This window comes from Duganella sp. OV510 (assembly GCF_900100205.1).
Classification (GTDB): domain Bacteria; phylum Pseudomonadota; class Gammaproteobacteria; order Burkholderiales; family Burkholderiaceae_D; genus Rugamonas.
Genome location: NZ_FNEQ01000009.1, coordinates 1 through 55,483 on the forward strand (window position 1 = coordinate 1; position 55,483 = coordinate 55,483).

Below are 55,483 nucleotides of genomic sequence, written 5' to 3' on the forward strand. Positions count from 1 at the left end.
TCAAGGTAATGAAACGGATGGCCTATGGCTACCGCGACTCCGACTTCTTTTTCCTGAAGATCAAAGCCGCGTTTCCCGGTAATCCGTGAAGAGCCTTTTTTTTACCTCATGGCCTCCGACAGCGTATTCAGAAGCTGTCCTTTACCGTCCGCGCTCAGCTCCCAGAACATCGCGCCGCGCAATCCCTGCTGCTTGATATACGCAGCCTTCTCCTTCAGCGATACCGGATCTTCATACGAAATCCACACCTGCTCCGCCGCGCTGTACATATACGGCACGCGCGCCGACGCATTGCGGTAACGCTGGTAGCTGTCACCACGTTGCAGCAGCATGCCGTAGCCATAGGAATTGCCGCCGTTGACGCCATCCGTCACGCCGCCCTGGCAAGCCTGATACTGGCCATCGCCATCCGGCCCCGCTGCGCAGCCCTTCCAGCCGTAACCGTAGAACGGCACGCCCAGCACCAGCTTGTCCTTCGCCACGCCAGCTTCCAGGTAGCGCTGCACCGAGCGCGCCGCATGGCCGCCACCCGCCGAGATCGGGTCCTTCGGATCGGCAAACAGCGGCGCATGATGGGCGGTGTTCTTGCCGGCCCACGGCGAGTGATAGTCATACGCCATGATATTGATCCAGTCCAGGTGCATGGCCAGCTGCTTCAGCCACACGCCATCGCCAACGTAATTGCCATTGGCGCCGGCGGCGATGGTGATGCGGTAATGCTTGCCATCCTGCTTGCCCGCCGCATCATAGGCCGCGCGCAGTTCGCGCGCCCAGGTGATGAAGTTCTGCCGGTCCTCCGGCCGCGCACATACCTCGCCTTTCACGCAAGGCACACCGGCTTCACCCGGATATTCCCAGTCCAGGTCCACGCCATCCAGTCCATGCCGGCGCATCACCGCCAGCGACGACGCGATGAAGTTGGCGCGCGCCTCCGGCGATGCCGCCACATTCGAGAAGCGGTTGGACCAGTCCCACCCGCCCACCGACAGCACCACCTTGAATTGCGGGTTGTGCTGCTTCAGCGCCACCAGCGCGCGCAGGTTGGCGCTGTCTTCCGCCTCATTGCGCCACGCCAGCGCGCCGTTGCGCGCGTCCTGGCATGGCGCCACATCGTTGACCGACGGATCGGCGTTGCCATGCCTGCCGTCCCAGCACAGGTCCGCAAACGCATACAGCGCCATGGTCAGCTTGCTGGCGTCGACCTGCGACACCGGATAGGACTGGTGCTTCCAGCCAGGATAGTAGCCGATCACTTCAGCCGCCATCGCCGGCGCCATCGTGCTTGCCATGGCCACGGCCACGGCCAGGGAAATTAATTTAGTTCGCATTGAGCTCCGCCACAAAGTCATACATATCGCCACGGAAGTACGAGCGGCAAAACTCCACCGCGCGCCCGTCGCGCAAAAAACCAAGACGCTCCACAGCCAGGCCGGCATCGCCTTCCTTCGCCTGCAACAGCGTCGCCTGTTCCGCATTCAGCAACAGCGCCGACAGGCGCTGCAAGGCGCGCACCGGGCGGTTGCCGGTTTTTTCCAGCGCGTCGTACATCGACACATCCACCGCTTCCAGCGACGGCAGGCAGGAGGCGACGATGGTCGCGTACTCCAGGCACATCGGCACATCGTCGGCGTAACGCATGCGGTTGAAGCGGTACACTTTGGAGCCAGGACTGAGCCGCAGGCGCATCGCCTCGTCCGGCGTCACCGTGCCCTCCGAGCGCTTCAGCCAAACGCTGCGCGGCGTGCGGCCGCGCGCCCGCATGTCTTCGGAAAACGAGGTCAGCTTGGCGAAGTTCTTTTCGATGCGGGTGTTGATGAAATTGCCGGAGCCGGGACGGCGCACCAGCACGCCCTCGCTGACCAGGCCATCGATCGCCTTGCGCACCGTGATGCGCGACATCTCCAGGTCGGCCGCCAGCTGGCGCTCGGCCGGCAAGGCATCCTCCGGCTTCAGCAAATGCTGTTCGATCGCCAAGCGCAAGGCGCGCTGCAGGCGCTGGTAGAGCGGCAGGTTACTGGTCTCATTGAGGTGCTGTCGGATGTGTACCAGTAAGCTCATCGGTTCGCTCCACGGTGACATTGTTCGACGATAATACCAACAAAATACCAGCGCTCCACCATCTTCCCCGCCGCGCATCCAAATAAATTCCTTTCATCGAAAGAAACCCTTATAGCCAAAGGCTTTCTTTCTGTTGCAAACGCGCACAGCGATTTTCCATACCACTGACGATCCGGTATTAGGACGTTGTCAGAACCTCACTTTGTATGCTGCATACAACATAACAAAAAAGAATTTTAAAGTGGTAGTGATCTGGTATTAAAACGCGAGTATATTGGCGTTGGATTGGTTTTGAACGTGATTTAAAAAAGAAAGACGATACATCAACAATCGGTGGGCTCGGCGGAGCCTTCAACAACGGGAGGGAATATGCAGCACAATTCAAATAAGATCACCATGTCCAAACTAACGCCTATCGCCACTGCGGCAGCCATCCTGACGCTGAGCGTCGCGATGACCGCGCAGGCGCAGCAGGTGGCGGCGGAGCCGGACACCGTGATCGTCAGCGGCATCCGTGGCTCGCTGCAGCAATCGCTGTCGGTGAAGCGCAATGCGTCGAGCAACGTCGACGTGATCACGGCCGAAGACGTCGGCAAGATGCCGGACAAAAACGTGGCCGACTCGCTGCAACGCGTGCCGGGCGTGAACATCTCCACCTCCGGCGCCGGTTCCGGCGGCTTCGATGAGAACGACCGCGTGTCGATGCGCGGCACCGCGCCATCGCTGACCCAGACCCTGATCAACGGCCACGCCGTATCGACCGGCGACTGGTTCGTGCTGGACCAGGTGGGCGGTGCCGTCGGCCGTTCCGCCTCGTATTCGCTGCTGCCGTCGGAGATCGTCGGCCAGGTGGTGGTCTACAAGGCCCCGACCGCAGACCAGGTAGAAGGCGGTTCGAGCGGCTCGATCGACATCCGCACCCGTCACCCGCTGGACTTCAAGAACGCGATTTCGATGGAAGCCACCGTACAGGGTGTGTATTCCACGCTGGCGGAAAAAACCGATCCGCAATTCAGCGGCCTGTTCAACTGGAAGAACGAAGCCGGCACGCTGGGCCTGATGGTGCAAGGCTTCTCGGAAAAACGCTCGCTGCGCCGCGATGGCCAGGAGCTGCTGCAATGGACCCAGGTGGCACCGACCAACGCCGCCGTCAAGACCAACCCGGACCTGGCCAACGTCTGGTTCCCGCGCCTGATCGGTTCCTCGCTGTTCCAGCAGGAGCGCAAGCGCAAAGGCGGCTTGATCGACCTGCAATTCAAGCCTAGCCGCGACTTCTCGCTGGAAGCAACCTACTTCCGTTCGAAGATGGACGCGTCGAACTACAACACCAACTACATGACCGACATGAATGGTTCGGGCATGCTGGGTTCCGGTGTCGCGCCTGATCCGGGCTATGTGATCCGCAACGGCACGCTGGTGTCGGCCGCCTTCACCAACAAGGGCACCACCGCCGCGCCACTGCGCTACGGCATCGTCGACAACATCGTGCGCGAAGGCGCTTACGCGCAGACCGAGTTCTTCGACATCGATGGCAAATGGCGCGCCACCGACCGCCTGGTGTTCACCGCCAAAGCCGGCTCCACCAAGGGCAAGGGCGTGACCCCGAGCCAGGGCGTGTTTGAAGGTGACGTCAACAACTCCGGCGCCAGCTACCAGCTGAACGGCCTGGGTTCGCCGGCCACCGTCAAGTTCCCGAACATTAATACCGCCGTCTTCACCGGCACGCCGCTGGACTGGATCTTCGGCGTCTCGCCGGCCACCACCGACGACAAGGAGACCTACGGCCAGATCGACGCTGCCTTCCAGCTGGATGCCGGCCCGCTGCGCGAGATCAAGTTCGGCGTGCGTGGCACCCACCACACCCGCTCCAACTTCGAAGTGGCGCAAGGTCCCAACTGGTCCAACACCGACGTTGGCGGCACCAGCACCAACCCGGCATGGAACGGCACCACCTACCCTGGCAACTTCGGCAGCGACCTGGGTGGCGACTTCCCTAAAAATGTCTGGATGCTGGACCCGTCCATCCTCAACGCCTGGGGCGACCTGCACTCCAACCGTGACGTCAGCCGCACCTACTACCAGGACATGTTCAACCTGAAGGAAAACACCAAGGCGATCTACGTCCAGGGTGAACTGGAAGGCGACGGCTGGAGCGGCAATGTCGGTCTGCGCCTGGTGCGCACCGAAGGGACCTCGAACGGCTACCAGATCCTGCCTAACCAGCCAGCGGGCCAGAACCTGCCATCGTATCCATGGGGCGGTTTCGTCCAGCAAACGGCGATCGACAACAACACCACCATCCCGCTGCCTAGCCTGAACCTGAAGTTCGACCTGCGTCCCGACCTGGTCGGCCGCCTGGGCATCTCGCGCACCATGACCCGTCCTGACTACGGCGCACTGGGCGGCGCGGTGCTGCTGACCGATGAAACCCATACTGGCAACGGCGGCAACGCGCACCTGAAGCCAGTCAAGTCGACCAATCTGGACGCCTCGCTGCAATGGTACTTCGCACCGCGTGCCCTCCTGTCGGCCGGCGTGTTCTACATGGACCTGAAAGACTATGTGGGCTACGGCACCAGCACCGGTTCCTTCCTCGACACCCGTGCTTCGCAAGAGCAGAACAAGGCGGTGTTCGCCACCTACACCATCACCTCGCCGATCAACGTCGGCGCCAAGGTGAAGGGCCTGGAACTGGCAGCGCAAATACCGGTGGGCATGGGCTTCGGCATCGACGGCAACGTCACGCTGACCGATTCGCACCTGGACTTCGGCGCCTGCCCTGCCATGCAGACCGCCACCTCGGGCGATCCGTGCGACATGCTGGGCGCCTCGAAGACCACCGCCAACGGCGGCGTCTACTTCGAGAACGACAAGTTCAATGCACGCGTGAGCTACGCATGGCGCTCGTCGTTCCTGGCGGCGCAGGACCGCGGCACGCCGCTGTATCAGGATTCCACCGGCACACTGTCGGCATCGTTCAACTACAACATCAACAAGAACATCACGTTGACGATCAGTGGCCAGAACCTGAACAACCCGATCCTGAAGAACTACATCTACAACAAGGATCAACCGGCGCGCTTCTACGCCAACGGCGCGCAGTACTACGCCGGCCTGCACGTGAAATACTAATCGGCTTCATTGTGTAGTCTGTGCCCGCCACGGCTCTCCCGGCCCTGGCGGGCTTTTTTATGCCATCATACGCCGCATGCATACGCCCATCGAATACCGCGACCTCGACCCGCAGCGCTTCTTTAGCGAGGTGGCGGGCAGCTACCGCCCGGCCATCCTGCGCGGTTTCGTGCGCCATTGGCCGGCGGTGCAGGCCGCGCTGCGCTCGCCGGAAGCACTGTGCCAGTATGTGCTGGGTCTGGCCAGCAATGCGGAAGTGGACGCGGTGATGACGCCGCCCGCCGAGCGTGGCCGTCTGTTCTACTCACCGGACATGAAGGGCTTCAACTTCGTCCGCAACAAGGTGACGCTGGCGCGCGTGATAGAACAACTGGCGCGCTACTCGCAGTTTGACGCGCCGCCCTCGGTGGCAATACAAAGCGCCTTGATCGACGACTGCATGCCACGCTTCAGCGACGCAAACGTGGCGCCGGCGCTGCCGCCGTCGGTGCGCCCACGCCTGTGGCTGGGGAACACCATCACCACACCTGCGCATTTCGACCAGTCCTGCAACCTGGCCTGCGTCGTCAGCGGCCAGCGGCGCTTCACGCTGTTCCCGCCCGAGCAGGTGGCCAATCTGTATATCGGCCCGGTGGATTTTGCACCAACGCCAACGCCCATCAGCATGGTGCATTTCAGCGCGCCGGATGACGCCCTGCACCCGCTGTTCCGCGAGGCGCTGCCACATGCGCAAGTGGCCGACCTTCTGCCCGGCGACGCGCTCTACCTGCCAACGCTGTGGTGGCACCATGTGCAATCCACCGGACCGCTGAACATGATGGTCAACTACTGGTGGAAAGGCGAGCAGACACCCGAGGTGGAAGCTGGCCGCGCAGCCATTTTCAGACATCTGAAAATCCTGCCCAAAGACTTTTAAGCCGTACTGCCCCACACTCCCGCTTTGTTCAAGCTGGAGAAGTAGTTGAATCACTCACAATCCATGGCGGGCATGCGGCCCATGCCCGCATCAATCAGCTTCGGCATGACGCTGGTGATGGCGATGGCCTGCGGCGTCGCTGTCGCCAACATCTACTACAACCAGCCCTTGCTGGTGATTATGCAAGCGGCCTTTCCTGGCCAGGAATCCATCATCGGCTTCGTGCCGACCGTGACCCAGCTCGGCTACGCGCTGGGCCTGCTGTTTCTTGTGCCGCTCGGCGATCGCATTGAGCGCCGGCGTCTCATTCTTTCGCAGTACAGCGCATTGACCGTGGCACTGGCCGGCGTGGCGCTGGCGCCGAATGCATGGTCGGTGGTTGCTGCCTCAATTGTGCTGGGCGTGGTCACCAGTGTGACGCAACAGATCCTGCCCTTCGCCGCCGAGCTGTCAGCGCCCGAGCGCCGTGGCGCCACCATCGGCACCGTGATGAGCGGCCTGTTGTGCGGCATCCTGCTGGGCCGTGTACTGGCCGGTGCGATTGGCGAACGCTATGGCTGGCGCGCCATGTTCTGGCTCGGCATCGGCATGGCCGTGGTGATGACCGCCATCCTGGCGCAGATCCTGCCGCGCAACCAGCCGAAGACGCGGGACAGCTATGCGTCGTTGATCAAGTCCCTGTTCAGCATCTGGCGCGAAGAACCGGCGCTGCGCCGCGCAACCATCGTGCAGGCATGCGTGTTCGGCTCCTTCAGCGCGCTGTGGACCACGCTGACGCTGCACCTCGACACGCAATATCACCTGAGCGCACAGACGGCCGGCCTGTTCGGCCTTGTCGGCGCCGCCGGTGTACTGTTTGCACCGATCGCCGGCAAGGTGTCGGACCGCCGTGGCCCGCATGTGGTGATCGGCTTCGCCTGCTTTGTGATGGTGATCTCGTGGCTGCTGCTGGGGATGTGGGGCATGGTGGCCGGCCTGGTGGTCGGCATCCTGATACTGGACTTCGGCGCGCAAAGCGCACAGGTATCGAATCAGCACATCATCCAGGCGCTGCGTCCTGACATGCGCAGCCGCCTGAATGCGATCCTGATGGGTGGCATGTTCATCGGCGGCGCCGCCGGTTCCGGCTGCGCCATGCTGGCGTGGAAAGCCTTCGGCTGGACCTGCGTGTCCGCACTGGGCATCACGCTGGCGCTGATCGCGCTAGCTGTTCAATCCCGGCGGCGCACCTGAGTGGATCAGGCGCTGAAGGATAGCGGCAGCGCCTTTGTGGTCGCCGCTGCGGCGCGCTTCCACCCAGCGTTCAAACGTATCGCCGTAGCTTTCCCATAGTCCCAGGCCATGCTTGGCTGCCGTGCGCACCAGCGTGGCGGCAGCCTGCTCCACCGCCTCTTCGTCGCCGTTCAAGGCATGCACCAGGCACCAGCCTTCCGCCAGCGCGCAGCATAGCGAGCATGCATGATCGATGGCGCGCGCCCGCTCCGCTGCTGCTGCGGCGGCATCCAGCGCTTCCGCCTCGCGTCCCTGGAACCACAGTACGCGGGCGAAATACGTTAGCGCTGCCGCATACTGGTCCATGCCGAAGCGCGACACCTGCGTCGACCGTCCTTGTTCATACCAGCGCAAGGACGCTTCAATCTGCCGCAGCGACTCATCCTGCTGCCCCATAAACAGTTGCGATACGCCTGCAAGGCGCTGGCCGACAACGAATGCCTCCTGGTCGGCAGCCCCCGCCGCCAGGTCGGCCAGCTGGTTCGCGTGCGCCAGCGATTCGGCGTAGCGCTCGCAGCGCAGCTTGTACAGCCACAGGCCATAATGCGCCTGCAACTGCGTTTCCAGGTCGGACAGCTGATGGGCGAGATCCAGCGCACGCGTCCAGGCCTTGACTGTCTCATCGACCGGGCCGCGCGCCCAGGCCAGCGAAGTGCCATACGAGGCTTGCAGCGCCATCTCCTGGCCTGGCGCGATGGCCGGGCCTTCGCCGTTCAGCACCAGCGTCAGCCAGCGCTGGCACTCGCCGTGCAGCGACAACTGGTTCCAGAACGGCGCGGAGTGGGTCAGAATGTCGATGCCGGTCTGCTCGTCGCCATCACTGGAAAACGCCCAGTCCAGCGCGGCGCGGATATCATCGATATCGGCCTGGTAGCTGAGGCGCCAGTCGTCGGAAGCCTGGCGCGCCAGCTGCGCGAAGAACGCGGCGTGACGCTGTGCCGTCGCCTCTACTTCACCGCTGTCGGCCAGCTTTTCCAGCGCGTAGACGCGGATCGTCTCAAGGAAGCGGTAACGCGGCACCGGGCCGCCCAGTTCCGGTTGCAGCAGCGATTTGGCGGCCAGGCTGCTCAGCACATCAATGGTGTCCCAGGCTTCCGCATGTTCAGGCGCGCCGACGTGGCGCGCGGCATCGGCGGTGAAGCCGCTGGCGAAGACCGACAGGCTGCGGAACAGGCGGCGCTCCTCGTCATCGAGCAGGTTATGGCTCCAGTCGACGGTCGCGCGCAGCGTGCGCTGGCGCGGCAAGGCGGTACGGCGGCCGGCGGTCAGCAGCTTGAACCTGTCGTTCAGGCCCGCCAGTACGCCGGCGATGCCCAGCACCGGCACGCGCGCGGCAGCCAGTTCCAGCGCCAGCGGCATGCCGTCAAGCTGGCGGCAGATCGCACTGACGTCGCGCGCCAATGCATCATCCAGCACGAATTGATGGATGCTGGCCGACACGCGCTCGACGAACAGTCGCACCGCCGCATGTACCAGCGCCGCTTCCGCAGACTGCGTATCGGCCGGCGGCACCGACAGCGGCGCCAGACGGTAGACATGTTCTCCCGCCGCATCCAGCGGTTCCTGCGCTGTCACCAGAATATGCATGGCCGGCGCGTTGTTGAGCAGCGCCTCCACCTGCCCGGCGATCGGCCCGGCGAGATGCTCGCAATTATCGATGATCAGCAGCAGCCGCTTGTTGCGCAACTGAGCGCGCGACAGCTGCATGCAGTTCTCGATGGCGGCCGGCACCAGGTCGCTCTCGGCGATCTTCGCCATTTCCGCCATGTAGACGCCGTCCGCAAACCTGCCGCGCAGTTGATGGCCGGCTTCGATGGCCAGGCGCGTCTTGCCGATGCCGCCGGGGCCTGTCAGCGTCACGAAACGGCGTTCGGTGACCAGGCGCTGGATCTCATCAAGCTCGCCGGCGCGGCCGACCAGCGACGTCACGGGATGCGGGAAATCAGGCGGCGCCACGGCATGCTCCTGCCGCACCAGCGACAAGGCATAGCCTTTGCCGAATTCCGTCGAAATCATGTCGCGGTCCGTGCCCAGCGCCTTGCGGATGGCCGACATCTGCGCCTGCAAATTGTTTTCTTCGACGATGGCGCCACCCCACACCGTCGCCATCAGCGCATCCTTGCTGACCACCGCGCCGTTGGCTTCGACCAGCATCCACAGCACATCAAACGCACGCTGGCCAAGGTCGACCTTCTCGCCATCCCGCAGCAGCACGCGCAGCTCCGGAAATATCTGATAGCGGCCGAACGAGGCGCTGCGGTCGTCGCGCTGGCTCATGCAGGCAGTCCAAACACCAACGATTGATGGGATGCCGCACCCGCCATGGCGCCATCCGCCACTGCAAACGCCACGCTGCCTGCCATGCGCGCGGCGTCGCCAGCCGCATAGACGCCGGGAACGCTGGTGGCCTTCATCATGTCCGTGCGCACGTAGCGGCCCATTGGCCCCTCCTCCATTTCACAGCCCAGCGCTTCGGCCAGCGGGCTGGCGCTGTGCAGGCGGCTCAGTACAAACAGGCCGTCCAGTGTCAGCGCGCGTCCGTCCTGCAATTCCACCGTCGCCGCTCCGCTGACCGCACGCACGCCCGTGCGCTCGATGGCGACGCCGCGCGCTTCCAGCTTGGCCAGTTGTTCCGCATCGGGCTCGAACACGCCGTTGAGGAAGAACGTCACCGTGCCCCAATCCGGCAGCATCATCGCGTGATGGAAGGAATGTGCGCTGGTCGCCAGCACGCCGATGCGGCCCTGATCCAGTTCGTAGCCGTGGCAGTACGGGCAATGAAACACATTGCTGCCCCAGCGCTCCGCGAGACCGGGAATCGGCGGCAATTCATCGGCCATGCCGGTTGCCAGCACCAGGCGCTGCGCCTGATGCGCACTGCCATCGGCCAGCGTGACGCGGAAGCCACCATCGTGCGGAATAGCCTGTGTTGCCGCCCCCTCCTGCCACTGCACCGTTGGATACTTCATCAACTGCGCGCGCCCTTCGGCGGCAATCGCCGCACCTTCGCGGCCATCCTGCCCAAGGAAACCATGCGAATGCTGGGCGTAGCGGTTGCGGCGCTGGCCGGCGTCGATCACCAGCACGCGCCGGCGGGCACGCGCCAATTGCGTCGCGGCCGACAAGCCGGCATAACTGCCGCCGACAATAATCACGTCAAATTCAGCGGTGCTCATGGTGGACTCCCTTGTGATGTGCATTGAAGCTGGCCGACAGTTCCGCCAGTGTCACGTGTTTAAAACGGGAGATCAGCAAAGCTTCGGCCTCATCGAAGGCGCTGCCCAGCGCCTCGTTGACGGCGCGCTCCACCAGGCATTGCGGCTGCTCGACCCGGTTCCCCATCGCGAACACGGTAGGCGAGCCGACCGCCTCGTAGATGTCATGCAGCGTCACCTTGCGCAGGTCGCAGGTGATGCTCCAGCCGCCACCGTGGCCCTTGTCGGAGCCGACATAGCCACGCTCGCGCAGGCCAGCCAGCACGCGCCGCACCAATACCGGATTGGTATCGAGGAAGCCGGCCAGCTCGTCGGAAGTGAACGGCCTGTCGCCGTGCGCCATATGCAGCAGCACGTGCAGGATGGAAGAAAGTTTGCTGTCTCGTCTCATGTAACTAATGATAGTACATAATCACAAAACGTGCACGCAACACGCTAAACTGCGGTCCGGCCATTGATCGCCACGCTGCGCGGCGGTACATTGCAGCCATGAGATACCTCGCCCTGCTCCTCGCATTCGCCTTCAGCTGCGCCCACGCCGCGCCCCGCAACGCCAGCACCCAGGCGGTGTACGACTACCTGCTCGGCATCTGGGGCAAGAACATCATCGCCGGCCAGGCCGACCTGACCTGGCGCGACAGCACCGACATGGCCGCACGCGTACACGCCGACACCGGCAAATATCCGGCGCTGATGGGCTACGACTTCATGAACTACTATGACGCCAGCGAAGCCGACGGCCGCCAGCAAACCGAAGAAGCCATCGCATGGTCGCGCAAGGGAGGACTGGTGAGTTTTCACTGGCACTGGCGGATGCAGAACGGAGCGTTCTACAGCAAGAAGACGCCCTTCAAACTGCCGGTGAACGACTACCGCGACATCGATCCCGCGATCGACCGCATCGCGCTGGAACTCAAGCGCCTGCAGGATGCCAACGTACCGGTACTCTGGCGCCCGCTGCACGAGGCGGCCGGCGGCTGGTTCTGGTGGGGCACCTCGCGCGAAGGCTACATCGCGCTATGGCGGCATATGCACGAGCGCCTGACGCAGCAGCACGGCCTGCGCAATCTGATCTGGGTATGGAATGGACAGGATCCGAGCTGGTATCCAGGCGATGATGTGGTGGACATCACCGGCTACGACGTCTATGAAAACAACTACAGCGAGGCCTATCGCAAAACGCGGCAGCACGGCAAGCCTGTCGCACTGACCGAAACCAGCCACATCCCCGATCCCGGACAAAGCGCTGCCAATGGCGAATGGTGGCTATGGTTCCTGGTCTGGAACGACGGCGCCGGCCCCGCCGGCGTCACGAGCCCGGACAACTTCTGGACCGGCGAATACCACAACACCAACGCCCACAAGCGCAAGGTCTACAACGATTCGCGCGTGATCACGCTGGATCGGCTGCCGAAGTTTTAAACAGCATCGGCACAATGACCGGCCATCGCTGGCCGGTCATGCTGTGACATCAAGGCTTGGCCGCAGGGGCCGGGGCGTTGGCTTTGGCCTGGTCGCCAGCGACGGCGATCGACAGTTTGCCTGGGTCGATCGCCTTGCGGAAGGCGGCGTTGACCTGGGCCAGCGTCGCGGCTTTCAGCTTGGTCTCGTAGTCCTTGCTCCAGGCGTAGGTGCGGTTGTTGTACAGGTTGCGCGTCCAGCCCGAGGCGACCACGTTATCCTTGGAGCGGTTCTGCACACGCTGTTGCAGCAGGCCGGACTTGGCGCCGTCCAGCTCCGCTTGCGTGAAGCCGTCTTTCAGCGCGCGCTCCAGTTCTTCGCGGATCGCCGCCTCCAGCTTCTTCAGGTTCTGCGGCGCGGCGATGGCGCTCATGCCGAACTGCCCCGCGCGATCCTGCTCGCCGGCGTGGATGCCGCTGCCGCCGCCATAGGACAGGCCGTCCTTCTGGCGGATGCGGTCCATCATGCGCGACTTCATCGCGCCGCCGCCGAACATGTAGTTGGCCAGGTCCAGCAGCGGATAATCCGGATCGTTTTCGTTCAGATCCAGGTTCATGCGCGCCATGTAGAAGCCGTTTTCCTTGTCCGGCGCATTCAACACCACGTTCAGCGGCTGCTTGTCCTCATTGGTATTGAGGATGCGCGCATACGAGACCTTGCTGCTCCAGCCGCTGAAGCTTTCATCGATGGTCTTGCTGATCGCCGCCTTGTCAAAATCGCCGACGACGGAAAGCTCGCCGTGATTGGCGCCGTAGAATTCGCGGTGATAAGCAACCACGTCTTCCAGCTTCAGCGCCTTGACTTCAGCCAGGCGCTCTTCGGTGCTCAGCGCGTTGCGCACGTCGCCTTTTGGATAGTGGTTGAAGTGCTGCTCCATCGCCTCATTCGCCAGCACCTGCGGTTCGCTGCGCGAATATTCGAGGCCGACGATCCATTGCTGGCGCAGCTGCTCAAACTCGGCCTGCGGGAAGGTCGCGTCCTTCAGCACATGCGCCACCAGCCGCAGCGCCGCGTCCAGATTCGGACCGGTGGTGTCGAACTGATACGGGCTGCCGCTGATCTTCAGCTTGGAGAAAGCATCGGCCAATTGCTCGCGCGTGTACTTGCTGGTGCCGCGCGTCAGCATCTCGTTGGCGAAGGCCGACACCACCGATTTGTTCAGCAGGTTTTTCTCGTCGCCCCAGTGCAGCGACAGATTGACCGACACCGCCTCGCCACGATTCTTCTTCGGCAGCAGCGCCACTTTCAGACCACCGATGGTTTTGATGTCGGTGCGGGCGTTGATGTTGTCCTGGCTCGGATCGAACACCTCCGAAGTCAGCACGCTATCCTTGCCCTTGAAGTCCTTCATCACCTCGGCCACGCCTGGCGCGGCGGGAATCTCGGCGCGCTGCGGGTTATCCTCGGGGATGAATTCACCCACCACGCGGTTGTCGCGCTTCAGGTAGCGCGCGGCCGCATCGGCCACTTGCTTCGAAGTGATTTCAGGCAGCTGGTCGCGGCCCTTGAATAGCAGGCGCCAGTCGCCCAGCGAGATCTCTTCCGACAGCGCCACGCCCACCTGCTGCGGATCGTTGAGCGACTTCTCGATGCTGTTGGCGAAGTTGCGGCGCGTGCGTTCCATCTCTTCTTCGGTCGGCGGCGTCTTGGCGAAGCTTTCCACCGCTTCGGTCAGCGCCACACGTACCGGCTCCAGCGGCTGGCCCGCCTTGACCACCGCGCCGATGATCTGCAAGCCCGGCGCATAACCGGTCATGCCGAAGCTGAACACCTGCGCCGCCTTGCCGCTTTCCACCAGTTGCTTGTGCAGGCGGCCGGTCGGCTCGTCGCCGAGGATCTGCGACATGAAGCTCAGCGCATCGCTGTCCGCTTGCAGCGCACCTGGAATCTTGTAGCCCAGTGCGACGATCTGCACATCGCCCTTGCGCCGCACGGTGAAGCTGCGCTCGCCATCCTGGGTCGGCTCGACCGTCCAAAATGGCGGCAAGGCGCGCTTCGGCTTTGGAATCACACCGAAGGACTTGGTGATCCACGACAGCGTTTGCGCCGGATCGAACTTACCGGCCACCAGCAGCACCGCGTTGTCCGGCTGGTAGTAGGTCTTGTAGAAGGCCTGCAGGTTGTCGATCTTGACGTTCTCGATGTCGCTGCGGTTGCCGATGGTCGAGCGGCCGTAGGAATGCCAGTCGTAGGCCACGCTCTGCATGCGCTTCAGCAGCACGCCAAACGGGCTGTTCTCGCCGCTCTCGTACTCGTTGCGCACCACGGTCATTTCCGAATCCAGGTCCTTGCGCGAGATGAAGGACCTGGTCATGCGGTCCGCCTCCATATCCAGCGCCCACTTCAGGTTGTCCGGGCTGGCCTGGAACACTTCGTAGTAGTTGGTGCGGTCGTTGGAGGTGGTGCCGTTGAAATCCATGCCACGGTTGGAGAATTCCTGTGGAATGCTCTTGTTCTTCGGCGAGCCCTTGAACATCAGGTGTTCCAGCAAGTGGGCCATGCCCGTCTCACCATAGTTCTCGTGGCGCGAGCCGACCAGGTAGGTGACGTTGACGGTGACAGTCGGCTTGGAGGCGTCCGGGAACAGCAGCACTTTCAGGCCGTTCGGCAGGCGGTATTCGGTGATGCCCTCAACCGACGGTCCCTTGACCACGCCGGCCGGCAGTGCTGCGGTGGCAGCGGCGGCCCAGGCAGAGCCAGTGGCGACAAAGGACAGGCCACACAGCATCAGGCTGGCGGCAGCGACGTTTTTCAGGCGGCTGTGGTTCATGGTCTCTCGTATCAAAAGATGGAACGCACAGCATACGCCCCCTGCGCCGCAGTGGGTAGAGACTTAAGTAAAAATTAATTCTTTTCGGGAACCAGGCAGGCGTCAACCACTTGCAGATCGTTGTCCTTGGCGAAGGACAGCACGAAGTGATACGCCATCGGCTCCAGCGCGCGCAGCTTGCCGTTGACCACCACCGACTTGACGCCATTCACCACGGTCGGCGTCACATACGGCGAGAACTGCAGGTGCGAGTCACGGCCGCGCCCCGCGCCCTCCGGCTTGAAGCAGGCCATCACGCCGCACAGGCGCTCAGCCCAGTCGCTGGGACGGAACTGCCTGCCATTGCTGGTTTGGCCAAGGATGAAGAACGAATCTTGCTGTTCTGCCGGTTTTTGAACGGACATAGGCGCGGCTGCTTCTGCGTTGGTACTTGTTGGTAACAAGAGTGCGTGGAGGATAGGATCTTACGTATTATATCTTATAGAAGACTTGAATAAGTAAGCCATTGATCTGTAATGCATTTTCCCTACCAATTCCCACTTTGGTGCAGAAAAGTCCATATCCTGCACCAGAGCAATACCGCTATTGTACTCTTTAAGGCGATGCGCCGAGCCACCATGCGCTTGAGATCAGCAACAACAACAGCATCCACAACAACAGTGCGCGCCACACCAGGCCGACGGTGCTTTGCAGCGCGCGGATATTCGGTTCCTCGCCCGGCATGACGTCGTCTTCCAGTTCGATATCGACCGTGTTGGCGTCCACCACCTGCGCCTTGACGGCGGTTTCCGCCGGCGAGCCGAGGCGCACGCCCATGGCGCCGCCGCCGGCCGACAGGATGATGCCGAGCGCCTCGTTGGTCCAGCGGTGAGCGAAGTTGCGCCAGGCGTAGATAGCGTCCTCGAAGTTGCCGACCACGGCAAACGCCACAGCGGTCAGGCGCACCGGTATCCAGTCGATCCAGTAGAAGGCGCGCCCGGCGAACTGGCCGAACGGCTCGTTGCGCATGTGCTCGGGTTCGGTCCAGGCGCGCGCCAGGTATTCGGACACCCGGTACATCACCGCGCCGGCCGGGCCGAGCGGCATCAGGAACCAGAAAAACACGCCGAACACATTGCGGTGGGTGGTGATCAGCGACTTCTCGACCGCGATGCGGGTGACTTCCGAGACATCCATGCCCACCGTGTCGAGCTTGGTCCACTCGGCCAGCAGCGCGCGCGCGCCGGTTTCGTCGCCGGCGTTCAAGGCCAGCTGAATCGAGGTGAAGTAGTGACTGTAGTGGCGGAAACCCAGCGTCAGGTAGATGATCAGCACGTTCCAGGCGAAGGCCGCCAGCGTCCAGTTGTAATACTTGAGCAACCAGTAGATCAGGCCGGTCGGGACCACCAGGATGGCCATCATCAGGAACCAGCCGAGACGGCCGTGGGTCGAATGGCCGGCGTTAAACCAGGTCTCCATACGCAATGCCAGGCTCTTGATCTCGGCATAAATCAGATTGTCTGCGCGCAGCGGTTTCATCTGCTCGATCAGCAGCGCGCACAAGATGGAAAGAAATGTCATTAAACGTCCTTTGCGTAGGCATAGCCTTAATGCCCGATACGATAGCCTAGTTCTTAGTCTGCACGCAAGAAATGGAACAGATTGCGCAGCATGCCGGCGGTGGCGCCCCAGATGTAATAACCTTCATACGGCATCGCATAAAAGCTGCGGCGGCTGCCCGCCAGGTCCACCGACAGGCGCTGGTGGTGCATGCCATCCATCAGGAAAGCCAGCGGCACCTCGAATATGGCAGCCACCTCGGATGGATCGGCGGTCACCGCAAACGGCGGCTGCACCAGCCCCACCACCGGCGTCACGCAATAACCGGTGCCGGTCAGGTAGTGCGGCAAAGTACCGATGATTTCCACATGGTGCCGGTCGAGGCCGATCTCTTCCTCGGATTCGCGCAGCGCGGTGTCGATCGCGTCTTTATCGTAGGATTCGGCGCGGCCGCCGGGAAAGCTGATCTGGCCCGGATGGTCGGTCAGGTCGGCGGTGCGCTGGGTCAGCAAAATGGTCAGGCCGTGCGCGCGCTGCACCAGCGGGATCAATACCGAGGCCGGCGTCGGCGCACGGTCTTCGCGGCCGGGCAAGGCGCGCTCGCTGCCTTCCGGCGTCCACACGGGCGGGGTGGCGAAGCGGCTGCGCAGCCACGCGGGCGCCAGGCGCTCCGGCGCCACGGCGGCTTCACCGGCAATCGCTTCTATCGGCAGTTGCTGAGGATCGAAAGATGGCTGGGCCATGCGCTACTCCTTGATAAACAAAAGGGCGCCAGTGGCGCCCTTTGCAGGCGCCTGCGGGGCGCCCTCTCCAAACACAACCGTAATTAAACGGCTGCTTTCGCCGCTGGGCGACGGTTTGGCAGTTTTTCCTTGATACGTGCCGATTTACCGGAACGATCACGCAGGTAGTACAGCTTGGCGCGACGTACGTCACCACGGCGTTTCACTTCGATCGAAGCGATCAGTGGCGAGTACAGCTGGAAGGTACGCTCAACGCCTTCGCCGGACGAGATCTTGCGAACGATGAAGTTCGAGTTCAGGCCACGGTTGCGACGGGAGATAACAACGCCTTCGTAAGCCTGGGCGCGCTTGCGGGTGCCTTCGACTACGTTCACGTTGACTACCACGGTATCGCCAGGTGCAAAATCAGGAATGTTTTTGCCCAGGCGAGCGATTTCTTCTTGCTCGAGTTGTTGAATCACGTTCATTTTGAGACTCCATAAACCATCTTGCTGGCGCGCTATGAGTAAAACTCGATGCCCAGTAGAGGATGGGGTTATAACAGACAGGCCTAAAGGCCCGCCAAAAATCGCTCATCGTGCTTGGTGAGCAGTCCTGCCTCACGCGCCTTGATAAGCAAATCCGGTCGCTTGCGCGCGGTCGCCTCCAGCATGCGCTGGCGACGCCATTTTTCGATCTCGGCGTGGTTGCCGCCCATTAAAACCGGCGGCACGCCCACACCTTCATACGTTTCCGGCCGCGTGTAGTGCGGCGAATCCAGCAAGCCGTTGAAGAAGCTGTCTTCAATCGCCGAGGCATCGGTGTTCAGCACGCCGGGAATCAGGCGGATCACCGCATCCATCAAGGCCATGGCCGGCAGCTCGCCGCCGGACAGCACGAAATCGCCAAGGCTGATTTCCTCATCGACCATGCGGTCGAGCAAGCGCTGGTCCACTGCTTCGTAGCGGCCGCACAGGATCACCACACCGGGTTCCTGCTTCAGCTGCATCACGCGCTCATGCGTCAACTGCTTGCCCTGGGGCGACATGAACAGCACACGGGGCGTTGGCAGACCGGCATCGGCCTGGCGTTGCTTGGCGGCGTTGAGCGTCGCTTCCAAAGGCTTGGCCAGCATCACCATGCCGGGGCCGCCGCCATACGGGCGGTCATCCACGGTGCGGTGATTATCGGTGGTGAAATCACGCGGATTCCACAGCGACAGGCCACATTTATTCTGTTCAAACGCGCGCCGGGTGACACCCGACTGCGTAATCGCGGCAAACATTTCAGGGAACAGGGTTACGACATCAAATTGCATGGCGAACCGCCCTCAATGTTGCACTTAGTAATCAAGGCCCCAGTCGACGATGATCTTGCCTGCTTGCTTGTCCACCTTGTTGATGAACGCGTCCACAAACGGGATCAGGCGCTCTTGCGCCTCAACTTCGCCGGGTGTGATGCGCAAGATCGACTGCGGACCGTTGCTCATCATGTCAGACACCTTACCCAGGTGCTCACCTTGCAGATTCTCTACTTCCAGACCGATCAGATCAGTCCAGTAAAACTCATCGTCGGACAAGACCGGGAAGTGGCTTTGCGGAATGAAGACTGCGGCGCCTTTCAGCGACTCAGCAACGTTCCGGTCAGTCACACCCACCAAACGCGCTACGACATCGCCGCCATGCAGTTTGACCTGCTGGACGTCCACATCGTGCAACGCTGGCTTCTCCAACCACCAGGTTTTGACCTTCAGGAGTGCATCCGCATCTTCCGAGAAAGGACGTATCCTCACCCAGCCAGCAACGCCGTAGGCACCGAAGACAAAGCCTACCTGTGCCAGATCGTCGGGGACTTTCACCCCGGATGCATGCTTATCGGTCAAACCGGTAACCAGACTTGCTTAGGCTGCTTTTTTGTTTTGAGCAACCAGGCGAGCAACGGTAGGCGACAGTTGTGCGCCAACAGCTTGCCAGTGAGCCAGACGGTCTTCGGTGATGCGCAGAGCAACTTCCTGGCCCGAAGCCATTGGGTTGTAGAAACCAATGCGCTCGATGAAACGGCCATCGCGACGATTGCGCGAATCAGTTGCAACGATGTTGAAGAAAGGGCGCTTCTTGGCACCACCACGAGCTAAACGAATAACGACCATAATATTTCCAAAAAATTTGTGCTAGGACGGAAAAAGCCGCAAATTATAGCGCGCTTTGCCACGGAGCAGCAAGCGTTAATGAAATAATTGGGCATGTTGGGGTAATCAAAGATTATCCCTTGTTCCGGCGTCCGGGGCAATAGCCTTGCCCGCAAAAAAGGCGTGCCGGGGGCGGTATTATGCCTGATACTGCGGGTTTACCGGCTAATTCGTGAGCAACCATGACTGTTTTGCACTCAACGCGTCACAAAAACAAGACAATCGCCGCCCTGCTGGCCTTTCTTTTAGGCGGGCTGGGCATGCAAAGGCTGTACCTGCGCGGCTGGCGCGATCCGTGGCTGTGGCTGCATTTATCCAGCCTGCCGGCCGCGTGGCTGGTGGCGCAGCTGGCGCCGCAGGCCGATGGTTTCTACAAGCTGCTGCCAGTGACGCTGTCCGGCCTGGCCGGCATGCTGCAAGCGCTGATCCTCGGCTTGACGCCGGATGACAAATGGGACGCACGCTACAACGCCGCCAGCGCGCGGCAATCGGACACCCGCTGGCCGGTGGCCGTGGTGCTGGTCGCCAGCATGATGGTCGGCGCCGGCGGACTGATCGCCACCATCTCGCGCCTGTTTGACTTGCTGTACACTGGTGGCGCCTATGGTTAAACAAGGAGAACAAGCATGAGCAACCGTTCCATCCTGGCCGCACTGATGCTGGCCGCCCTCGCCGCTTCCGCGCAGGCGCAAACACCCAAGGAACACTACAACGCCGAGACCAAGCGTCTCGCCACCCGCTACGCCGAAGACAAGAAACTGTGCGGCGACGAAAGCGATTCCGGCCGCCGCATGCAATGCATGCGCGACGCCAAGTCCGAGTACGACAAATCCCTGGCCTACGCCAAGGCGCAGCTAAACACCAGCACCGCCAAGCCCGGCGCCTGCAAGGACTGCGGCAAGGTGACTTCCGTGGTGGCTGGTGAAAAAGCCGGCGAAGGCGGCGCTGTTGGCCTGATCGCCGGCGGTGTCGCTGGCGCCCTGCTCGGCAACCAGGTCGGCAGCGGCCACGGCCGCCAGCTGGCGACAGTCGCCGGCGCCGCCGGTGGCGCCTATGCCGGCAAGAAGATCGAAGAAAAAGCCAAGTCCACCAAGCAGTGGACCGTGCACGTGCAATACGACGACGGCCGCAAGGCCAGCTTCAACTTCGATCACGATCCACAGATGATGAGCGGCGACCGTGTGCAGCACAGCAACGGCACCATCGTCCGGCGATAAGGCATTGATGACCACCTTCCCTACCGAATGGCAGCCACTGGTCGACCAGGCGGCCAGCACGCTGCGCGCGCTGGCGCTGGATGAAACCGCCAAGGAAAAATTCTGCAACGACCCGCTGCTGCGGCCGTACATGCACAAAGTCTCGCAGCGCTATGTGGCCGGACAGACGGTCGATGAAGCACTGGCGCGGGTGGAACAGATCATCGCGCGCGGCCACGCCGCGTCGGCCGAATACATGGGCGAAAGCGTGCGTGACGAAGCGTTTGCGATGGCCGAGACGGAAGTCTTCATGCAACTGGTGCGCGGCATCGGCGCGCGCAACCTGAACTGCTCGATTTCGTTCGACCTGTCGCATATCGGCTCGCTGGTGGATGGCGAACTTGGCTACCGCAATGCCCGCCGCATCGCGCTGGCTGCGGCTGAAATCAACCGCGAAGTAATGATCTCGATGGAAGGCATCGAGCGTGCCGACGACATCTACGCCATCTACACCCGGCTGCATCAGGAAGATGAACTGCGCAACGTCGGCATCACCGTGCCGGCCAAGCGTCTGCGCACCGCGCAGGACCTGCCGGCGCTGATGAAGCTGCCGGGCCGCATCCGCCTGGTCAAAGGCGCGTTCCTGGAACCAGAAGGCGTCGCCTACAGCCGCAACAGCGCAGAGCTGGCCGCAGCCTACCGCCGCTACGCGCAAGAGCTGCTGCTAAGCGGACACAAGTGCTCGATCGCCACGCACGACCGCGCCATCCAGGCCGACCTCAGCGCGCTGATTGTGCAAGAACGCATCGACCCGCGCTGGTTTGAATTCGAATCACTGATCGGCCTTGGCGCCGAGCAGATCGACGGCCTGCAGGCGCGCGGCTTCCCGACGCGCGAGTATGCGGTGTTCGGCCAGGAGCATTTTCTCTACGTGCTGAACCGCATCGCCGAAGAACCGGTACGGGTGTACCAGGCGATTATTGATGTGATGGCTTAGCGTAGCCGGTGGCGATGGCATGCGCCCAGTCGGGCCGGCCATTGCGGGCGGCCAGCGCTGCCATCGGCTGCCAGTCGTAAGGCACGGCAATCAGCGCGGCGCCCCACCCTGCGGCGTGATGCTCGACGATGGCGTAGCGCGCATCCGGCGAGCCATTCTGCATGACATGATAGTGCAAATGATCGTCATCATAAGCCTGCAAGCCGACGCTGCCGGGATTGACGATCAGGCAGCCGGATGACGACCGCACAGCACGCTGCACATGGCTGTGACCGCACGCAATCAGCGCCGCCTCCGCACCGGCCAGGCGCGCATCGATTTCCGGCAGCGAGGCCATCCGCGCCCCGCCCGGCTCGACAGTTTCCAGAAAATACTCATGATCGCTGCGCGGCGTGCCGTGGCACAGCAGCACCTGCGGATTGAGCCACTGCTGCGGCTGCAAGCTCGCCAGCCAGGCCAGCTCAGCATCGCCCAACTGCGCATGCGCAAACACATCCGACGCCGTGCGCTGATGCGGATGCAGAATCTGCCGCTCATGATTGCCGGCCAACTGCACCCAATCCTGCAGCGCCATCAAAAAGCGCGCAGTCTCCAGCGGCAACAGCGGCCCGGACAAGCTATCCCCCAGATTGACGACGACATCGACGCCACGCCGGGCAATATCCGCCACCACGGCCTCCAAGGCCGGCAAGTTACCGTGAATATCAGAAACAAGAGCAATGCGCATAAACAACTCCGGGGTCAGTTCTGCCAATCGTACACGAGCTCATGTACGTTTGGCAGAACTGACCCCGGATTTGGTTTAGAACTGCTCGATGTCGAGGGCGAGGACGCCGGCGCTGCCTTCGGTGATCGAGGTGCGGATGCCGGATGCTTGCGACAGGATGTGCTCGGCAAAGAAGCGGGCGGTGGCGATCTTGGCTTTGTAGAAGCTGGCGTCGCCGTCGCCGGCAGTCAGTTTCTGCTGCGAGATCACGGCGGCGCGTGCCATCTGCCAGCCGCCCAGCACGATGCCGGCCAGCTTCAGGTACGGTACGCTGCCGGCAAATACACCTTTGATGTCGGTCTTGAGATTGCTGACGACGTAGTCCACCACCGCCTCCAGCTCGCCCGCCCCCTGCGCCAGCTGCTTGCGGATGGCGGCGAAGTCGGCACCGTCCAGCTTGGCCAGCTCGGCTTCAGTGGCGCGCACCTGGGCGATCAGCTCTTTGGCGATCTTGCCGCCGTCGCGCACGGTTTTGCGGCCGATCAGGTCGTTCGCCTGGATCGCGGTCGTGCCTTCGTAGATGGTCAGGATCTTGGCGTCGCGGTAATGCTGCGCAGCGCCGGTTTCTTCGATGAAGCCCATGCCGCCGTGGATCTGTACGCCATCACGCGCGACGTCCTGCGACAGTTCGGTCGACCAGCCTTTGATGATCGGCACCAGGTATTCGTACACCGCCTGGTTGTGCGCGCGCTCGTCGGCGTCGGCACTGTGGTGCGCCTTGTCGTACAGCGAGGCGCCAACGTAGGCCAGCGCGCGTGCGGCTTCGGTCTGTGAGCGCATATTCATCAGCAAACGGCGCACGTCCGGGTGGTGGATGATGGCGACGCCGGCCGGCGAGCCGTTCAGGTCGCGCGATTGCACACGCTCCTTGGCGTAGGCCAGCGCGTGCTGGTAGGCGTGCTCGGACAGGCCGATGCCTTGCAGGCCAACGCCAAAGCGCGCCGCGTTCATCATGATGAACATGTATTCGAGGCCGCGATTCTCTTCGCCGACCAGTGTGCCGATGGCGCCGCCGTTGTCGCCGAATTGCAGCACGGCGGTCGGGCTGGCCTTGATGCCCAGCTTGTGCTCGATCGACACGCAGTGCGCGTCATTGCGCGCACCCAGCGTGCCGTCGGCATTGACCAGGAATTTCGGCACGATGAACAGCGAGATGCCCTTCACGCCCGCTGGCGCATCCGGCGTGCGCGCCAGCACCAGGTGGACGATGTTGTCGGTCATGTCGTGATCGCCATACGTGATGAAGATCTTGGTGCCGAAGATTTTGTAGGTGCCGTCGCCCTGCGGCTCGGCGCGGGTGCGCACGGCGGCCAGGTCGGAGCCGGCTTGCGGCTCGGTCAGGTTCATGGTGCCGGTCCATTTTCCGGTCACCAGGTTTTCCAGATAGGTGGCTTTCAGTTCGTCGCCGCCGGCGGTCAGCAGCGCTTCGATGGCGCCGTCGGACAGCAGCGGGCACAGGGCGAACGAGATATTCGCGCCGTGCAGCATTTCCACGCAAGGCGTGCCGACCAGTTTTGGCAAGCCCTGGCCGCCGAACGCGGTCGGGTGCTGCAGGCCTTGCCAGCCGGCGTCGGCGAACTGCTTGAAGGCTTCCTTGAAGCCTTTCGATGTGATGACGCCGTCCTTGGTCCAGTAGCTCGGCTCCTTGTCGGCCGCATGGTTCAGCGGGGCGATTTCAGCGGCGACGAATTTCGCGCTCTCTTCCAGCACCGCTTCGGCGGTTTCCGGGGTCGCGTCTTCGCAGCCAGGCAGTTCGCTGACTGCTTGCAGGTTGGCCAGTTCGTTCATCACGAACAGCATGTCTTTGATTGGTGGTTGGTATGCCATCTCGTCTCTCCAAGAAAAAGGCCACGGCAATCCGGCGTCCGGATCAGCGTGGCCTCAGATTTGCTTTACGCGTTTTAGCCCAGTTCAGCTACCAGTTGTGGCACGACTTCAAACAGGTCGCCGACGATGCCGTAGTCGGCAACCGAGAAGATCGGTGCTTCCGGATCTTTGTTGATGGCGACGATGGTCTTCGAGTCTTTCATGCCGGCCAGGTGCTGGATCGCGCCCGAGATGCCAACCGCGATGTACAGGTTAGGCGCAACGATCTTGCCGGTCTGGCCAACCTGCCAGTCGTTCGGCACGAAGCCGGCGTCGACTGCGGCGCGCGATGCGCCCATGGCGGCGTTCAGCTTGTCGGCCAGCGGTTCCAGAATCTTGAACGCTTCGCCCGAACCCATGCCACGGCCACCCGAGACGATGATCTTGGCGGCGGTCAGTTCCGGACGGTCCGACTTGGCCACTTCACGGCCGACGAACGACGATTTGCCCGAGTCGGCCACGGCTGCCACGGTTTCCACCGCAGCCGAACCGCCGGTGGCGGCAGCGGCGTCGAAGCCGGTGGCGCGCACGGTGATGACTTTGACCTTGTCGCTCGACTGCACGGTGGCAATCGCGTTACCGGCGTAGATAGGACGCTCGAAGGTGTCCGGCGCATCGACTTTGGTGATTTCCGAAATCTGCGCAACGTCCAGCTTGGCAGCCACGCGCGGCAGGATGTTCTTGCCGTAGGCGGTGGCTGGCGCCAGGATGTGGCTGTACGACGCGGCGATGGCCAGCGCTTGCTCGGCCACGTTCTCGGCCAGGCCGTCGGCGAAGTAGGCAGCGTCGGCGTGGATGACTTTCGATACGCCGGCAACAGCGGCAGCGGCAGCGGCAGCGGCGCCGGCGTTGGAACCAGCGACCAGCACGTGCACATCACCGCCGGCTTGCGCCGCTGCGGTCACGGTGTGCAGGGTGCTTGCCTTCAGGCTGGCGTTGTCGTGTTCTGCGATAACTAATGCGACCATGTTGGATTTCCTTTAGATGACTTTAGCTTCGGTGCGCAGCTTGGCGACCAGGGTGGCGGCGTCCGGTACGATGATGCCGGCCGAGCGTTTCGCTGGCTCGGCGACCTTCAGCGTTTTCAGGCGTGGGGTCACGTCGACGCCCAGGTCTTCCGGCTTGGTCACATCCAGCGTTTTCTTCTTCGCTTTCATGATGTTCGGCAGCGTCACATAGCGTGGCTCGTTCAGGCGCAGGTCGGTGGTGACGATGGCTGGCAGCGTCAGCGACAGGGTTTCCAGGCCGCCGTCGACTTCACGGGTGACGGTGACTTTGCCGTCTTCCAGCGTGACTTTCGAGGCGAAGGTGGCTTGCGGCCAGCCCAGCAGCGCAGCCAGCATCTGGCCGGTCTGGTTGGAATCGTCGTCGATCGCCTGCTTGCCCAGGATGATCAGTTGCGGCTGCTCTTTGTCGGCGATGGCCTTCAGCAGCTTGGCGACTGCCAGCGGCTCCAGCTCAACGGCGGTTTCCACCAGGATGCCACGGTCGGCGCCGATTGCCATCGCGGTGCGCAGGGTTTCCTGGCACTGGGTCACGCCAGCGGAGATGGCGACCACTTCGGTGACTTTGCCAGCTTCTTTCAGACGGGTGGCTTCTTCCACCGCGATCTCGTCGAATGGGTTCATCGACATTTTGACGTTGGCGATATCGACGCCGGTGTTATCGGACTTCACACGCACCTTGACGTTGTAGTCCACCACGCGTTTGACAGGTACCAAGACTTTCATAGCTGTGCCTTTGGAAAAAATAAGAATTCGGGACAAATAATGTGGGCTAGATTATATGAGAAATCTGCCCCGCACAAGAAATCAAAGCACGATCGTGCTATTTTTCGCTAGTAGAAATCGTCTAAAAAATAAATCTTGCAGACGAATTTCTCGAAGGAAAAATACAGCGGCTGTTATTTGCGCTGCATCAAAAAGACAAACTCACGGCCAGTCTGGACGTGTGACAACAGGGCGTTGCCGGTTTGTTTGCAGAAAGCCTGGAAGTCGCGTACCGAGCCTGGGTCGGTTGCCATGATACGCAGCACTTCACCGCTTTGCAGTTCAGCAAGCGCTTTTTTGGCTTTCAGTATAGGCAATGGGCAATTCAAGCCACGCGCATCCAATTCCTTGTGGAATTCGATGATATCGTTTTCTAGTATCGTTTCGGTCATCAAGTAACCCGCTCGTTTGTGGGGAGGTGTCGCCATACTACTCCTTTTTGAGGGGGATGACGCGCTGCACCAAAATAGTTCGTTGTACGTTGCAAGTTCACAACGCAAGCTGGAAAGTATACAACAGGACTCCCCGAACGACAACGGCCTGCGTGTGATCAAAAATCCCACGCAGGCCGCATCTATCCAGCTTTACAGCGGTTTTACCGGCTTTACATGCGCGAGTTTATCCACTCGGAAACACCCGCCAGCGCGCCCGGCAGACCAGACGGATCGGTGCCGCCGGCTTGCGCCATATCAGGGCGTCCGCCGCCTTTCCCGCCCACTTGTTGTGCGACGAAGTTGACCAGCTCACCTGCTTTGACCTTGCCGGTGCTGTCTGCCGTCACGCCGGCGATCAGGCTGACCTTGCCGTCGTTGACCGACGCCAGCACGATGGCGGCAGTCTTCAGCTTGTCCTTCAGCTTGTCCATGGTTTCGCGCAGCGCGGTGACATCGGCGCCTTCCAGCGTGGCTGCCAGCACCTTGATGCCCTTGATGTCGACCGCCTGCGAAGCCAGCTCGTCGCCCTGCCCTGCCGCCAGCTTGGACTTCAGTGCCGCCAGTTCTTTCTCCAGCGATTTCACCTGCTCCTGCACAGCGCCGATCTTGACGGTCAACTCGTCCGGATTCGATTTCAGCGCAGCAGCCGCTTCGTTCAGCTTGCGGGCCAGGCCTTGCACCAGCGCCAGCGCGCCTTCGCCGGTGACCGCTTCCACGCGGCGGATGCCGGCCGCAACGCCGCCTTCCGAGATGATCTTGAACAGGCCGATGTCGCCGGTGCGCTGCACGTGCACACCGCCGCACAGCTCTTTCGAGGTGCCGATGTCCAGCACGCGCACTTCGTCGCCGTACTTCTCGCCGAACAGCGCCATCGCGCCGTGCTTGACGGCGTCGTCAAACGACATGTGCTGCGCCTTGGTGGCGTGGTTTTCCAGGATCTCTTTATTGACCTTGGCTTCCACTTCGGCGATCTGCTCGGCGGTCAGCGGTGCGTTGTGGCTGAAGTCGAAACGGGTTTTGTCCGGATCGACCAGCGAGCCTTTCTGCGCCACGTGCGAACCCAGCACTTCGCGCAGGGCTTTGTGCATCAGGTGGGTGGCCGAGTGGTTGCGGATGGTGCGCGCGCGCTTGGCCTGGTCGACATCGGCGCTGACCGCGTCACCCACCTTCAGCGAGCCGGAAGCCAGCACGCCGTGGTGGCCGAAGACGTCAGCCTGGATCTTCAGCGTGTCGCTGACATTGAACTGCGCGCCGGCATTGCCGATGACGCCCTGGTCGCCCACCTGGCCGCCCGATTCAGCGTAGAACGGCGTGGTGTCCAGCACCACGATGCCCGGCTGGCCCGCTGCCAGTTCCTGCACCGGCGAGCCGGCCGAGTACAGCGCGATCACTTTGGCGGTCGCGTGGCTCAGGTTGTCGTAGCCGACGAACTTGTTTTTCTCGCCCGAGTATTCGACCTTGGCATCCTTGACCGACTTGCCGCCCTTGCGCGACAGCTCCTGGCTTTCCTTCAGCGCGGCGTCATAGCCTTCCTGGTCGAACTTGATGTCGCGTTCGCGGCAGATGTCAGCGGTCAGGTCTGGCGGGAAGCCATAGGTTTCGTACAGCGTGAAAGCGGTGGCGCCGTCGATGCCGGTGGCGTCCTTGGCCAGCTGCGCTTCCAGCACTTTCATGCCGGTTTCCAGCGTCTCGCCGAAGCGTTCTTCTTCGGCCTTCAGCATCTTGGCGACGTTGTCCTTGGCTTCTTCCAGCTCAGGATAGGCAGCGCCCATCTCGATCGCCAGGTCGGCCACCAGCTTGTAGAAGAATGGCTTGGTCTGGCCCAGCTTGTGGCCATGACGCAGCGCGCGGCGGATGATACGGCGCAGCACGTAGGCGCGGCCTTCGCTGCCAGGAATCACGCCGTCAACGATCATGAACGCGGCCGAGCGGATGTGGTCGGCGATCACGCGCAGCGATTTGTTTTCCAGGTCGGTGGCGCCGGTTTCGCGTGCGGCGGCCTTGATCAGTGCCTGGAACAGGTCGATCTCGTAGTTCGAATGCACGTGTTGCAGCACGGCGGCCAGGCGCTCCATGCCCATGCCGGTATCGACCGACTGCTTCGGCAGCTTGTGCAGCACGCCGGCTTCGTCGCGGTTGAACTGCATGAACACCAGGTTCCAGATTTCGATGAAGCGGTCGCCGTCTTCCTCAGGCGAGCCCGGAGGGCCGCCCCAGATATCGGCGCCGTGGTCGTAGAAGATCTCGGTGCAAGGACCGCATGGGCCGGTGTCGGCCATCTGCCAGAAGTTGTCCGACGCGTAGCGCGCGCCCTTGTTGTCGCCGATGCGGATGATGCGCTCTTTCGGCACGCCTACTTCATTGGCCCAGATATCGTAGGCTTCGTCGTCTTCCTGATAGACGGTCACGGTCAGCTTTTCAGCTGGCAGCTGGTACACCTTGGTCAGCAGTTCCCAGGCGAAGTTGATCGCATCACGCTTGAAATAGTCGCCGAAGCTGAAATTGCCCAGCATCTCGAAGAAAGTATGGTGACGCGCGGTATAGCCGACGTTTTCCAGGTCATTGTGCTTGCCGCCGGCGCGTACGCAGCGCTGCACCGAGGTGGCACGGCTGTACGGGCGGCTGTCGGTGCCGGTGAACACATCCTTGAACTGCACCATGCCGCTGTTGGTCAGCAGCAGGGTCGGGTCATTGCCAGGCACCAAAGAGCTGGAACGAACAATCGTGTGACCCTTGGACTCAAAGAATTTGAGGAACTTTTCGCGAATTTCAGATGATTTCATGTCGTGAGCTAGTGGTAACTGGCAAATGCAAAGGGTTGATTATATATGACCACAGAGGCCACAGGGTCTAGGTGAAGGCCGGGCCGATCAAATCAATACGGTCGGTGCAAAAACCGTCGACGCCCCATGACAGGATTTCCCGGCCACGCTCGGGCGTGTTGACGGTATAGCAAAACAGGCCGTAGCCCGCCGCCTTGATCTCGGCCGCCAGCGCGGCGCTCAAGTGCTTGTGGTTGGTGTGGATGGCAACCGCGCCCAGTTGCTGCGCCTGTTGCTGCCAATCGGGCGGAATGGTGTCCAGCAGGTAGCCGCGCGGCAGTTCGGGCGCGGCGTCGCGGGCTGCAGCCAGTGCTTCGTAGCTGAACGAGGACAGCAGCGGATAGCTGGCCGGGTCACCGCTGGCCAGTTCGGCGGCATAGCTGTCGCGGGTAACTTGGGCCACCCAGGTACCGGTTGCGGCCTCGAAGCCATCGGCCGGCTTGATTTCCACATTCATCCAGATGCGCTGCTGCTTGCAATAATCGATGAACCGGGTGTAGAACGGTATAAGCTCGTCGCGGAAAGCCTCGCCAAACCAGCTGCCGGCATCCATATTGGACAGGTCGATCGCATCGGTGCCGGCCACGCTGCCCTGACCGGGCACCGTGCGGCCGAATTCCGGGTCGTGCACCACCATGCCGATGCCGTCGCGTGACAGCATCACGTCGAACTCGACGGCGTGGAATCCATAGGCCAGCCCGGCACGCAGGCCGGCCAGCGTGTTTTCCGGCGCCAGCGTGCCGCCGCCGCGATGCGCAACAATTTTAGGATAGGGCCACATGGCAGTGCCTTGGAAAGTTGTTATGGCAAGGATAGCAACGTTATCACGAATCGCCGCGCTGCTGCTAGCGGCAGCGCCCTGCCCGGCCGCCGAGCCGGCGCAGGCGGAAATCATGGCGCGCGCCGCCATCGTGTACGCCGAGCGCCTGGCTGGCGGCGCCGTCGACAGCGACCAGCAGTTCACCGTGCGCGCGCGCGCGATTGCCCAGGTGCTGATCCATCAGGCACGGCGCGACTATCCGGAAACCGCCGGCTGGGACTGGGAAGTGCATACCACCGGCGATGAGCGCGCCAATGCAGACTGCATGGCCGGCGGCAAGATCCTGGTCAGCCAGGCCTACGCCGAGCGGCTCGGGCTGAACGATGCCGAACTGGCCATGCTGCTGGCGCACGAAATCCAGCACGCCGCGCTGCACCACAACCTGCTGGAATACCAGGCCGCGCTGCGGCTGGCGCCAGCGTGGGCAGCACGCTCGTTTGCGGAACTCGAAGATGCAGTCGACAACGACCGCGCGCTGATCTCGCTGCTGTCCGCCACCAACTATGCGCAGGAACAGGAGGCCGACCGCGAAGGCTTGCGCCTGGCCTGGCGCGCCGGCTGGCCGGCATCGCAGCTGCTTGGCTACTATCGCAAGATGCTGCGCGCCGCGGACTGGCCGAATCGCGGCAAGCCCGACTACCCGTCACCTTCGCAGCGCTGGCGCGCGGCGCAGACACTGGCTGACAGCTTGCAAAAAAACTACGTGCCGCTACACTAGCGGCCTGATTGTTCGTGCTCAAAAGGTTGGAAACACATCATGACAGCTCAAAAAGCCTTAGGCCATATCCGCGTGCTCGATCTGAGCCGCGTGCTGGCGGGACCGTGGTGCTCGCAGAATCTGGCCGATCTCGGCGCGGATGTCATCAAGATCGAACGTCCCGGCAACGGCGACGACACGCGCGCCTGGGGCCCGCCGTATGCGCGCGACGCCGACGGCAAGGATACGACCGAGGCCGCCTACTACCTGTCCGCCAATCGCGGCAAGCGCTCGGTGACTGTGGACATCGCCAGCACCGAAGGCCAGCAGTTGCTGCGCGAGCTGGTGCGCCAGTCCGACGTGGTGCTGGAAAACTACAAGGTTGGCCAGCTGAAACGCTACGGCCTGGACTACGAATCGCTGAAGGCGATCAAGCCGGACCTGGTTTATTGCTCGGTGACCGGCTTCGGCCAGGACGGCCCGTATGCACACCGCGCCGGCTATGATTTCCTGATCCAGGGCATGGGCGGCCTGATGTCGGTGACCGGCGAGCGCGACGACCTGCCTGGCGGTGGCCCGCAGAAAGCCGGTGTCGCGCTGACCGACCTGATGACCGGCATGTACGCCACCATCGCCATCCTGGCCGCGCTGACGCACCGCGACCGCACCGGCGAAGGCCAGTACATCGATATGGCATTGCTGGACGTGCAGGTGGCGATGCTGGCCAACGCCGGCAGCAACTACCTGAATAGCGGCAAGGCGCCCAAACGGTGGGGCAATGCGCATCCGAACATCGTGCCGTATCAGACCTTCGAGTGTTCGGACGGTTACATCATCGTCGCCACCGGCAACGATGGTCAGTACCAGAAGTTTGTCGAAGCAGGCGGCCGCGCGGACCTGGCCTTCCATGAACGCTACGCCACCAATCCGCTGCGCGTGAAGAATCGCGATGAACTGGTGCCGCTGCTGGCCGAGATGGTGCTGCAACAATCGCGCGATTTCTGGATCGACAAGCTCGAAGCGGTGGGCGTGCCGTGCGGGCCGATCAACAATCTGGACGATGTCTACCGCAACCCGCAGGTAGAGGCGCGCGGCATCGTCATGGAAGTGCCGCACCCGACGGCCGGCACGACCAAGCTGGTGCGCAGTCCGATGCGCATGTCGGCCACACCAACCGACAACGCAGTCGCCCCGCCGCTGCTGGGCCAACACACTGATTCCGTGCTGCGCGAACTGCTCGGCCGCAATGATGAAGATATCGCCGCGCTACGCGCGAAAGGAGTTTTGTAATTGGTCACCCTGGAAGAAATCACTGCGCAAAATTTTGAAGACTATATGGAGATGGAACTGCCCGAGCAGCAGCGCGGCTATCTCGCCAGCAACGCCTACTCCATCGCGCAGGCAAGGTATTACGACGACTACATCCCGCGCGGCATCTGCTTTGAAGGCAAGCCGGCCGGTTTCCTGCTGTACGACAAGCAGTCGAACAACAACGTCGGCGAATACGGCATCTACCGCTTCATGGTGGACTATCCGCAACAAGGCAAGGGCATCGGCCGCCGCGCGATGGCGCTGCTGCTGGAAGAACTGAAAGCCAAGCCCGACGTCAAGCTGATCACCATCTGCTACAAGCCGGACAACGCCAACGCCCAAGCCTTCTACCGCAGCTTCGGCTTTGAAGAAACCGGCCTCGACGACGTCGGCGAAATGATCGCCGTCATCCGCCCGTAGCTGTCAACGCTTTCGCGCGCGCTCCAGATCACGGTCATCACGCCGCATCTCGGCCCGGATGGCGCGGCGTGCGCCGCGTATCGCACCTGTCAGCGGCGCGAAATAGCGGCGCAGACTTTCCCGAAACATACGTTTTACGAAACCAGCTTCCTCATCCGTTTTCATTTGCCGCCCTCCGCAGTAATTTTCGAGTCGAGTAATACAATACCAAGACAAGCAGCACCACATCCATCACCAGCATCAGATGTGCGGCCCCGGATAAAAGATAGTATGTAAAGTCACTGACGCCGAGCCATCGCATGCCGCGCGCAGCGAGTTCCACCACGGCAGCACCCGCAGCCACTACCAGAATGTATAACACGCTAAATCCAAAGTGCATGATCAACTCCCAGTTGATACGTTTGTCGTCCATGATGTATCAGGCCCCATATCGGCGGCCTGCTCCCTTTAGACACGCATGTCACGTTTGAGTTCCTCGACCTGGCTATGCATGTGGGTGACCGCGCCTTTGAGCTGGCCGGACAAGGTGGGGATGTAGTCGCAGATACGTTTGGCGCGTTCGGCCAGGATTTCCAGGTCGCGCACCAGCTTGCGGATGCGCGTGTCGTCAGCCGATTCGAGGATTTCGCGCGCACTATCGGCATGCTTGTCCATCAGTTCAATGCAGTTGCGTAGCTCGCGCGGCAGGCCAGGCTCCGCTGATGCCGCCTGCGCCGCCAGGCGCACCGAGCGCTCGACAAAATAGAAACGGTGCTGGATATCGTTGGGATGCAGCATGATGGTCTCCTCCAAGAGCAGGCACCAATGTGCCCGTTCGGATGAGACAGCGAAGTGAACAGCCAGTTGCGGCAATCAGCCCCAACACTGATCTAGATCATGCCAACGGCACGAGCTTGCGCAAACGCAGCGTGACCAGCAGCGCCAGCAACAGGGCAAAAGCCAGCACGGCCACCACGCCCGGCCAGGCGGAATGTCCCCACATGAGGCCAGTCGCCGAACCGATGACGCTGGAGCCGAGATAGTAGAAGAACAGGTACAAGGCCGACGCCAGCGCCTTGTTGCTGGTTGCGCGCCGCCCTACCCAGCTGCTGGCCACCGAATGCGTGGCGAAGAAGCCGTAAGTGAACACCGCCACGCCCAGCAGGATCAGCGGCAGCCAGTTTGACAGCGTCAGCAGCAGGCCGGTCAGCATGATCAGCGCCATCACCCACAGCACGTGGCGGCGGCCAAAGCGGTCGGCCAGCCTTCCCGCCCACACCGAGCTGTAGATGCCCAGCAGATAGAAGAACGACACCGCACCCACCACACTCTGACTCAGGCTGAACGGCCCGCCCAGCAAGCGGTAAGCGATGTAATTGTACAGGCTGACAAACGCGCCCATCAGCAGGAAAGCCAACGCAAACAGCCACGGCAAGCCGGCATCCGACAAGTGCAGCCTGAAACCCGACGGCAGCGCGCGCCAGCCGCCACCGGCCGGCGTGAAGTGGCGCGATGCCGGCAGGCTGCGCCAGAATTCCAGCGCCGCAGCAATCCCCGCCACGCCCACCATCGCCAGCGCCAGCCGCCACGAAAAGTGGTCGCTCAGCACCGAGGTGATCACGCGCCCGGCCATGCCGCCAAAAGCGCTGCCGCTGATGTACAAGCCCATCGACAAGCCCAGCGACTGCGGCTCGATTTCCTCGCCCAGATAGGCCATGGCGATTGCCGGCATGCCGCCCAGCACCACGCCCAGCAAGGCACGCATCGCCAGCAACTGCGGATAGTTGTGAGCAAAGGCGCACAGCAAGGTCATGATGGCGGCCACCGCCATCGCCGCCACCATCAGCGGCTTGCGCCCGAGGCGTTCGGAGATGGCGCTCGACGCCAGCAGCGACAGCGCCAGCGCGCCGGTGGAAACCGACAACACCATGCTGCTCTGCGCTGCTGTCAGCGCGAATTCATGCGACAGCAAGGGCATCAGCGGCTGCACACAGTACAGCAGCGCAAACGTGGTGAAGCCGCCGAAAAACATGGCGCGGTTGCTGCGCTTGAATTCGGGACTGCCGAGGGCGATGCGGGGGCCGCGCGGCGCCGGAATGGCGCTGGCGGTGGTGGCGCTGGCGGTGGTGGCGCTGAGTGACATGATGCGGTTCCTGCAAGCTACGATGGCTTCATCTTAGGATTGCCTCATTAATCCGTCCAATATATATTTAAACCTTCAGTCATACTTTAAACAGATAATGGAATTACGCCACCTGCGCTACTTCGTCGCCGTTGCCGAAGAATTAAGCTTCACCCGTGCCGCCGAACGGCTGCATATCGGCCAGCCGCCGTTAAGCCATCAGATCCAGATGCTGGAAGCTGAAGTAGGTGCGCAATTGCTGGAGCGCAGCAAGCGCTGGGTGCGCCTGACTGAAGCCGGCAAGCTGTTCCTCGATGACGCCCGCCGCGTGCTGGCCCTGTCTGAGCAGGCGATGCAGACCGCGCGCCGCGCCGAACGTGGCGAGGCCGGCGAACTGCGCGTCGGCTTCACCTTTTCCACGCCGCTGACGCCGCTGTTTGCGGCGGTGATCAACCGTTACCGCCAGCGCTATCCGGGCGTACAGCTGACTTTGCGCGAGATGTCGACCATCGGCCAGATCGAGGCCATCGCCAGCCGCGAGCTGGACCTGGGCCTGGTGCGGCCGCCAGAACTGAACCTGCCGGATGCGGTGGACCTGACGATATTGCGGCGCGATCCGCTGGTGATGGTGCTGCCGGTCGGCCATCGGCTGGCGAAGAAGAAAAGCATTGCTGTCAGCGACCTGCGGGGCGAGCCGCTGGTGATGTATCCGGAAAGCGCCGGCACCGGCATTCATCCGCAGATCAACCGGCTGTGCCGCGAGGCTGGTTTCAAGCCGACCATTGCGATGGAGGCCGGCGAGGCGTCCACCATCATTGGCCTGGTGGCGGCAGGCTGCGGCGTGTCGGTGCTGCCGAGTTCCTTCGACATCATCCGCATGCGCGAGGTGTGCTATCGCCCGATGGCGGATGCCGAGGCGACCACGGCGCTGTATCTGGCGAAGAGAAAAGATGCGATATCGCCGCTGGTCGCCGCCTTCGTCGCGGTGGCGACGCAGGCGGCTGCGGCAAAGGCTTAGGAGTAGTCTGCGTCCAGCTCGGAGCCGGCGTAGTTTTCCAGTTCGGCAAACAGCGTTTTCATCGCCGTGCGTCCCTTGATGTTTTGCAGCACGGTGCAGGTCTGACGATAGCTGTCGATGCGTTCCAGCAGCACCGGATGATGCTGCACCGGCACCTTGGCCACCAGCTCGGCCCAGCCGGCCTCATAGTCCGGCTTGTTCTTGCGCACCGCTTTGACAAAGCGCTCGAACGCCTTCTGGCCGGTGCGCGCGACGATCATGCCGCCGCCCTCCACCGCGAAGATGATCGCCAGTGCGATCACGCCCTCGGCATTCAGGTCGGCATCGCTGACCGGGCCTTCGGTGTTGTGGCGGCGCAGCCAGTTGGCCAGCCGCACCACCGCCTGCACTTCCTTGCGCTGCCTGAACTGCACCGCGTAACGCGCGGCGCCGTCCCAGTTCTGGTTCGGATCGGTCTGGCAGATATCGATGAACTTGTCGCGCAAGCGCCGTGCGGCGTACACCGGATCGGTATCGTACTCGCCCACCAGCGCATCCTCCGGCAAGGTCACCAGCTCCTTGATCATGCGGAAGCCGATCTGGAACGCATGCTCGGCGCCCTGGTCGATCAGCAGGTCCAGCGCAGCCAGGTCGTCCTCGGCGCCCACCGCCTGCTCCAGCCCCAGCGACACGCAGCCGGTGGTCAGCTGCAAGGCCTTCTGGATACCATCGGCGGTGCGGTCGTTGGTGAACTTCTCGGCCACCATGGCGGTGATGCCGGTCAGCTCGTCGGCCAGCGTGTAGGCCGCGTCGTCATCCGGGTGCTTCGCCAGTTGCTGGATCGCACGGGTCAGGCGCGGCAGGGTTGCTACGACGATTGCAGGCAGCATCTGATCGCCATCCATCACGAGAAGATATTGGTGCCGACCGAGCGGCGCGAGGTTTTCGCGGCACGCGTGGACGGTACTTGCTTGCGCAGGCGGTACAGCAATTCCTTGGTCGAACGCTGCAAGATGCTGGGCTCGGCGTCCGGGTCATCGTCGTACTCGGCGTCGGCCAGGTCGGCGCTGTGGCGGAATTCCGGGAACAGCTCGAACAGCGCGCGGTCCCAGCCGTCTTCCGACGCTTGCGCCAGGGCGATCGCCACCGGCACGATATCGCTGTCGGACGAGGTCTGGCCGGTCAGGTACGGGCCTTTCGAAATCACTTCGCCGGCCACTTCCAGGATTTCCTTCGGCGCCAGCGAGAACAGGATGGCGAAGATGGTCGCGCCATGGTCGGTGGCCGAAGCGGCCGCCAGCAGTTCGTTGCGGCGTTCTTCGTCATCGGTGGCAAACACCACGCCATGGATGTGCGAGAACAGCGATTCGGCGATGCGCTCCGGATCATCCTCGATCTGGTCGTCCGGCCAGGTGGCGGCGATGAAGGCCAGGCTGTCAGCCCAGGCTTTCGGCGGCACCAGCAGCGTCGCCAGCGACATCTTGCCGCCGTCGAAGCCGGCCATGTGCAGCGCGGTCACTTGCGGCGGGATGTTGTTCAGCACTTCCACCACCGCCAGGTCGCCGAACTGGTCGGCGGCTTCGGCGAAGGCTTCCTCAGCATGGCTCAGCGAGCCGGCCAGCACCAGCTCGGTCACCTGCTTGCTCAATGCGGGCAGATTGGATTTTTCGGACATGCTTAATCTCCATCCTTGTCGAACATCTGGGCAAAGTCGTCGCTTGCCACATCTTCGTCGTCGACATCGTCGCCATCGTCGTTGCGCGACAGCTGGTCGAGCGACTGGTCGTCATCGTCCCAGCGGCGCGGATTCTTGTGCAGGAAGGCGGTGATGATGGCCTGGCGCGCCAGGTCCGGCATCGATTCGGCGATCGCCGCATACATCTTGGCCGCCTCGTCGCCCTTGCACGAAGCCATGGCGAACACGCGCGCGGCGTCGCCGAACTCGTAGTCCTCGGCTTCGGCCAGCAGGCCTTTCGGGTCGTTGAACTCGATCTGGTCAACCAGCGCGAAAGCCAGCATGTTGACGTCTTCGATGCCGCCGCCCTGGGCGTACTCGCCCACCAGTGCGTCGACCATGCGCTGATAGTTCTTGTGATCCGGCGGATCGCCCAGGATGCCTTCGATCTGGCCTTCCAGCTCACGCGATTGATAGGCGAACTCAGGGTGTACTTTTCTCATTTCTTACTTTCTAAACAGGTATCAGGCGGCCGGCAGCGTGGTGCCGTGCAACGCAAACAGCGAACGCCACAGCTGGTAAGCCTCGGCCTCGGCGTCGATGATGATGCGGTGATTCAGGCTCTGGTTGTACTCTTCGCGCTTGGCCGGGTCCGACAGGATCTCGTAAGCCTTGGTGACCGCCTTGAAGCGCGCATCCGCGCCGGGTTCGGGATTGCGGTCCGGGTGGAACCGCATGGCCAGCGAGCGATAGACCTTTTTGATCTCGTCTTCGCTGGCGTTCGGCGCAATACCCAGTGTGTTGTAATAATTTTCCATTTTGGAAACTCCGGGCCGTGGTGCTGAACAAAATTAATCGATCATTATACCGCGCTGCCATATCCCTATCGGCAATACGGTAAAATGCCTTGATATAGAACTTTCGAGCATAGCCACCTTTCAGATGAGCAACGACAAAAACAACCCAGCGCCAGCCCTACCTTCCAATTTCCTGCGCGCCATCGTCGAACACGACCTGGCGGCCGGCACCCACGTCCGCGACGGCATGCCGAGCGTCATCACCCGCTTTCCGCCGGAGCCGAACGGCTACCTGCACGTCGGCCACGCCAAGTCGATCTGCCTGAACTTCGGCCTGGCGCGCGACTACCAGGGCCGCTGCAACCTGCGCTTCGACGACACCAACCCGGCCAAGGAAGAGCAGGAATACGTCGACACCATCATCGACAGCGTCAAATGGCTGGGCTTCGACTACGACTATCCGCAAACCGGCGGCGGCGTCGAGCATCATCTGCACTATGCGTCGGACTATTTCGACCAGCTGTACACGATGGCCGAATGGCTGATTGAACAAGGTTACGCCTACGTCGACAGCCAGTCGGCCGAAGATATGGCGGCCAATCGCGGCAATTTCAACACGCCGGGCACCAACTCGCCGTTCCGCAACCGCCCTGCGGCTGAATCGCTGCAACTGTTCCGCGACATGAAGGCCGGCAAATACGCCGATGGCGAACACATCCTGCGCGCCAGGATCAGCGAAGACGCGATGGCGTCGCCGAACATGAATATGCGCGACCCGGCCATCTACCGCATCCGCCACGCGCACCACGTGCGCACCGGCGACGCCTGGTGCATCTACCCGATGTACGACTACACGCACCCGATTTCGGACGCGCTGGAAAACATCACCCATTCGATCTGCACGCTGGAATTCCAGGACCACCGCCCGTTTTACGACTGGCTGCTGGCCACCCTGTCGAAAGGCGGCTTCTTCAAGCTGCCGGTGCCGCGCCAGTATGAATTCTCGCGCCTCAACCTGACCTATGTGGTGACGTCGAAGCGCAAGCTGCGCCAGCTGGTCGAAGAGAACATCGTCGACGGCTGGGACGACCCGCGCATGCCCACCATCGTCGGCCTGCGCCGCCGCGGCTACACGCCGGAAGCCATCCACCTGTTCTGCGAACGCATCGGCGTCACCAAGGCCGACGGCTGGATCGACATGAGCACGCTGGAAGGCTGCGTACGTGAAGACCTGGACCCGAAAGCGCCACGCGCCACCGCCGTGCTGCGCCCGCTGAAACTGATCATCGACAACTACCCTGAAGGCCAGACCGAAGCGTGCACCTCGCCGGTCCACCCGCACCACCCGGAAATGGGCGTGCGCACCTTCCCGATCTCGCGCGAGCTGTGGATCGAAGAGGACGACTTCATGGAAGTGCCGAGCAAAGGCTATTTCCGCTACTACCCGCCGATCGGCGAGAATCCTGGCAGCCGCGTGCGCCTGCGTCACGGCTACGTCACCGAGTGCACCGGCTACGACAAGGATGAAAACGGCAAGGTCATCGCTGTCCACGTGAAGTACTTCGAGGACTCCAAATCCGGCACGCCGGGTTCGGACAACTACAAGGTCAAGGGCAATATCCACTGGGTCTCGGCTGCCACCGCGCTGGAAGCTGAAGTGCGCCTGTACGACCGCCTGTTCACCGACGCCCAGCCGGATGCCGGCGGCAAGGACTTCATTTCGCTGCTGAACCCGAACGCCAAGGAAGTGGTGAAAGCCTACCTGGAACCCGGCATGAGCGCGGCCCAGGCCGACCAGCGCTACCAGTTCGAGCGCCACGGCTACTTCGTTGCCGACCGCGTCGACTCGCAGCCAGGCAAGCCGGTGTTCAACCGCATCGTCACGCTGAAGGACAGCTGGGTCGCAAAGTAACACCCTGTCCTGAACAAGCAGCCAAACGGCGCCTGCGGGCGCCGTTTTTTATTGTAGTTTCATAAAACTTCTTGACTTGCCGAACTATTATTTCCTATAGTCAAAAAACTATTGTTTAGCAAGGGGCAAGCAGTGGCCGCACTCCAGGCGAGCAAGCAGCTGTTCTCTTCGTCCCGCCCGGTGTGGTGGGCCGGCGTGCTGCTGTCGCTGGGCATAGGCGGTTTGTTTTATCTGGCAGCGCACCGCACCATCGAATACGACGCAGGCGAGCGCTTCCTGCATCAGGCGCAGAACGCCCAGTACAACATCAATTCGCGCATCAACGCCTACACCGACGTGCTGCGCGGCGCCGCCAGCTTTTTCCACGCTTCCGACAACGTCGACCGCATCAGCTTTCACCGCTATGTCGCCGGCCTCGACATTCCCACCCACTTTCCGGCGCTGGACAACATCAACTACACGCACTACGTGACCGATGCCGAGCGCCCGGCCTTCGTGCTCGGGATGCGGTCCAGCAGCGACTCCGCGCTCGGCTATCCGGCACAGCTGGAGATCACGCCAGCGGAACGGCGCGACGAATACTGGGTGCTGACGATGATCGAGCCGCTGGCGCCGTTCCGCGAAAAAATCGGCCGCGACATCGCTGTTCGCACGCCGGTGGCGCGGGCGCTGGTGCGTGGCCGCGACAGCGGCGAACTCAGCGCATCCGGCACACGGATCGACAGCATCCATCAGCCGCAAGGCGCCGGCCTGGCGCTGCGCTTGCCGGTGTATCGCAACAACCTGCCGCTGGGCACGGTGGAACAGCGGCGCGCCGCCTACATCGGTTCGGTTGGCATCGGCTTCAGCGTGCCGCGTCTGGTGCAGGCGGCGCTGGAACAAATGCAGGTGCGCGACGCCCGCCTGGAGCTGTACGACAGCGGCGACAACCACAGCGCACAGGCGCCGGTGCGGCTGTTCGACAGCATGCCGCACTGCCCGGCGCTACGGCCCAGCGAACAGTTCAGTGTGACGCTGCCGATCGACTTCCACCACCGCCACTGGAACGCCCATTTCAGCGCGCCCAAGGCCAGCTGGTACAGCCGCTTCGATACCTGGCTGCCATGGGCAGCGCTGGCTTGCGGCTTTACCGGCTCGCTGCTGTTCTACCTGCTGTTCCATACGCTGTCGTCGTCGCGCATGCGGGCGGTGAAGATGGCCAAGGAGATGACGCGCGAACTGCGCACCAGCCAGGCGCGGCTGCAACAGTCGCACCACAAGCTGCGGCGGCTGGCGGCGCACTCGGACCAGATCAAGGAACAGGAGCGCAAGCGCATCGCGCGCGAGATCCATGACGATCTCGGCCAGAACCTGCTGGTGCTGCGCATCGATGTCGACCAGCTGAGCAACCGCACCCGCCACCGCCATCCGCGCCTGCACGCGCGCGCCATGCACATGCTGGGCCAGATCGACAGCACCATCAAAAGTGTACGCCACATCATCAACGACCTGCGCCCGACCGTGCTGGACCTGGGCCTGAACGCGGCGGTGGAATGGCAGATCGCCCAGTTCCGCGCACGCTCCGGGCTGGTCTGCGAACTGATCGACAACGACACCGACATCCGCATCGACGACCATGGCGCCACCGCCATTTTCCGCGTGCTGCAGGAATCGCTGAGCAACATCCTGCAGCACGCTCACGCCAGCCTGGTGCGGGTGGAACTGCGCCAGACGCATGGCATGCTGAGCATGACCATCAGCGACAACGGTGTCGGCCTGCGCGACGCCAACCGCAATAAGGTCGGCTCCTTTGGCCTGGTCGGCATTGAAGAACGCATCCACCTGCTGGGCGGCAGCTGCGCCATCACCAGCACACCACACGGCGGCACCATGGTGGCGATCGCCGTGCCGGTCAGCGACAGCCAGCCGCCTGGGCTGTTAATTTTTCCACGCAAACATTGATTAACCTCAAGTAATAGATGTCTCCTTTGGGCAAAATCAAAGGCGTTCGCAGCCTTTTTCAACCCGCCTCAACACCGCAAAGGAAAATCTGATGAATGCCCAAGACATGCTCGCCATCGCCGCCCTCGACCTCGAACCGATCAAAGTCAAGCTGATGCACAAGGAGTCCGGCGAAGGCTGGACGCTGGAACGCGCCAACGCGATCGAGTTCGAATACCGCCGCTTCCTCTACCTGATGAAACAATACCCGGACGAGCAAACCGCGCCGCTGGTCGATGTCGACACCTTCTGGCACTACCACATCCTCGACACCATGAAGTACGCCGTCGATTGCGACGCCGTGTTCGGCCATTTCCTGCACCACTTCCCCTACATCGGCCTGCGCGGCGAAGACGACGAGGCGGCGCACATCCGCGTCGGCCTGCGCATGAAAGAATTGTATGAAGATACGTTTGCCGAAGACTATGTGCGCAACGCTGCGCCGGCGGATATCGCCCATTCCGGCGTGGCGGCCAAGCTGGCGCATTCCGGCGTGGCGGCGCAATTCGCGCACTCGGGCGTGGCCGCGCAATTCGCCCATTCCGGCGTGGCGGGCACGCAAACCGACGCGCTCATCGCCGCAGCGCAGCAGTCCAGCTTCTACAGCCTGCGCCCTCGCCTGCCAGCCTGATACATAAAAATCGGGCAGCCTGATTAAAAAAGTGGCATACTCGGGACTCTGAGAGATGATGGGAGTTCATCATGGCCGTCAATACCGTCGCCCCGAGCAGCAGCACCGCCATTCAACAAGCCGTCCCGACCCGCCAGCCTGAGCAGGTAAAGCCGGTGGATCGTCCTGCCGAACGCGTCGAGCAGCCGCCACCGCCGCCGCCGCCACAGGCAGCCACCGCGCCCACCGTCAACACCAGCGGCCAGCGCATCGGCACCACCATCAGCACCTCGGCCTGATACCGGCCCGGGCTAAAAAAAACGGCGCGTTACCGCAAGGTACGCGCCGTTTTTCATGGACCTGTCCGATATCAGGACGCCATCAGTTCGCGCAGTTCGCGAATGCTGAGATCGCTGATCTCGTGCATGCGGATCAGGATGGTGGCGCCGATCGGCAGCGTGTTGTGGCGGATCTTGGAGATGACCGGTGGCGCCACTTCCAGCGCGCGCGACAGGGCTGCATCGTTTTTCAGTTGCAGTTTCTCGATGATGGCATCCAGCACACGATTCGGGTTGTAAGTGGGCGATGCAGTGATTTCTTTCAGAGCGGACATAATGTTTAAGTGGTTTCGTTGTCGCACATACAATATTTGCAAAAATACGACACATGGGTAAGAGAATTTTTGGCGCGATTACCTTAAAAGCACTACGAAACACGAAGATTTTTCGCGCTCCGTTAGATTTAGTGAGATTCTAACCCTAAATTGTGTGGTAGAGGCGATCTTTGTTGTAAAAAAAAGTATCAAAGTATGTAAAGATCAGCTGGAACGGCCTGCGCCGGCGGCAAGGAAACACCATTCAACCGCCATTAACGCGGCCAGTTGGGCGATCGTACCTGGGAGAAATAACGTGGATGTGGGGAAATATTCAGCCTGGCTGGCACTGCAATGCCAGCCCAGCTGGCGGCGGATTTCTTCAGGGACCGGCGGCGGGCGACGGCAGAATTCGCGCTGCCGCTGCTGCATATAGGCGCGGACTTGCTCCTTGGTCGGCTGCAAACTGGCTGGCATGCGCGCTCCTTCGCGAAGATGGCTAACAATATCGTAACATGTGATGGCTTGTTTGATATGCATCAAACTCACCATCTTGTGATTTTGTCATATAAGGCCGACAGGTAACTTGCATTGAGTCAAATTACCTTGCCTCTTTACATAACTTTACACACCGGCTTGCTGGCAAGCGTTGCCGCCACCGTCGGGTAGCGCAGACGCACGCCCAGTTCGCGCTTGATGCGGCCGTTGTGCAGGCGCCGCGATTCCGACATGAAGGACAGCAGCGCTGGCGTCACCACCTGTTGCAATTCCGCACGCGGCAGGCGCGGCGGACGCGGCAGCTGGAAAGCATCGGCAACCGCATCGAAATATTGCGCCATCTTCATATCGCTGTCATCCACGGCGTGGTAGACACGGTTAGGCAGCGCACGATACAGCGCCTGGGCGATGATGGCGGCCAGGTCGTCGGCATGGATGTGGTTGGTGTACACATCATCAGCCTCGATCAGCGCCGGCGTGCCCTGCTGCAGGCGCTTCAGCGGCAGCCGGTCGGCGGCGTAGATGCCCGGCACCCGCAGGATGGCCAGCGCGGCGCCCGCACGCCGCGCCCAGCGCCGCAGCGTGCGCTCGGCGTCGACCCGGCGCAATGCGCGCGGATTGCGCGGCGCCACCGTGCGGCTCTCATCGAATAGCGCCCCGCCGCAATCGCCGTAGACGCCGGTGGTGCTGACATAAACCAAGCGCCCTTGCTCGGGTAAAATGGCGGTCAAATTGCGTGTGCGGCTGTCCAGCATGCCCTCGGCGGGCGGCGGCGCCAGGTGGACCACCCACGGCGCCAGCCCGGCCAGTCGGCGCAGGCTGGCCGGCTGGTCCAGGTTGGCGACCAGCGGCACGGCGCCGGCGGCACGCAATTCGGCACAGCGCTCCTGCTGGCTGGTGGTGGCAAACACGCGGAAATGCGGCGTCAGCAGCGGCAACAGCCGCATGCCGACATCGCCGCAGCCCACGATCAGCAGACGCGGCCGCTTGAATTTATGGATATGTAGGTTTTTCATCTGAAAGATTGTATGACGTTTCAAATAACTGTACAGCCCAGCGGCCACCAATTCGCCTGCGAGGACGACGAAACCATTCTGGCGGCCGCGATGCGTGCCGGCATCGGCCTGCCATATGGCTGCAAGAACGGCGCCTGCAGCTCGTGCAAGGGCAAGGTACTGGAAGGCGAAGTGAAGCACAAGCCACACCAGGAACGCGCGCTGCCGGCCGATGAGGCCGCACGTGGCGTGTCGCTGTTCTGCTGCGCCGTGCCGCAGGGCGACCTGGTGATCGAGGCGCGCGAAGTGGCTGGCAGCGACGACTATCCGATCCGCAAGATGCCGTCGCGCGTGGCCACCATGGAAAAGCTGGCCTCGGACGTGATCGTCATGACGCTGCAACTGCCAGCCAATGAAACGCTGAAGTTCCGCGCCGGCCAGTACATCGAATTCATGCTGAAGGACGGCAAGCGCCGCAGCTACTCGCTGGCCTCGCCGCCGGACCAGGACCAGCCGCTGACGCTGCACATCCGTCACATGCCGGGCGGCCTGTTCACCGATCAGGTTTTCAGCACCATGAAGGAACGCGACATCCTGCGCTTTGAAGGCCCGATGGGCACCTTCTTCGTGCGCGAAGACACTGACAAGCCGATGGTGCTGCTGGCTTCCGGCACCGGCTTCGCGCCGATCAAGGCCATCGTCGACCACCTGCGCGCGCAGGGCTCGTCGCGCCAGATGACCTTGTACTGGGGCGGCCGCCGCCCGCAGGACATCTATATGGACGCGCTGTGCCGCGCGTGGGAAAAGCAGATGCCCAACTTCAAGTACGTGCCGGTGCTGTCCAACCTGCAGCCGGAAGACCACTGGGCCGGCCGCACCGGCTATGTACACCAGACGGTGATGGCTGACCTGCCGGACCTGTCCGGCCACCAGGTGTATGCCTGCGGCGCGCCGATCATGGTGGAATCCGCCAAGGCCGACTTTGTCGGCCAGTGCGGGCTGCCGGAGGAAGAGTTCTACGCCGACGCCTTCACCACCGAAGCCGACCTCAACAAATAAACCGCATCCACCCGACCAGGGCCTTCGGGATGCAGAGTCCCAGGGCTCTGCATCCCGAAAGCCGCAATGTCAGACAGTCACTCACGCAACGGTTTCAGCGTCCTGCGCCACCGCAACTTCGCGCTCTACCTCTCCGCCCGCACCATGGCCACGCTGGCCGTGCAAATGCAAAACGTCGCCATCGGCTGGCAAGTCTATTCGATGACGCACAATCTGTTCGACCTGGGCCTGATCGGCCTGGCGCAGTTCCTGCCGTTCCTCGCGCTGATCCTGATCGCCGGCCACGCCGCCGACCGCTACGACCGCCGCAACCTGGTTGCGCTGGCGCTGTTCGCGCAGATGCTGTGCGGCCTGATGCTGCTGCTGTTTGCCTACACCGGCCTGCCGGCCGTGTGGCCGATCTTCGCCGTGCTGGTGGTGTACGGCAGCGCGCGCGCCTTCATGGGACCGGCGACGCAAGCCATCCTGGTCAACCTGGTGCCGCAGCAGGACTTCAGCAAGGCGGTGGCGCTGAGTTCCTCGTCGTTCCACGTGGCGGTGATCGTCGGCCCGTCGCTGGGCGGCCTGTTCTACCTGGCCGGGCCGAAAACGGTGTATATGATTTCCTCGGTGCTGCTGGTGCTGGCGGTTGCCATGATGTGCATGGTGAAGTCGGTCAAGCAGGCCAGCGCCAGCGGTCCGGCGTCGTGGCACACGGTGCTGGAAGGCCTGCGCTTCGTGTGGAATAAAAAAGTGGTGCTGGGCGCCATCTCGCTCGACCTGTTTGCCGTGCTGTTCGGCGGCGCCACCGCGCTGCTGCCGGCGCTGGCGCACGACGTGCTGCACATCGGTCCGAGCGGCCTGGGCGCGCTGCGCACCATGCCGGGCGTGGGTGCGGCGCTGTGCTCGATCGTGCTGGCCTTCTTCCCGATCACCCGCCGCGTCGGCCTGTGGATGCTGGGCGGCGTGGCGCTGTTCGGCGTCGGCACCATCGTGCTCGGTTCGACCACCAGCTTTATCGTGGCGCTGGTGGTGCTGTTCCTGATGGGCGCCGGCGACATGATCAGCGTCTACGTGCGCCACCTGCTGGTGCAGTATGAAACGCCGGACGAAATCCGCGGCCGCGTCAGCGCCGTCAACTCGGTGTTCATCGGCGCTTCGAACGAGCTGGGCGAATTTGAGTCCGGCATCACCGCCGGCTGGCTGGGCCTGACGCGCGCCATCCTGTTTGGCGGTGCCGCCACGCTGGCCGTGGTCGGTGCGTGGACCGTGCTGTTCCCGGTACTATCGCGCATGGACCGTTTCCCTCACGACGATAAAAAATGAGCCTCCGCCTGCCGCTGCCCGCGATCATCCACAGCCGCCCTCATCTGAGCCTGGCCATCGTGCTGGCGGCGGCAGCCTATCCCTTGGTGCCCGGCGACTGGCCGTGGACCGCGCGCCTGCTGGCCTGCTGGGACGTGCTGGCCTGGACCTACCTGCTGATGATGGGCTGGATGATGACCCAGGCCGACCATCACGACATCAAGCGCGCCGCCTGCCGCCAGGATGAGAAAGGCCCGGTAATCCTGGCCGTGCTGTCGCTGGCGGTGCTGGTCAGCCTGGCCGCCATCGTCTCGCAGCTGACGGCCGCCAAGGCGCCGGACAGCCTGGTGCAGCGCTACGCGCTGAGCGTGCTGACGCTGATCGGTTCGTGGTTCATGGTCGGCGTCATGTTCTGCTCACACTACGCCCACCTGTACTACATGGAAGACAGCGACAACAAGCCGCTGGGCTTCCCGGACAGCGATGTGCAGCCAAACTACTGGGACTTCCTGTACTTCTCCTTCACCATCTGCGTCGCGGTGCAGACCTCCGACGTCAGCGTGCGCAACCGCCGCCTGCGCCAGGTGGTACTGGGCCAGTCGGTGCTGTGCTTCTTCTACAACCTGGCCATCCTCGGCCTGTCGATCAACATCGCCGCCTCACTGATTAACGGCTAAAACTCCTGCATATCAAGTTTCCTCGCATCAGTGGGACAATTAACACCCGCTTAAGCTTGCAAGGAGTAAGATGGTTACGCGTCACAACAACAGGAGCAAGCTATGCAAATCCAAGTGAATACCGACAAAACCATCACTAATCACGCTGGCCTTGACGACCACGTTCAATCAGTCGTGAGCAATGCCCTCCAACGCTTCGGCGAACAAATCACCCGCGTCGAAGTCCATTTGAGCGATAACCTGGGCCAGAAATCGGCCGATGGCGATAATCGCTGCCTGATGGAAGCACGTCTTACCGGCCTGCAACCGATTGCGGTCAGCGACCATGCAGCCACGCTGCACCAGGCGATCAGCGGCGCCACCGACAAGCTGAAACGCGCGGTCGACAGCGCTGTTGGCAAGCTGCATGACAGCAAGCGCCACGCAGAAGGCGTCGCCTCTGCTTCAGCCGCCGTGGTGGCCGACACCGAAGAGTAAGCCCCGCAGCGGGAGCGCGCGGCTAGCGCCGCGCCAGCTCCCGCAAGTATGTCAGTCCCTGCAGCGACCGGCTGCCATACCAGGACATCATTTCTCCATCCACCAGCAGCACCGGCTTGCCGATTTGCCGCTCCAGCACATCCGCATGCGCTTCGGTAAACCGATACGGCTCGCTCGACAGCAGCACACCGTCGATGCTGTCGATCAGTTCGCGCGACCAGCGGAATGCCGGGTAGCGCTCCGCGCCCAGCGCCGGCGCGCTCCAGCCAATTTCCGCCAGCATGCGGGCGATATAGGTATCGTTCGAAATCGTCATCCACGGGTCTTGCCACACGCAATACAGCATGGTTTGCGGCGGTCCTTTCGGCGTGGCCTGCAACAGTGCGTATTCCGCCTCGAACGCCGCGCACCAGTCAGCGGCCTGCTGCTCGCGGCAGAACACGCCGCCCATCAGCTGCGCCAGGCCGACATTATCGTGCGGCCGCAACGGGTGGGTGACGATGATATGCGGCACGAACCCGGCCAGTGCATCGGCGGTCGGCTTCTCGTTCTCATCGATATTGAGCACCACATGCGTCGGCGCCAGCTGGCGGATTTTCTCCAGGTTGACATCCTTGGTGCCGCCGACCTTGGGAATGTCCTGCACCACGTCCCACGGGTGGATGCAGAAACCGGTGCGTCCCACCACCTGCTGCGCCAGACCCAGGTCGCACAGCAACTCGGTAATCGACGGCACCAGCGAGACGATGCGCGCATCCGGATCGGGTTGATGCACGCTGCCCAGCGCGTCGGTGTAAGCCATGTTGTATCCAGTTCAGTTGCGATGCCGTTATTGAAACACGCCTCCAGTGTTTTCGGCTATGATAATTCAAGAACGATTGATTGCCTTTTGGCATCCTGCGAGACACCCTTGAAACAGATCAGTACATTCGGCTCATCGAGCTACCGGATCAGCGATTTACAGCTGCTGCGCAACGCCGACGACGATGCCGCCATCGCCAGATTGCTGGCCAATTGCCCCATCATGTCACTGCAAGCCGGCGGCGCTGTCACCGAATCAAGCCGCGCGCGGCTGTACATCCTGCTGCGCGGCGCACTGTCGGTGGCCACCGATACCCGCACCGGCATGGCCGACGGCACGGTCAGCAAAATCCTGCCGGGCGAAAGCGTCGGCGAGCAATCGGTGCTGGATGAGGAGGCCAACCTGTCCAGCATAACCGCGCTGGAAGACAGCGAAGTGCTGGTGGTCGAGGCCGACGTGGTGTGGCAGCTGATCGACGAGTCCAATGTGCTGGCGCGCAACCTGCTGCGCCTGCTGTCGTTCCGTATCCGCGCCGCCAACGCGCAGCTGCGTCGGCGCCAGAAGCTGGGCGAGTTCTACCGTCAGCTGTCGATGATTGATGGCCTGACCGGCCTGTACAACCGCGCCTGGCTGAACGACCTGCTGCCGACGATGGTGGCGACCGCGCACGGCTCGGCCGCGCCGCTGGCGCTGATCATGATCGACCTCGACCACTTCAAGCAATTCAACGATACCCATGGCCACCTGGCCGGCGACGAGGCCTTGCGCTCGGCCGCGCAAGTGCTGAGCGGCGCGCTGCGACCGACCGACTTTGCGGTGCGCTACGGCGGTGAGGAAATGATGGTGCTGTTGCCGGATACCAGCGACAAGGTGGCGTTCTCGGTGGCCGAGCGGCTGTGCGAGCGCATGCGCCAGGCCAAGGTGTTTGGCGGCGAGCGCGCAGGCGATATGCGCAAGGAGCTGCCGCATATCACGGCGTCGTTTGGCGTGTCGGTGCTGCGGCCGCAGCAAACCGAACATGACCTGATCGAGGCGGCCGACGCCGCGCTGTATCGCGCCAAGGAAGCCGGCCGCAACCAGGTTGCGGCCTGAGACGCCGGTGTGTCCTCAGGCGGCAGCTTTGTCCGCCGTCTTGCCGGCCGCTGGCGTGGTGTTCTTGGCGTCATTGATGCGGGCCTGCTGGGCGGCGACGAAATCATCAAAGCCCTTTTGCACCAGTTCATAGGTTTTATCGACATTGCTGGCGATATCGCCGTTCAGCACGCGCAGGCCGTCAAGCACGTCGCGCGCCTCCTTGAAGCCTTTCTCGACGCCGCCCTGGATGGTATCCATGAACTTGTTCAGCAGTTCGCCCTCATCTTCGCCAGGGTGTTGCTGCTTGTAGGCGTCGAAAAATGCGGTCGACAACGATACAATGCGGCCGGCGGTGCCTTCCGGGGTATTATCCTGCGACGTGGCGTTTTGAATGGCGTTGTCGCCGAAATCGTCCTTGAGTGCCTCGTTGATGCCGGTCAGCGCCGTTTTCAGCACCACCGACATCGGTTCATTCGAAGAACTGATCGATACCGACAAGGAAGCCTGTACGATAGAGGCATTCAGCTCAGCTTTCGCCTTGGCAGTCACCGACATTTGCTTCTCGTCCCTGGACTGAACCTGCGACGCGGCGCCAGTACTATTGCTTGAAGTAAGCGATACAGGAGTAGCCATGATGTTGCTCCTCAATGAACACGCTAGAATTATCGGCAGTTTTTTAAATTTCTGTAGCACCTATGACCAATCAAACCTTTCTCTGGCACGACTACGAAACCTTTGGCGCCGTTCCCCGTCGCGACCGCCCGGCGCAATTCGCTGCGATCCGCACCGACGCCGAGCTGAACGAAATCGGCGATCCGATCATGCTGTATTGCAAGCCAGCCAATGATTTCTTGCCTGATCCACAATCTTGCCTGATTACCGGCATCACGCCGCAGCAATGCCTGGAATGGGGCGTGCCGGAGCACCAGTTTGCCGCCACCATCGAGCAGGCATTCTCGCAGCCGGGCACCATCGGCGTCGGCTACAACACCATCCGCTTCGACGATGAAATCACCCGCTTCATGTTCTGGCGCAACCTGATCGACCCGTATGCGCGCGAATGGCAAAACGGCTGCGGCCGCTGGGACCTGCTGGACGTGGTGCGCATGACTTACGCGCTGCGCCCGGAAGGCATGCAGTGGCCGCTGAAGGAAGATGGCAAGCCGAGCTTCAGGCTGGAAGACCTGGCCAAGGCCAACGGTCTGCTGCACGAGGCCGCGCACGATGCGCTATCCGATGTGCGCGCGACGATTGCGCTGGCGCGGCTGATCCGCCAGCAGCAGCCCAAGCTGTTTGACTTCTGCTTCGCGCTGCACAAGAAAGACCGTGTGGCCGACGAGGTCGGCATGCACCTGGCGGTGAATCTGCGCCAGCCTTTCCTGCACGTGTCGGGCATGTTCCCGGCCGAGCGCGGCTGCATCGCGCTGGTCTACCCGATCGGCATGCACCCGACCAACAAGAACGAAGTGATTGTCTGGGACTGCACCTACGACCCAAGCGAGTTGTACACTTTGGACGCGGCAACCATCCGCACCCGCATCTTCAGCCGCTCGGACGCGCTGCCGGAAGGCATGACGCGGCTGCCGGTGAAGAGTATCCACCTGAACAAGTCGCCGATGCTGGTGTCCAACCTGAAGACGCTGTCGCCGGCGATGGCCGCCAGGTGGGGCATCGATATTGAGCAGGGCAAAGCCTACGCCGCGATTGCCGCCGCCGGCCGCGACCTGAGCGCGGTGTGGGAAGAAGTGTTTTACCGTCCGCGCGGCGAAGCGCTGGATGTGGATGAGGACTTGTACAACGGCTTCATCAGCAAAGACGACCGACGCTTGCTGGATACGCTGCGGCGCGAATCGCCGGCCCGTCTGGCGGTGGCCTCACCGGCGTTTGGCGACAGCCGCCTGGCCGAGCTGCTGTTCCGTTACCGCGCCCGCAACTTCCCGGAGACGCTGTCCGAGACCGAAATGGAGCACTGGGAACAGCACCGCGCCGCGCGCTTCTACGAAGGCGCCGCTGGCGCCCGCACCATCGACGACTACTTCGCCCAGATCGACGAACTGCAGCAGCACGCCGACGAACGCAGCGAACAAATCCTCGGCGACCTCTACGAATACGCCGAACTGGTCGCCCCCGCCAACTAAAAACCGGGGTCAGTTCTGCCAAACGTACACGGGCTCAACTGCGCAGCAGTTGAGCCCGTGTACGTTTGGCAGAACTGACCCCGGAGTATTAGCGGTGCTGGTTGATGGCGTCGCGGGTTTCTTCGGCGACGCGGCGGGCGGCGGAGGCGAAGTCTTCGCCTGGCTGTGGTGCTGCGTACAGGATGGCGCGCGATGAGTTGATCATCATGCCGGCACCGTTGGCCGTGCGGCCGGACTTGACCGTCGCGGCGATATCGCCGCCCTGCGCGCCGATGCCCGGCACCAGCAGCGGCATGTCGCCGACAATCGCACGCACCTGCGCCAGTTCTTCCGGGAAGGTGGCGCCTACCACCAGCGCGCACTGACCGTTGGCGTTCCATTTTTCGGCGACCAGACGGGCCACGTGCTGGTACAGCGGCTTGCCGCCCACGTCCAGGAATTGCAGGTCCGAGCCGCCCGCATTCGAGGTGCGGCACAGGATGATGACGCCGCGCTCGCTCCATTCCATGTACGGCTCGACCGAATCGAAGCCCATGTACGGGTTGACGGTCACCGCATCCGCGCCATAGCGGTCATATGCTTCGCGCGCGTACTGGCGCGCGGTGGCGCCGATGTCGCCGCGCTTGGCGTCCAGGATTAGCGGGATGTGCGGGTAGTTCGCGCGCACGTAATCGCAGATCTGTTGCAGCTGGTCTTCGGCGCTCAAGGCGGCAAAGTAGGCGATTTGCGGCTTGAACGAGCACGCCAGGTCGGCGGTCGCGTCGATAATCTCGCGGCAGAAGTGGTAGATGCCTTGCGGATCGTTCTGGAACTGCATCGGCAGCTTGGCCAGGTCTGGGTCGAGGCCGACGCACAGCAGGGAGTCGTTGGCCGTCCATGCGGCGGATAATTTGTTGATAAAAGTCACGACGGCTCCCGAATGAATATTGCAAACCCTCTATTGTAACCCGCCCCGGGGTGGCTGTTAAAATTTGCCATCTCACCACCACAAGGGCATATTCCCATGAAATTAACCAATAAAGTCGCCATCGTCACCGGCGCCACCCAGGGCATCGGCCTGGCCTGCGCCCAGCGCATGATTGCCGAAGGCGCCAAGGTCATGCTGGTGGACATCAAGCCGGAAGGCGCGGAAGCTGCTGCCGCGCTGGGCGACCACGCCCGCTTCTTCGCCGCCGACGTCAGCCAGAAGGCCGATGTGGATGCGATGGTGGCTGCCACCCTTGCTGCGTTCGGCCGCATCGACATCCTGATCAATAACGCCGGCGTCACCCACGCCGCCAACTTCCTCGACGTGTGCGAGGAAGATTTCGACCGCGTCATGCGCATCAACCTGAAGTCGATGTTCCTGTGCGGCCAGGCGGTGGCGCGCGTGATGGTCAGGCAGCAAAGCGGCTCGATCATCAATATGTCCAGCGTCAACGCCGAGCTGGCGATTCCGAACCAGGTGCCGTACGTCGTATCGAAAGGCGCGATCAACCAGCTGACCAAGGTAATGTCGCTCAACCTGGTCGAACATGGCATCCGCGTCAACGGCATCGGCCCCGGCACCATCCTGACCGAACTGGCGAAGAAAGCGGTGATGTCCAGCCCGGAATCGCGCAACACCATCTTGTCGCGCACGCCGATGGGCCGCTGCGGCGAACCGGAAGAAGTGGCCTCGATCGCCGCCTTCCTGGCCAGCGACGACGCCAGCTACATGACCGGCCAGACGCTGTATGTCGACGGCGGCCGGTTGGCGCTGAACTACACCGTCCCCGTCAAATGATAGAGATATGCGCCTGCCTGATGTCTGGTATCTGAAAGAACAATTAGACACATATCTGGCAACGCAGCATAATTACACCTGTCTCCACTATTCTCCTCCAAGAAAATAGTTTTAAGCCCGCTAACGTAAGCGGGCTTTTTTTTTGTCCGGTGTCATGACGGCGTAACAAACGCTGCCTATACTGGTCACATCTTAAGTACATGCAACCGATAGGCATGACTAAAGAAAGGTGCACCGGTCCGCCGGTGCACCACTCCCCAATTTTTGCAGTGCATGGTATTGTCTGCCTCATGCTCAAGCAAATCCTCCTCACCGCTTCCCACGCCCGTCTCCGCTACTGGACCGCCATCGCCCTGTACCTGCTGATCCTGATCATCGGCTCGATACCCGGTGCGCGCCAGGATATCGGCGAAGTCGCCTCCGGCGTCATCCTGCACTCGCTGGCCTATGCCGGCCTGACCTTCCTGATCTTTACCGGCGGCAGCGGCACGCCATCGCAGCGCGCCGGCAAGGCGGTGCTGACCATCGCCGTCATGGGTGCGATTGACGAATGTGTACAAAGCCTGTTCCCGTATCGTCACGGCGCGGTGTCGGACTGGATGGTCGACTGCTATGCGGCGATGGCCACCGCCGGCCTCATGTGGGCGCTCTGGAATCGCTATCGCAGCCAGCCGGCCGACTGATTTCGCCGGCTGCCAGTTCAACATCCAGTCGCATTTCCTGCAGCTGCTCGGCCTTGGCCACGCGTACCAGGCCGTGCAGTGCGTGGAGGAAGAAATGCCGGCTGCGACTGTCGCCGCAGGTGGCATCGATTAGCTCTTCGATAATGGCATCTGTCACGCGTGTCAACATTTCGATATCCTTTAAAGTGATACCTGACAATTATTGCGTGCAGCTTGCATGTTTCAATTGATGTACATCAACAGCACTCAGTACAGTTGCTCGACCTGGTAGCCGCGCCGCTTCAGCAATTGCGGCAAGCCGTCATCACCGACCAGGTGCAGCAGTCCGACGCCGACAAACGCCACCTGGTCCTGCTGCATGATGCGCTCGATATTGGCGGCCATTTCCGGATTGCGCTTGCCCAGCAGCACGCGGTTCATGAAACCGGCTGAGATGCTGTCGCCGCTGGTGGCCGTCTGCCACGCGGCCTGGATGCCGGTCTTGTCGGCGGCGCCCCAGGCTTCGATCAGCGCCTGCGATCTTTTCAGCGAATCGCCGTCATCGAGGTCGGCCAGGTTTTCCAGCAGATATTGCTCCTGCTGCTGTGCAGTCAGGCTGTCGAACAGGCCCAGCTGATAATCCGCGCTTTCCAGTTCACGCACTGTTTTGTCCTGCTTTTGTGCGGCGGCCAGCAGCGCGTACTCCACCGCCTGGCTGCGCTGGTAGCCATGCTTGTCCAGCTCCGCGCCGACCAGCAGGTTGGCGATCAGCCACGGCTTGTAGTGCTGCACCGAGGCCAGCGGAATACCGGCGCGCGCCAGCGCCTGCACGGTTTTCTGCAAGGTTGCGGGCGTCAGGTGGTTTTGCACCGTGTCGCCGTCGGGATAGCGGGCATGGCGGGCCAGCGCCAGCTGGAAGGCCTTGTCCTCGCGGATGTCGAGCTCGATGACCAGCGCATTTGAATCCAGCAGCGCGCGCGACGCCACCGCATCCAGTGGATACACGCCGTCGCGGCC

Annotated in this window: 58 protein-coding genes (1 of these 58 cut by a window edge); 23 read left to right on the forward strand and 35 right to left on the reverse strand. The window is 62.3% G+C overall.

Features of this window, described 5'->3' with window-relative positions; genetic code table 11:
* Positions 1-101: 101 nt before the first annotated feature.
* Complete coding sequence (locus BLS51_RS21695) at positions 102-1,328, reverse strand: glycoside hydrolase family 18 protein (RefSeq protein ID WP_090189843.1); 1,227 nt, start codon at positions 1,326-1,328, stop codon at positions 102-104.
* Positions 1,318-2,058 (reverse strand): GntR family transcriptional regulator, encoded by a 741-nt coding sequence (locus BLS51_RS21700; protein ID WP_090189841.1) that lies wholly within the window; start codon positions 2,056-2,058, stop codon positions 1,318-1,320. The genes BLS51_RS21695 and BLS51_RS21700 overlap by 11 nt, the downstream gene beginning before the upstream one ends.
* 396 nt (positions 2,059-2,454) lie before the next feature.
* Here BLS51_RS21700 and BLS51_RS21705 point away from each other — a divergent pair, with 396 nt between their 5' ends.
* The 3 genes from BLS51_RS21705 (at position 2,455) to BLS51_RS21715 (ending at position 7,339) form a co-directional block, all read left to right on the forward strand.
* Positions 2,455-5,190 carry a TonB-dependent receptor gene (locus tag BLS51_RS21705; protein ID WP_090189872.1) on the forward strand — a complete coding sequence of 912 codons (2,736 nt, stop codon included), beginning with the start codon at positions 2,455-2,457 and terminating at the stop codon, positions 5,188-5,190.
* Between the two features lie 76 nt (positions 5,191-5,266).
* On the forward strand, positions 5,267-6,106 hold the full coding sequence (locus BLS51_RS21710; protein ID WP_090189839.1) for a cupin-like domain-containing protein: 840 nt from the start codon (positions 5,267-5,269) through the stop codon (positions 6,104-6,106).
* A gap of 81 nt (positions 6,107-6,187) precedes the next feature.
* Positions 6,188-7,339: an MFS transporter gene (locus BLS51_RS21715; RefSeq protein WP_229207724.1), complete on the forward strand. Its 1,152-nt coding sequence runs from the start codon at positions 6,188-6,190 to the stop codon at positions 7,337-7,339.
* On the opposite strand, the gene BLS51_RS21720 is transcribed toward BLS51_RS21715, so the two are convergent.
* The 3 genes from BLS51_RS21720 to BLS51_RS21730 are packed head-to-tail and all read right to left on the reverse strand — an operon-like array spanning position 7,310 to position 10,984.
* Positions 7,310-9,655: an ATP-binding protein gene (locus BLS51_RS21720; RefSeq protein ID WP_090189835.1), complete on the reverse strand. Its 2,346-nt coding sequence runs from the start codon at positions 9,653-9,655 to the stop codon at positions 7,310-7,312. The two genes, BLS51_RS21715 and BLS51_RS21720, sit on opposite strands and share 30 nt — an antisense overlap.
* Positions 9,652-10,554, reverse strand: coding sequence for an NAD(P)/FAD-dependent oxidoreductase (locus tag BLS51_RS21725; RefSeq protein ID WP_090189833.1), 903 nt, complete (start codon positions 10,552-10,554; stop codon positions 9,652-9,654). Before BLS51_RS21725 ends, BLS51_RS21720 begins: the two co-directional genes overlap by 4 nt.
* Positions 10,541-10,984 (reverse strand): Rrf2 family transcriptional regulator, encoded by a 444-nt coding sequence (locus BLS51_RS21730; protein WP_090189832.1) that lies wholly within the window; start codon positions 10,982-10,984, stop codon positions 10,541-10,543. Before BLS51_RS21730 ends, BLS51_RS21725 begins: the two co-directional genes overlap by 14 nt.
* A 98-nt stretch (positions 10,985-11,082) precedes the next feature.
* On the opposite strand from BLS51_RS21730, the gene BLS51_RS21735 reads away from it, so the two are divergent.
* Positions 11,083-12,015 (forward strand): glycosyl hydrolase, encoded by a 933-nt coding sequence (locus BLS51_RS21735; protein WP_090189830.1) that lies wholly within the window; start codon positions 11,083-11,085, stop codon positions 12,013-12,015.
* A gap of 49 nt (positions 12,016-12,064) precedes the next feature.
* Here the strand turns inward: BLS51_RS21735 and BLS51_RS21740 are convergent, their stop codons facing one another.
* The 8 genes from BLS51_RS21740 to rpsP all read right to left on the reverse strand — a co-directional run bounded on the left by BLS51_RS21740 (position 12,065) and on the right by rpsP (position 19,234).
* On the reverse strand, positions 12,065-14,824 hold the full coding sequence (locus BLS51_RS21740; RefSeq protein ID WP_090189829.1) for a M16 family metallopeptidase: 2,760 nt from the start codon (positions 14,822-14,824) through the stop codon (positions 12,065-12,067).
* A gap of 74 nt (positions 14,825-14,898) precedes the next feature.
* Positions 14,899-15,228, reverse strand: a complete 330-nt coding sequence (locus tag BLS51_RS21745; RefSeq protein WP_090189827.1) for a DUF3579 domain-containing protein — start codon at positions 15,226-15,228, stop codon at positions 14,899-14,901.
* 190 nt (positions 15,229-15,418) lie between these two features.
* The gene (locus BLS51_RS21750) at positions 15,419-16,384 is read right to left on the reverse strand and encodes a CobD/CbiB family protein (RefSeq protein ID WP_090189825.1); all 966 of its coding nucleotides are present in this window, start codon (positions 16,382-16,384) and stop codon (positions 15,419-15,421) included.
* A 53-nt stretch (positions 16,385-16,437) separates the two neighbouring features.
* Entirely contained in the window at positions 16,438-17,106 is a 669-nt protein-coding gene (locus tag BLS51_RS21755) for a CoA pyrophosphatase (RefSeq protein ID WP_090189823.1), read from the reverse strand.
* Positions 17,107-17,189: 83 nt separating this feature from the next.
* Positions 17,190-17,573, reverse strand: a complete 384-nt coding sequence (gene rplS, locus BLS51_RS21760) for a 50S ribosomal protein L19 (protein WP_090189821.1) — start codon at positions 17,571-17,573, stop codon at positions 17,190-17,192.
* An 83-nt stretch (positions 17,574-17,656) separates the two neighbouring features.
* Positions 17,657-18,403, reverse strand: a complete 747-nt coding sequence (trmD, locus tag BLS51_RS21765) for a tRNA (guanosine(37)-N1)-methyltransferase TrmD (RefSeq protein WP_090189819.1) — start codon at positions 18,401-18,403, stop codon at positions 17,657-17,659.
* Between the two features lie 24 nt (positions 18,404-18,427).
* Positions 18,428-18,967, reverse strand: coding sequence for a ribosome maturation factor RimM (rimM, locus tag BLS51_RS21770; RefSeq protein WP_090189817.1), 540 nt, complete (start codon positions 18,965-18,967; stop codon positions 18,428-18,430).
* 18 nt (positions 18,968-18,985) lie between these two features.
* A complete protein-coding gene (gene rpsP, locus BLS51_RS21775) occupies positions 18,986-19,234 on the reverse strand; it encodes a 30S ribosomal protein S16 (protein ID WP_072787273.1) in 249 nt (82 codons plus the stop codon).
* 221 nt (positions 19,235-19,455) lie between these two features.
* On the opposite strand from rpsP, the gene BLS51_RS21780 reads away from it, so the two are divergent.
* Genes BLS51_RS21780 through BLS51_RS21790 form a run of 3 tightly spaced genes read left to right on the forward strand, consistent with a single transcriptional unit; the run spans position 19,456 to position 21,466 of the window.
* Positions 19,456-19,884, forward strand: a complete 429-nt coding sequence (locus BLS51_RS21780) for an NINE protein (protein ID WP_090189815.1) — start codon at positions 19,456-19,458, stop codon at positions 19,882-19,884.
* A gap of 15 nt (positions 19,885-19,899) precedes the next feature.
* The gene (locus tag BLS51_RS21785) at positions 19,900-20,490 is read left to right on the forward strand and encodes a glycine zipper 2TM domain-containing protein (RefSeq protein ID WP_090189813.1); all 591 of its coding nucleotides are present in this window, start codon (positions 19,900-19,902) and stop codon (positions 20,488-20,490) included.
* Positions 20,491-20,497: 7 nt separating this feature from the next.
* The gene (locus BLS51_RS21790; protein WP_090189810.1) at positions 20,498-21,466 is read left to right on the forward strand and encodes a proline dehydrogenase family protein; all 969 of its coding nucleotides are present in this window, start codon (positions 20,498-20,500) and stop codon (positions 21,464-21,466) included.
* On the opposite strand, the gene BLS51_RS21795 is transcribed toward BLS51_RS21790, so the two are convergent.
* From BLS51_RS21795 to ugpQ, 7 genes are all read right to left on the reverse strand, one after another.
* Entirely contained in the window at positions 21,447-22,193 is a 747-nt protein-coding gene (locus tag BLS51_RS21795) for a metallophosphoesterase family protein (RefSeq protein ID WP_090189808.1), read from the reverse strand. The two genes, BLS51_RS21790 and BLS51_RS21795, sit on opposite strands and share 20 nt — an antisense overlap.
* A gap of 75 nt (positions 22,194-22,268) precedes the next feature.
* On the reverse strand, positions 22,269-24,059 hold the full coding sequence (locus BLS51_RS21800) for an acyl-CoA dehydrogenase (RefSeq protein WP_090189805.1): 1,791 nt from the start codon (positions 24,057-24,059) through the stop codon (positions 22,269-22,271).
* Between the two features lie 74 nt (positions 24,060-24,133).
* Positions 24,134-25,066, reverse strand: coding sequence for an electron transfer flavoprotein subunit alpha/FixB family protein (locus BLS51_RS21805; protein ID WP_090189803.1), 933 nt, complete (start codon positions 25,064-25,066; stop codon positions 24,134-24,136).
* A 12-nt stretch (positions 25,067-25,078) separates the two neighbouring features.
* Positions 25,079-25,828, reverse strand: coding sequence for an electron transfer flavoprotein subunit beta/FixA family protein (locus BLS51_RS21810; RefSeq protein ID WP_090189801.1), 750 nt, complete (start codon positions 25,826-25,828; stop codon positions 25,079-25,081).
* Between the two features lie 173 nt (positions 25,829-26,001).
* Entirely contained in the window at positions 26,002-26,259 is a 258-nt protein-coding gene (locus tag BLS51_RS21815) for a sulfurtransferase TusA family protein (protein WP_090189799.1), read from the reverse strand.
* A 212-nt stretch (positions 26,260-26,471) separates the two neighbouring features.
* Positions 26,472-29,084, reverse strand: coding sequence for an alanine--tRNA ligase (gene alaS / locus BLS51_RS21820; protein ID WP_090189797.1), 2,613 nt, complete (start codon positions 29,082-29,084; stop codon positions 26,472-26,474).
* 67 nt (positions 29,085-29,151) lie between these two features.
* On the reverse strand, positions 29,152-29,904 hold the full coding sequence (gene ugpQ / locus BLS51_RS21825; protein ID WP_090189795.1) for a glycerophosphodiester phosphodiesterase: 753 nt from the start codon (positions 29,902-29,904) through the stop codon (positions 29,152-29,154).
* A gap of 22 nt (positions 29,905-29,926) precedes the next feature.
* On the opposite strand from ugpQ, the gene BLS51_RS21830 reads away from it, so the two are divergent.
* From BLS51_RS21830 to BLS51_RS21840, 3 genes are read left to right on the forward strand one after another with little or no spacing between them, the layout of a single operon-like run.
* Positions 29,927-30,661: a M48 family metalloprotease gene (locus BLS51_RS21830; RefSeq protein ID WP_175472652.1), complete on the forward strand. Its 735-nt coding sequence runs from the start codon at positions 29,927-29,929 to the stop codon at positions 30,659-30,661.
* Between the two features lie 39 nt (positions 30,662-30,700).
* Positions 30,701-31,930, forward strand: coding sequence for a CaiB/BaiF CoA transferase family protein (locus BLS51_RS21835; protein ID WP_090189790.1), 1,230 nt, complete (start codon positions 30,701-30,703; stop codon positions 31,928-31,930).
* The gene (locus tag BLS51_RS21840) at positions 31,931-32,371 is read left to right on the forward strand and encodes a GNAT family N-acetyltransferase (RefSeq protein WP_090189788.1); all 441 of its coding nucleotides are present in this window, start codon (positions 31,931-31,933) and stop codon (positions 32,369-32,371) included.
* Between the two features lie 3 nt (positions 32,372-32,374).
* Here BLS51_RS21840 and BLS51_RS29795 read toward each other — a convergent pair whose 3' ends face one another.
* From BLS51_RS29795 to BLS51_RS21855, 4 genes are all read right to left on the reverse strand, one after another.
* A complete protein-coding gene (locus BLS51_RS29795) occupies positions 32,375-32,536 on the reverse strand; it encodes a hypothetical protein (RefSeq protein ID WP_175472653.1) in 162 nt (53 codons plus the stop codon).
* Positions 32,523-32,783 carry a hypothetical protein gene (locus BLS51_RS21845; protein ID WP_090189786.1) on the reverse strand — a complete coding sequence of 87 codons (261 nt, stop codon included), beginning with the start codon at positions 32,781-32,783 and terminating at the stop codon, positions 32,523-32,525. The genes BLS51_RS29795 and BLS51_RS21845 overlap by 14 nt, the downstream gene beginning before the upstream one ends.
* Before the next feature lie 35 nt (positions 32,784-32,818).
* Positions 32,819-33,148 (reverse strand): hypothetical protein, encoded by a 330-nt coding sequence (locus tag BLS51_RS21850; protein WP_090189784.1) that lies wholly within the window; start codon positions 33,146-33,148, stop codon positions 32,819-32,821.
* 97 nt (positions 33,149-33,245) lie between these two features.
* Positions 33,246-34,493, reverse strand: a complete 1,248-nt coding sequence (locus BLS51_RS21855; protein ID WP_090189781.1) for an MFS transporter — start codon at positions 34,491-34,493, stop codon at positions 33,246-33,248.
* Positions 34,494-34,590: 97 nt separating this feature from the next.
* Between BLS51_RS21855 and BLS51_RS21860 the strand changes: the two genes are divergently transcribed.
* Entirely contained in the window at positions 34,591-35,490 is a 900-nt protein-coding gene (locus tag BLS51_RS21860) for a LysR substrate-binding domain-containing protein (protein WP_090189779.1), read from the forward strand.
* Here BLS51_RS21860 and BLS51_RS21865 read toward each other — a convergent pair.
* From BLS51_RS21865 to BLS51_RS21880, 4 genes are read right to left on the reverse strand one after another with little or no spacing between them, the layout of a single operon-like run.
* Complete coding sequence (locus BLS51_RS21865) at positions 35,487-36,359, reverse strand: hypothetical protein (RefSeq protein WP_090189870.1); 873 nt, start codon at positions 36,357-36,359, stop codon at positions 35,487-35,489. The two genes, BLS51_RS21860 and BLS51_RS21865, sit on opposite strands and share 4 nt — an antisense overlap.
* Positions 36,360-36,373: 14 nt before the next feature.
* A complete protein-coding gene (locus tag BLS51_RS21870) occupies positions 36,374-37,144 on the reverse strand; it encodes a hypothetical protein (RefSeq protein ID WP_090189777.1) in 771 nt (256 codons plus the stop codon).
* A 2-nt stretch (positions 37,145-37,146) separates the two neighbouring features.
* Positions 37,147-37,647, reverse strand: a complete 501-nt coding sequence (locus tag BLS51_RS21875; RefSeq protein ID WP_090189775.1) for a hypothetical protein — start codon at positions 37,645-37,647, stop codon at positions 37,147-37,149.
* 21 nt (positions 37,648-37,668) lie between these two features.
* The gene (locus tag BLS51_RS21880) at positions 37,669-37,962 is read right to left on the reverse strand and encodes a DnaJ domain-containing protein (RefSeq protein WP_090189773.1); all 294 of its coding nucleotides are present in this window, start codon (positions 37,960-37,962) and stop codon (positions 37,669-37,671) included.
* A 124-nt stretch (positions 37,963-38,086) separates the two neighbouring features.
* Between BLS51_RS21880 and BLS51_RS21885 the strand changes: the two genes are divergently transcribed.
* The 4 genes from BLS51_RS21885 to BLS51_RS21900 all read left to right on the forward strand — a co-directional run bounded on the left by BLS51_RS21885 (position 38,087) and on the right by BLS51_RS21900 (position 42,742).
* A complete protein-coding gene (locus BLS51_RS21885) occupies positions 38,087-39,853 on the forward strand; it encodes a glutamine--tRNA ligase/YqeY domain fusion protein (protein WP_090189771.1) in 1,767 nt (588 codons plus the stop codon).
* Positions 39,854-39,985: 132 nt separating this feature from the next.
* Positions 39,986-41,794 carry a CHASE domain-containing protein gene (locus tag BLS51_RS21890; RefSeq protein WP_090189769.1) on the forward strand — a complete coding sequence of 603 codons (1,809 nt, stop codon included), beginning with the start codon at positions 39,986-39,988 and terminating at the stop codon, positions 41,792-41,794.
* Positions 41,795-41,885: 91 nt separating this feature from the next.
* Complete coding sequence (locus BLS51_RS21895) at positions 41,886-42,464, forward strand: glycine-rich domain-containing protein (protein ID WP_229207723.1); 579 nt, start codon at positions 41,886-41,888, stop codon at positions 42,462-42,464.
* Between the two features lie 71 nt (positions 42,465-42,535).
* On the forward strand, positions 42,536-42,742 hold the full coding sequence (locus BLS51_RS21900) for a hypothetical protein (RefSeq protein WP_090189767.1): 207 nt from the start codon (positions 42,536-42,538) through the stop codon (positions 42,740-42,742).
* Positions 42,743-42,813: 71 nt separating this feature from the next.
* On the opposite strand, the gene BLS51_RS21905 is transcribed toward BLS51_RS21900, so the two are convergent.
* The 3 genes from BLS51_RS21905 to BLS51_RS21915 form a co-directional block, all read right to left on the reverse strand.
* The gene (locus tag BLS51_RS21905) at positions 42,814-43,056 is read right to left on the reverse strand and encodes a hypothetical protein (protein ID WP_090189765.1); all 243 of its coding nucleotides are present in this window, start codon (positions 43,054-43,056) and stop codon (positions 42,814-42,816) included.
* A 204-nt stretch (positions 43,057-43,260) separates the two neighbouring features.
* Positions 43,261-43,575 carry a hypothetical protein gene (locus tag BLS51_RS21910; protein WP_229207722.1) on the reverse strand — a complete coding sequence of 105 codons (315 nt, stop codon included), beginning with the start codon at positions 43,573-43,575 and terminating at the stop codon, positions 43,261-43,263.
* A 74-nt stretch (positions 43,576-43,649) separates the two neighbouring features.
* Positions 43,650-44,549: an SDR family oxidoreductase gene (locus tag BLS51_RS21915; protein ID WP_090189761.1), complete on the reverse strand. Its 900-nt coding sequence runs from the start codon at positions 44,547-44,549 to the stop codon at positions 43,650-43,652.
* Positions 44,550-44,561: 12 nt separating this feature from the next.
* Here BLS51_RS21915 and BLS51_RS21920 point away from each other — a divergent pair, with 12 nt between their 5' ends.
* From BLS51_RS21920 to BLS51_RS21935, 4 genes are all read left to right on the forward strand, one after another.
* On the forward strand, positions 44,562-45,587 hold the full coding sequence (locus BLS51_RS21920) for a CDP-6-deoxy-delta-3,4-glucoseen reductase (RefSeq protein WP_090189758.1): 1,026 nt from the start codon (positions 44,562-44,564) through the stop codon (positions 45,585-45,587).
* A 66-nt stretch (positions 45,588-45,653) separates the two neighbouring features.
* Positions 45,654-46,892 carry an MFS transporter gene (locus BLS51_RS21925; RefSeq protein WP_090189756.1) on the forward strand — a complete coding sequence of 413 codons (1,239 nt, stop codon included), beginning with the start codon at positions 45,654-45,656 and terminating at the stop codon, positions 46,890-46,892.
* Positions 46,889-47,548, forward strand: a complete 660-nt coding sequence (locus BLS51_RS21930) for a DUF1345 domain-containing protein (RefSeq protein WP_090189755.1) — start codon at positions 46,889-46,891, stop codon at positions 47,546-47,548. The genes BLS51_RS21925 and BLS51_RS21930 overlap by 4 nt, the downstream gene beginning before the upstream one ends.
* Before the next feature lie 102 nt (positions 47,549-47,650).
* Positions 47,651-48,025: an HPF/RaiA family ribosome-associated protein gene (locus BLS51_RS21935; protein WP_090189754.1), complete on the forward strand. Its 375-nt coding sequence runs from the start codon at positions 47,651-47,653 to the stop codon at positions 48,023-48,025.
* Between the two features lie 22 nt (positions 48,026-48,047).
* Here BLS51_RS21935 and BLS51_RS21940 read toward each other — a convergent pair whose 3' ends face one another.
* Positions 48,048-48,827: a helical backbone metal receptor gene (locus BLS51_RS21940; RefSeq protein WP_090189752.1), complete on the reverse strand. Its 780-nt coding sequence runs from the start codon at positions 48,825-48,827 to the stop codon at positions 48,048-48,050.
* A gap of 108 nt (positions 48,828-48,935) precedes the next feature.
* On the opposite strand from BLS51_RS21940, the gene BLS51_RS21945 reads away from it, so the two are divergent.
* Entirely contained in the window at positions 48,936-49,919 is a 984-nt protein-coding gene (locus tag BLS51_RS21945) for a GGDEF domain-containing protein (protein WP_090189750.1), read from the forward strand.
* Positions 49,920-49,934: 15 nt separating this feature from the next.
* On the opposite strand, the gene BLS51_RS21950 is transcribed toward BLS51_RS21945, so the two are convergent.
* The gene (locus tag BLS51_RS21950; protein ID WP_175472654.1) at positions 49,935-50,534 is read right to left on the reverse strand and encodes a DUF5610 domain-containing protein; all 600 of its coding nucleotides are present in this window, start codon (positions 50,532-50,534) and stop codon (positions 49,935-49,937) included.
* 62 nt (positions 50,535-50,596) lie between these two features.
* Between BLS51_RS21950 and sbcB the strand changes: the two genes are divergently transcribed.
* Positions 50,597-52,039 (forward strand): exodeoxyribonuclease I, encoded by a 1,443-nt coding sequence (sbcB, locus tag BLS51_RS21955; protein WP_090189748.1) that lies wholly within the window; start codon positions 50,597-50,599, stop codon positions 52,037-52,039.
* An 88-nt stretch (positions 52,040-52,127) separates the two neighbouring features.
* Here sbcB and pyrF read toward each other — a convergent pair whose 3' ends face one another.
* Positions 52,128-52,946, reverse strand: a complete 819-nt coding sequence (pyrF, locus tag BLS51_RS21960) for an orotidine-5'-phosphate decarboxylase (protein ID WP_090189745.1) — start codon at positions 52,944-52,946, stop codon at positions 52,128-52,130.
* A 96-nt stretch (positions 52,947-53,042) separates the two neighbouring features.
* On the opposite strand from pyrF, the gene BLS51_RS21965 reads away from it, so the two are divergent.
* Together BLS51_RS21965 and BLS51_RS21970 are read left to right on the forward strand one after the other, a co-directional pair.
* Positions 53,043-53,804 carry an SDR family NAD(P)-dependent oxidoreductase gene (locus BLS51_RS21965; RefSeq protein WP_090189743.1) on the forward strand — a complete coding sequence of 254 codons (762 nt, stop codon included), beginning with the start codon at positions 53,043-53,045 and terminating at the stop codon, positions 53,802-53,804.
* Between the two features lie 290 nt (positions 53,805-54,094).
* The gene (locus tag BLS51_RS21970; protein ID WP_090189741.1) at positions 54,095-54,487 is read left to right on the forward strand and encodes a VanZ family protein; all 393 of its coding nucleotides are present in this window, start codon (positions 54,095-54,097) and stop codon (positions 54,485-54,487) included.
* A gap of 246 nt (positions 54,488-54,733) precedes the next feature.
* Here BLS51_RS21970 and BLS51_RS21975 read toward each other — a convergent pair whose 3' ends face one another.
* Positions 54,734-55,483, reverse strand: the 3' portion of a protein-coding gene (locus tag BLS51_RS21975; protein ID WP_090189737.1) for a TraB/GumN family protein. Its footprint extends 123 nt past the window's final position; 750 of the gene's 873 nt are visible here — the last part of the coding sequence; its start codon lies off the right edge, out of view; it ends in the stop codon at positions 54,734-54,736.

Coding starts and splice junctions, on each gene's coding strand:
- BLS51_RS21695 (WP_090189843.1), bottom strand. CDS start 1,328: ATGCGAACTAAATTAATTTCCCTGGCCGTGGCCGTGGCCATGGCAAGC.
- BLS51_RS21700 (WP_090189841.1), bottom strand. CDS start 2,058: ATGAGCTTACTGGTACACATCCGACAGCACCTCAATGAGACCAGTAAC.
- BLS51_RS21705 (WP_090189872.1), top strand. CDS start 2,455: ATGTCCAAACTAACGCCTATCGCCACTGCGGCAGCCATCCTGACGCTG.
- BLS51_RS21710 (WP_090189839.1), top strand. CDS start 5,267: ATGCATACGCCCATCGAATACCGCGACCTCGACCCGCAGCGCTTCTTT.
- BLS51_RS21715 (WP_229207724.1), top strand. CDS start 6,188: ATGCCCGCATCAATCAGCTTCGGCATGACGCTGGTGATGGCGATGGCC.
- BLS51_RS21720 (WP_090189835.1), bottom strand. CDS start 9,655: ATGAGCCAGCGCGACGACCGCAGCGCCTCGTTCGGCCGCTATCAGATA.
- BLS51_RS21725 (WP_090189833.1), bottom strand. CDS start 10,554: ATGAGCACCGCTGAATTTGACGTGATTATTGTCGGCGGCAGTTATGCC.
- BLS51_RS21730 (WP_090189832.1), bottom strand. CDS start 10,984: ATGAGACGAGACAGCAAACTTTCTTCCATCCTGCACGTGCTGCTGCAT.
- BLS51_RS21735 (WP_090189830.1), top strand. CDS start 11,083: ATGAGATACCTCGCCCTGCTCCTCGCATTCGCCTTCAGCTGCGCCCAC.
- BLS51_RS21740 (WP_090189829.1), bottom strand. CDS start 14,824: ATGAACCACAGCCGCCTGAAAAACGTCGCTGCCGCCAGCCTGATGCTG.
- BLS51_RS21745 (WP_090189827.1), bottom strand. CDS start 15,228: ATGTCCGTTCAAAAACCGGCAGAACAGCAAGATTCGTTCTTCATCCTT.
- BLS51_RS21750 (WP_090189825.1), bottom strand. CDS start 16,384: ATGACATTTCTTTCCATCTTGTGCGCGCTGCTGATCGAGCAGATGAAA.
- BLS51_RS21755 (WP_090189823.1), bottom strand. CDS start 17,106: ATGGCCCAGCCATCTTTCGATCCTCAGCAACTGCCGATAGAAGCGATT.
- rplS (WP_090189821.1), bottom strand. CDS start 17,573: ATGAACGTGATTCAACAACTCGAGCAAGAAGAAATCGCTCGCCTGGGC.
- trmD (WP_090189819.1), bottom strand. CDS start 18,403: ATGCAATTTGATGTCGTAACCCTGTTCCCTGAAATGTTTGCCGCGATT.
- rpsP (WP_072787273.1), bottom strand. CDS start 19,234: ATGGTCGTTATTCGTTTAGCTCGTGGTGGTGCCAAGAAGCGCCCTTTC.
- BLS51_RS21780 (WP_090189815.1), top strand. CDS start 19,456: ATGACTGTTTTGCACTCAACGCGTCACAAAAACAAGACAATCGCCGCC.
- BLS51_RS21785 (WP_090189813.1), top strand. CDS start 19,900: ATGAGCAACCGTTCCATCCTGGCCGCACTGATGCTGGCCGCCCTCGCC.
- BLS51_RS21790 (WP_090189810.1), top strand. CDS start 20,498: ATGACCACCTTCCCTACCGAATGGCAGCCACTGGTCGACCAGGCGGCC.
- BLS51_RS21795 (WP_090189808.1), bottom strand. CDS start 22,193: ATGCGCATTGCTCTTGTTTCTGATATTCACGGTAACTTGCCGGCCTTG.
- BLS51_RS21800 (WP_090189805.1), bottom strand. CDS start 24,059: ATGGCATACCAACCACCAATCAAAGACATGCTGTTCGTGATGAACGAA.
- BLS51_RS21805 (WP_090189803.1), bottom strand. CDS start 25,066: ATGGTCGCATTAGTTATCGCAGAACACGACAACGCCAGCCTGAAGGCA.
- BLS51_RS21810 (WP_090189801.1), bottom strand. CDS start 25,828: ATGAAAGTCTTGGTACCTGTCAAACGCGTGGTGGACTACAACGTCAAG.
- BLS51_RS21815 (WP_090189799.1), bottom strand. CDS start 26,259: ATGACCGAAACGATACTAGAAAACGATATCATCGAATTCCACAAGGAA.
- alaS (WP_090189797.1), bottom strand. CDS start 29,084: ATGAAATCATCTGAAATTCGCGAAAAGTTCCTCAAATTCTTTGAGTCC.
- ugpQ (WP_090189795.1), bottom strand. CDS start 29,904: ATGTGGCCCTATCCTAAAATTGTTGCGCATCGCGGCGGCGGCACGCTG.
- BLS51_RS21830 (WP_175472652.1), top strand. CDS start 29,927: ATGGCAAGGATAGCAACGTTATCACGAATCGCCGCGCTGCTGCTAGCG.
- BLS51_RS21835 (WP_090189790.1), top strand. CDS start 30,701: ATGACAGCTCAAAAAGCCTTAGGCCATATCCGCGTGCTCGATCTGAGC.
- BLS51_RS29795 (WP_175472653.1), bottom strand. CDS start 32,536: ATGAAAACGGATGAGGAAGCTGGTTTCGTAAAACGTATGTTTCGGGAA.
- BLS51_RS21845 (WP_090189786.1), bottom strand. CDS start 32,783: ATGGACGACAAACGTATCAACTGGGAGTTGATCATGCACTTTGGATTT.
- BLS51_RS21850 (WP_090189784.1), bottom strand. CDS start 33,148: ATGCTGCATCCCAACGATATCCAGCACCGTTTCTATTTTGTCGAGCGC.
- BLS51_RS21855 (WP_090189781.1), bottom strand. CDS start 34,493: ATGTCACTCAGCGCCACCACCGCCAGCGCCACCACCGCCAGCGCCATT.
- BLS51_RS21860 (WP_090189779.1), top strand. CDS start 34,591: ATGGAATTACGCCACCTGCGCTACTTCGTCGCCGTTGCCGAAGAATTA.
- BLS51_RS21865 (WP_090189870.1), bottom strand. CDS start 36,359: ATGCTGCCTGCAATCGTCGTAGCAACCCTGCCGCGCCTGACCCGTGCG.
- BLS51_RS21870 (WP_090189777.1), bottom strand. CDS start 37,144: ATGTCCGAAAAATCCAATCTGCCCGCATTGAGCAAGCAGGTGACCGAG.
- BLS51_RS21875 (WP_090189775.1), bottom strand. CDS start 37,647: ATGAGAAAAGTACACCCTGAGTTCGCCTATCAATCGCGTGAGCTGGAA.
- BLS51_RS21880 (WP_090189773.1), bottom strand. CDS start 37,962: ATGGAAAATTATTACAACACACTGGGTATTGCGCCGAACGCCAGCGAA.
- BLS51_RS21885 (WP_090189771.1), top strand. CDS start 38,087: ATGAGCAACGACAAAAACAACCCAGCGCCAGCCCTACCTTCCAATTTC.
- BLS51_RS21895 (WP_229207723.1), top strand. CDS start 41,886: ATGAATGCCCAAGACATGCTCGCCATCGCCGCCCTCGACCTCGAACCG.
- BLS51_RS21900 (WP_090189767.1), top strand. CDS start 42,536: ATGGCCGTCAATACCGTCGCCCCGAGCAGCAGCACCGCCATTCAACAA.
- BLS51_RS21905 (WP_090189765.1), bottom strand. CDS start 43,056: ATGTCCGCTCTGAAAGAAATCACTGCATCGCCCACTTACAACCCGAAT.
- BLS51_RS21910 (WP_229207722.1), bottom strand. CDS start 43,575: ATGCATATCAAACAAGCCATCACATGTTACGATATTGTTAGCCATCTT.
- BLS51_RS21915 (WP_090189761.1), bottom strand. CDS start 44,549: ATGAAAAACCTACATATCCATAAATTCAAGCGGCCGCGTCTGCTGATC.
- BLS51_RS21920 (WP_090189758.1), top strand. CDS start 44,562: ATGACGTTTCAAATAACTGTACAGCCCAGCGGCCACCAATTCGCCTGC.
- BLS51_RS21925 (WP_090189756.1), top strand. CDS start 45,654: ATGTCAGACAGTCACTCACGCAACGGTTTCAGCGTCCTGCGCCACCGC.
- BLS51_RS21930 (WP_090189755.1), top strand. CDS start 46,889: ATGAGCCTCCGCCTGCCGCTGCCCGCGATCATCCACAGCCGCCCTCAT.
- BLS51_RS21935 (WP_090189754.1), top strand. CDS start 47,651: ATGCAAATCCAAGTGAATACCGACAAAACCATCACTAATCACGCTGGC.
- BLS51_RS21940 (WP_090189752.1), bottom strand. CDS start 48,827: ATGGCTTACACCGACGCGCTGGGCAGCGTGCATCAACCCGATCCGGAT.
- BLS51_RS21950 (WP_175472654.1), bottom strand. CDS start 50,534: ATGGCTACTCCTGTATCGCTTACTTCAAGCAATAGTACTGGCGCCGCG.
- sbcB (WP_090189748.1), top strand. CDS start 50,597: ATGACCAATCAAACCTTTCTCTGGCACGACTACGAAACCTTTGGCGCC.
- BLS51_RS21965 (WP_090189743.1), top strand. CDS start 53,043: ATGAAATTAACCAATAAAGTCGCCATCGTCACCGGCGCCACCCAGGGC.
- BLS51_RS21970 (WP_090189741.1), top strand. CDS start 54,095: ATGCTCAAGCAAATCCTCCTCACCGCTTCCCACGCCCGTCTCCGCTAC.